The sequence below is a fragment of the Kocuria sp. 2SI genome (assembly GCF_005502825.1).
In the GTDB taxonomy this organism is placed as follows: Bacteria; Actinomycetota; Actinomycetes; order Actinomycetales; family Micrococcaceae; genus Kocuria; species Kocuria palustris.
Map to the genome: position 1 here is coordinate 53,670 of NZ_SCNB01000004.1, position 55,921 is coordinate 109,590.

Annotated in this window: 52 protein-coding genes (1 of these 52 running past the window's edge); 32 read left to right on the forward strand and 20 right to left on the reverse strand. The window is 70.8% G+C overall.

The genetic code is table 11. From position 1 onward, the window contains the following. A protein-coding gene (locus FFS25_RS03540) for a PH domain-containing protein (RefSeq protein WP_137801933.1) crosses the window boundary here: on the forward strand, window positions 1-276 show its final stretch. The gene continues 306 nt to the left of window position 1, outside the view; 276 of the gene's 582 nt are visible here — the last part of the coding sequence; the start codon falls outside the window, past its left edge; the stop codon is at window positions 274-276. Here FFS25_RS03540 and FFS25_RS03545 read toward each other — a convergent pair. Then, the gene (locus FFS25_RS03545; RefSeq protein WP_053447035.1) at window positions 251-472 is read right to left on the reverse strand and encodes an arginase family protein; all 222 of its coding nucleotides are present in this window, start codon (window positions 470-472) and stop codon (window positions 251-253) included. The two genes, FFS25_RS03540 and FFS25_RS03545, sit on opposite strands and share 26 nt — an antisense overlap. A 110-nt stretch (window positions 473-582) precedes the next feature. Here FFS25_RS03545 and FFS25_RS03550 point away from each other — a divergent pair, with 110 nt between their 5' ends. From FFS25_RS03550 to FFS25_RS03565, 4 genes are all read left to right on the forward strand, one after another. After that, window positions 583-2,817, forward strand: coding sequence for a multicopper oxidase family protein (locus FFS25_RS03550; RefSeq protein WP_137801934.1), 2,235 nt, complete (start codon window positions 583-585; stop codon window positions 2,815-2,817). Window positions 2,818-2,884: 67 nt separating this feature from the next. Continuing rightward, complete coding sequence (locus tag FFS25_RS03555; RefSeq protein WP_249933754.1) at window positions 2,885-3,589, forward strand: class I SAM-dependent methyltransferase; 705 nt, start codon at window positions 2,885-2,887, stop codon at window positions 3,587-3,589. A gap of 31 nt (window positions 3,590-3,620) precedes the next feature. Further along, the gene (locus FFS25_RS13925) at window positions 3,621-4,532 is read left to right on the forward strand and encodes a TetR/AcrR family transcriptional regulator (protein WP_137801935.1); all 912 of its coding nucleotides are present in this window, start codon (window positions 3,621-3,623) and stop codon (window positions 4,530-4,532) included. Between the two features lie 52 nt (window positions 4,533-4,584). After that, window positions 4,585-5,829 (forward strand): acyl-CoA dehydrogenase family protein, encoded by a 1,245-nt coding sequence (locus tag FFS25_RS03565; RefSeq protein ID WP_137801936.1) that lies wholly within the window; start codon window positions 4,585-4,587, stop codon window positions 5,827-5,829. A 30-nt stretch (window positions 5,830-5,859) separates the two neighbouring features. Here FFS25_RS03565 and FFS25_RS03570 read toward each other — a convergent pair whose 3' ends face one another. Continuing rightward, window positions 5,860-6,999 (reverse strand): alanine racemase, encoded by a 1,140-nt coding sequence (locus tag FFS25_RS03570; protein WP_137801937.1) that lies wholly within the window; start codon window positions 6,997-6,999, stop codon window positions 5,860-5,862. 295 nt (window positions 7,000-7,294) lie between these two features. On the opposite strand from FFS25_RS03570, the gene FFS25_RS03575 reads away from it, so the two are divergent. Continuing rightward, a complete protein-coding gene (locus FFS25_RS03575; protein WP_137801938.1) occupies window positions 7,295-8,869 on the forward strand; it encodes an AI-2E family transporter in 1,575 nt (524 codons plus the stop codon). 100 nt (window positions 8,870-8,969) lie between these two features. Then, window positions 8,970-9,764 carry a cytochrome b5 domain-containing protein gene (locus FFS25_RS03580; RefSeq protein WP_137801939.1) on the forward strand — a complete coding sequence of 265 codons (795 nt, stop codon included), beginning with the start codon at window positions 8,970-8,972 and terminating at the stop codon, window positions 9,762-9,764. Between the two features lie 153 nt (window positions 9,765-9,917). On the opposite strand, the gene FFS25_RS03585 is transcribed toward FFS25_RS03580, so the two are convergent. Both FFS25_RS03585 and FFS25_RS03590 read right to left on the reverse strand, forming a co-directional pair. Then, window positions 9,918-12,560, reverse strand: a complete 2,643-nt coding sequence (locus tag FFS25_RS03585) for an AAA family ATPase (protein WP_137801940.1) — start codon at window positions 12,558-12,560, stop codon at window positions 9,918-9,920. After that, window positions 12,557-13,804 (reverse strand): metallophosphoesterase family protein, encoded by a 1,248-nt coding sequence (locus FFS25_RS03590; protein WP_137801941.1) that lies wholly within the window; start codon window positions 13,802-13,804, stop codon window positions 12,557-12,559. Before FFS25_RS03590 ends, FFS25_RS03585 begins: the two co-directional genes overlap by 4 nt. A gap of 221 nt (window positions 13,805-14,025) precedes the next feature. On the opposite strand from FFS25_RS03590, the gene FFS25_RS03595 reads away from it, so the two are divergent. The 3 genes from FFS25_RS03595 to FFS25_RS03605 all read left to right on the forward strand — a co-directional run bounded on the left by FFS25_RS03595 (window position 14,026) and on the right by FFS25_RS03605 (window position 16,025). Then, window positions 14,026-14,481 (forward strand): lipopolysaccharide assembly protein LapA domain-containing protein, encoded by a 456-nt coding sequence (locus tag FFS25_RS03595; RefSeq protein WP_058871351.1) that lies wholly within the window; start codon window positions 14,026-14,028, stop codon window positions 14,479-14,481. Between the two features lie 85 nt (window positions 14,482-14,566). Next, window positions 14,567-15,487, forward strand: coding sequence for a diacylglycerol/lipid kinase family protein (locus tag FFS25_RS03600; protein ID WP_137801942.1), 921 nt, complete (start codon window positions 14,567-14,569; stop codon window positions 15,485-15,487). A gap of 124 nt (window positions 15,488-15,611) precedes the next feature. Beyond that, window positions 15,612-16,025 (forward strand): VOC family protein, encoded by a 414-nt coding sequence (locus FFS25_RS03605; protein ID WP_137801943.1) that lies wholly within the window; start codon window positions 15,612-15,614, stop codon window positions 16,023-16,025. A 121-nt stretch (window positions 16,026-16,146) separates the two neighbouring features. Here the strand turns inward: FFS25_RS03605 and FFS25_RS03610 are convergent, their stop codons facing one another. Further along, entirely contained in the window at window positions 16,147-18,366 is a 2,220-nt protein-coding gene (locus FFS25_RS03610; protein ID WP_137801944.1) for an NADP-dependent isocitrate dehydrogenase, read from the reverse strand. A gap of 205 nt (window positions 18,367-18,571) precedes the next feature. Between FFS25_RS03610 and FFS25_RS03615 the strand changes: the two genes are divergently transcribed. After that, on the forward strand, window positions 18,572-19,129 hold the full coding sequence (locus tag FFS25_RS03615) for a phage holin family protein (protein ID WP_137801945.1): 558 nt from the start codon (window positions 18,572-18,574) through the stop codon (window positions 19,127-19,129). A gap of 13 nt (window positions 19,130-19,142) precedes the next feature. On the opposite strand, the gene zupT is transcribed toward FFS25_RS03615, so the two are convergent. Both zupT and FFS25_RS03625 read right to left on the reverse strand, forming a co-directional pair. After that, window positions 19,143-19,952 carry a zinc transporter ZupT gene (gene zupT, locus FFS25_RS03620; RefSeq protein WP_137801946.1) on the reverse strand — a complete coding sequence of 270 codons (810 nt, stop codon included), beginning with the start codon at window positions 19,950-19,952 and terminating at the stop codon, window positions 19,143-19,145. A 37-nt stretch (window positions 19,953-19,989) separates the two neighbouring features. Further along, window positions 19,990-20,715 carry a PIN domain-containing protein gene (locus tag FFS25_RS03625; protein WP_326493249.1) on the reverse strand — a complete coding sequence of 242 codons (726 nt, stop codon included), beginning with the start codon at window positions 20,713-20,715 and terminating at the stop codon, window positions 19,990-19,992. A gap of 99 nt (window positions 20,716-20,814) precedes the next feature. Between FFS25_RS03625 and FFS25_RS03630 the strand changes: the two genes are divergently transcribed. Beyond that, on the forward strand, window positions 20,815-21,540 hold the full coding sequence (locus FFS25_RS03630; protein WP_137801947.1) for a maleylpyruvate isomerase family mycothiol-dependent enzyme: 726 nt from the start codon (window positions 20,815-20,817) through the stop codon (window positions 21,538-21,540). 117 nt (window positions 21,541-21,657) lie between these two features. Here the strand turns inward: FFS25_RS03630 and FFS25_RS03635 are convergent, their stop codons facing one another. Together FFS25_RS03635 and FFS25_RS03640 are read right to left on the reverse strand one after the other, a co-directional pair. Beyond that, window positions 21,658-22,005 (reverse strand): GNAT family N-acetyltransferase, encoded by a 348-nt coding sequence (locus FFS25_RS03635; RefSeq protein WP_137801948.1) that lies wholly within the window; start codon window positions 22,003-22,005, stop codon window positions 21,658-21,660. Then, window positions 21,998-22,498: a carboxymuconolactone decarboxylase family protein gene (locus FFS25_RS03640; RefSeq protein ID WP_137801949.1), complete on the reverse strand. Its 501-nt coding sequence runs from the start codon at window positions 22,496-22,498 to the stop codon at window positions 21,998-22,000. The genes FFS25_RS03635 and FFS25_RS03640 overlap by 8 nt, the downstream gene beginning before the upstream one ends. Window positions 22,499-22,815: 317 nt before the next feature. Between FFS25_RS03640 and FFS25_RS03645 the strand changes: the two genes are divergently transcribed. From FFS25_RS03645 to FFS25_RS03660, 4 genes are all read left to right on the forward strand, one after another. Continuing rightward, a complete protein-coding gene (locus FFS25_RS03645) occupies window positions 22,816-24,447 on the forward strand; it encodes a peptide ABC transporter substrate-binding protein (protein WP_137801950.1) in 1,632 nt (543 codons plus the stop codon). 146 nt (window positions 24,448-24,593) lie between these two features. Further along, window positions 24,594-25,520, forward strand: a complete 927-nt coding sequence (locus tag FFS25_RS03650; RefSeq protein WP_137801951.1) for an ABC transporter permease — start codon at window positions 24,594-24,596, stop codon at window positions 25,518-25,520. After that, the gene (locus FFS25_RS03655; RefSeq protein WP_137801952.1) at window positions 25,513-26,550 is read left to right on the forward strand and encodes an ABC transporter permease; all 1,038 of its coding nucleotides are present in this window, start codon (window positions 25,513-25,515) and stop codon (window positions 26,548-26,550) included. The genes FFS25_RS03650 and FFS25_RS03655 overlap by 8 nt, the downstream gene beginning before the upstream one ends. Window positions 26,551-26,741: 191 nt before the next feature. Continuing rightward, the gene (locus FFS25_RS03660) at window positions 26,742-28,328 is read left to right on the forward strand and encodes a dipeptide ABC transporter ATP-binding protein (RefSeq protein WP_231861065.1); all 1,587 of its coding nucleotides are present in this window, start codon (window positions 26,742-26,744) and stop codon (window positions 28,326-28,328) included. 70 nt (window positions 28,329-28,398) lie between these two features. Here FFS25_RS03660 and FFS25_RS03665 read toward each other — a convergent pair whose 3' ends face one another. The 5 genes from FFS25_RS03665 to FFS25_RS03685 form a co-directional block, all read right to left on the reverse strand. Then, the gene (locus tag FFS25_RS03665; protein ID WP_137801953.1) at window positions 28,399-29,070 is read right to left on the reverse strand and encodes a response regulator; all 672 of its coding nucleotides are present in this window, start codon (window positions 29,068-29,070) and stop codon (window positions 28,399-28,401) included. After that, complete coding sequence (locus FFS25_RS13685; protein ID WP_137801954.1) at window positions 29,067-30,485, reverse strand: sensor histidine kinase; 1,419 nt, start codon at window positions 30,483-30,485, stop codon at window positions 29,067-29,069. The genes FFS25_RS03665 and FFS25_RS13685 overlap by 4 nt, the downstream gene beginning before the upstream one ends. 154 nt (window positions 30,486-30,639) lie before the next feature. Further along, complete coding sequence (locus FFS25_RS03675; protein WP_137801955.1) at window positions 30,640-32,928, reverse strand: FtsX-like permease family protein; 2,289 nt, start codon at window positions 32,926-32,928, stop codon at window positions 30,640-30,642. Continuing rightward, on the reverse strand, window positions 32,928-33,740 hold the full coding sequence (locus FFS25_RS03680; RefSeq protein WP_249933755.1) for an ABC transporter ATP-binding protein: 813 nt from the start codon (window positions 33,738-33,740) through the stop codon (window positions 32,928-32,930). Before FFS25_RS03680 ends, FFS25_RS03675 begins: the two co-directional genes overlap by 1 nt. Window positions 33,741-33,896: 156 nt before the next feature. Next, window positions 33,897-34,658 carry a sulfite exporter TauE/SafE family protein gene (locus FFS25_RS03685; RefSeq protein ID WP_137801956.1) on the reverse strand — a complete coding sequence of 254 codons (762 nt, stop codon included), beginning with the start codon at window positions 34,656-34,658 and terminating at the stop codon, window positions 33,897-33,899. A gap of 81 nt (window positions 34,659-34,739) precedes the next feature. Between FFS25_RS03685 and FFS25_RS03690 the strand changes: the two genes are divergently transcribed. From FFS25_RS03690 to FFS25_RS03705, 4 genes are all read left to right on the forward strand, one after another. Beyond that, a complete protein-coding gene (locus FFS25_RS03690) occupies window positions 34,740-35,840 on the forward strand; it encodes an NAD(P)H-dependent flavin oxidoreductase (protein ID WP_249933756.1) in 1,101 nt (366 codons plus the stop codon). A 777-nt stretch (window positions 35,841-36,617) separates the two neighbouring features. Beyond that, on the forward strand, window positions 36,618-38,519 hold the full coding sequence (gene typA / locus FFS25_RS03695; RefSeq protein WP_137801957.1) for a translational GTPase TypA: 1,902 nt from the start codon (window positions 36,618-36,620) through the stop codon (window positions 38,517-38,519). Then, window positions 38,512-39,489, forward strand: coding sequence for a PIG-L family deacetylase (locus FFS25_RS03700; RefSeq protein WP_137801958.1), 978 nt, complete (start codon window positions 38,512-38,514; stop codon window positions 39,487-39,489). The genes typA and FFS25_RS03700 overlap by 8 nt, the downstream gene beginning before the upstream one ends. Beyond that, on the forward strand, window positions 39,486-40,052 hold the full coding sequence (locus FFS25_RS03705; protein WP_137801959.1) for a hypothetical protein: 567 nt from the start codon (window positions 39,486-39,488) through the stop codon (window positions 40,050-40,052). Before FFS25_RS03700 ends, FFS25_RS03705 begins: the two co-directional genes overlap by 4 nt. Here FFS25_RS03705 and FFS25_RS03710 read toward each other — a convergent pair. Then, complete coding sequence (locus FFS25_RS03710; protein WP_249933757.1) at window positions 40,000-40,278, reverse strand: putative acetyltransferase; 279 nt, start codon at window positions 40,276-40,278, stop codon at window positions 40,000-40,002. The genes FFS25_RS03705 and FFS25_RS03710 overlap by 53 nt on opposite strands. Window positions 40,279-40,375: 97 nt before the next feature. On the opposite strand from FFS25_RS03710, the gene fdxA reads away from it, so the two are divergent. The 3 genes from fdxA (at window position 40,376) to FFS25_RS03725 (ending at window position 43,391) form a co-directional block, all read left to right on the forward strand. Beyond that, a complete protein-coding gene (fdxA, locus tag FFS25_RS03715) occupies window positions 40,376-40,699 on the forward strand; it encodes a ferredoxin (protein ID WP_006214921.1) in 324 nt (107 codons plus the stop codon). Between the two features lie 5 nt (window positions 40,700-40,704). Next, window positions 40,705-41,868, forward strand: a complete 1,164-nt coding sequence (gene dapC / locus FFS25_RS03720; protein ID WP_137801960.1) for a succinyldiaminopimelate transaminase — start codon at window positions 40,705-40,707, stop codon at window positions 41,866-41,868. A 224-nt stretch (window positions 41,869-42,092) separates the two neighbouring features. After that, window positions 42,093-43,391, forward strand: coding sequence for a citrate synthase (locus FFS25_RS03725; protein ID WP_137801961.1), 1,299 nt, complete (start codon window positions 42,093-42,095; stop codon window positions 43,389-43,391). A gap of 128 nt (window positions 43,392-43,519) precedes the next feature. Here FFS25_RS03725 and FFS25_RS03730 read toward each other — a convergent pair whose 3' ends face one another. Further along, the gene (locus tag FFS25_RS03730) at window positions 43,520-44,959 is read right to left on the reverse strand and encodes a sugar porter family MFS transporter (protein ID WP_137801962.1); all 1,440 of its coding nucleotides are present in this window, start codon (window positions 44,957-44,959) and stop codon (window positions 43,520-43,522) included. Window positions 44,960-45,140: 181 nt separating this feature from the next. After that, window positions 45,141-45,791, reverse strand: coding sequence for a nucleoside/nucleotide kinase family protein (locus FFS25_RS03735; protein ID WP_137801963.1), 651 nt, complete (start codon window positions 45,789-45,791; stop codon window positions 45,141-45,143). A 225-nt stretch (window positions 45,792-46,016) separates the two neighbouring features. Between FFS25_RS03735 and FFS25_RS03740 the strand changes: the two genes are divergently transcribed. The 3 genes from FFS25_RS03740 (at window position 46,017) to FFS25_RS13525 (ending at window position 47,494) form a co-directional block, all read left to right on the forward strand. Further along, window positions 46,017-46,622 carry an SDR family oxidoreductase gene (locus FFS25_RS03740; RefSeq protein WP_137801964.1) on the forward strand — a complete coding sequence of 202 codons (606 nt, stop codon included), beginning with the start codon at window positions 46,017-46,019 and terminating at the stop codon, window positions 46,620-46,622. A gap of 67 nt (window positions 46,623-46,689) precedes the next feature. Next, window positions 46,690-47,202 (forward strand): LacI family DNA-binding transcriptional regulator, encoded by a 513-nt coding sequence (locus tag FFS25_RS13520; RefSeq protein ID WP_212742709.1) that lies wholly within the window; start codon window positions 46,690-46,692, stop codon window positions 47,200-47,202. Beyond that, window positions 47,177-47,494 carry a substrate-binding domain-containing protein gene (locus FFS25_RS13525; RefSeq protein WP_212742710.1) on the forward strand — a complete coding sequence of 106 codons (318 nt, stop codon included), beginning with the start codon at window positions 47,177-47,179 and terminating at the stop codon, window positions 47,492-47,494. The genes FFS25_RS13520 and FFS25_RS13525 overlap by 26 nt, the downstream gene beginning before the upstream one ends. A gap of 109 nt (window positions 47,495-47,603) precedes the next feature. On the opposite strand, the gene galE is transcribed toward FFS25_RS13525, so the two are convergent. Beyond that, window positions 47,604-48,620 (reverse strand): UDP-glucose 4-epimerase GalE, encoded by a 1,017-nt coding sequence (gene galE / locus FFS25_RS03750; RefSeq protein ID WP_137801965.1) that lies wholly within the window; start codon window positions 48,618-48,620, stop codon window positions 47,604-47,606. Window positions 48,621-48,719: 99 nt separating this feature from the next. Next, complete coding sequence (gene dapD, locus FFS25_RS03755; protein ID WP_137801966.1) at window positions 48,720-49,700, reverse strand: 2,3,4,5-tetrahydropyridine-2,6-dicarboxylate N-succinyltransferase; 981 nt, start codon at window positions 49,698-49,700, stop codon at window positions 48,720-48,722. Window positions 49,701-49,772: 72 nt separating this feature from the next. Here dapD and dapE point away from each other — a divergent pair, with 72 nt between their 5' ends. The 4 genes from dapE (at window position 49,773) to FFS25_RS03775 (ending at window position 53,757) form a co-directional block, all read left to right on the forward strand. Continuing rightward, the gene (gene dapE, locus FFS25_RS03760) at window positions 49,773-50,924 is read left to right on the forward strand and encodes a succinyl-diaminopimelate desuccinylase (RefSeq protein WP_249933758.1); all 1,152 of its coding nucleotides are present in this window, start codon (window positions 49,773-49,775) and stop codon (window positions 50,922-50,924) included. Window positions 50,925-50,940: 16 nt separating this feature from the next. Next, a complete protein-coding gene (locus FFS25_RS03765; protein WP_137801967.1) occupies window positions 50,941-51,876 on the forward strand; it encodes an LOG family protein in 936 nt (311 codons plus the stop codon). A 319-nt stretch (window positions 51,877-52,195) separates the two neighbouring features. Continuing rightward, entirely contained in the window at window positions 52,196-53,494 is a 1,299-nt protein-coding gene (locus tag FFS25_RS03770; RefSeq protein WP_249933759.1) for a hypothetical protein, read from the forward strand. Between the two features lie 95 nt (window positions 53,495-53,589). Next, window positions 53,590-53,757, forward strand: a complete 168-nt coding sequence (locus FFS25_RS03775) for a DUF3117 domain-containing protein (protein WP_081609586.1) — start codon at window positions 53,590-53,592, stop codon at window positions 53,755-53,757. Window positions 53,758-53,829: 72 nt separating this feature from the next. On the opposite strand, the gene FFS25_RS03780 is transcribed toward FFS25_RS03775, so the two are convergent. Next, complete coding sequence (locus FFS25_RS03780) at window positions 53,830-54,459, reverse strand: O-methyltransferase (protein WP_040561587.1); 630 nt, start codon at window positions 54,457-54,459, stop codon at window positions 53,830-53,832. 286 nt (window positions 54,460-54,745) lie between these two features. Between FFS25_RS03780 and FFS25_RS03785 the strand changes: the two genes are divergently transcribed. Together FFS25_RS03785 and FFS25_RS03790 are read left to right on the forward strand one after the other, a co-directional pair. Next, window positions 54,746-55,426 (forward strand): hypothetical protein, encoded by a 681-nt coding sequence (locus FFS25_RS03785; protein WP_024290906.1) that lies wholly within the window; start codon window positions 54,746-54,748, stop codon window positions 55,424-55,426. 30 nt (window positions 55,427-55,456) lie between these two features. Beyond that, window positions 55,457-55,894 carry a twin-arginine translocase TatA/TatE family subunit gene (locus FFS25_RS03790; protein WP_137801968.1) on the forward strand — a complete coding sequence of 146 codons (438 nt, stop codon included), beginning with the start codon at window positions 55,457-55,459 and terminating at the stop codon, window positions 55,892-55,894. Window positions 55,895-55,921: the final 27 nt, after the last annotated feature.

Sequence of the window (55,921 nt, forward strand, 5' to 3'; positions counted from 1 at the left end):
TGGCCGGCGGTGGATCATCTCGAGGTCGACAGGAGCTTCTACTGGTCAGGCGCCGTGGTAGTGGTCCTGCGCGACGGTCGACGGCTGCGCTCGAACGGCACTTCCACGCGAATGACCATGCACCGCGGGGAGCCGATCGTGATCGACTTCCACGGCTGGCATGCCCCAGCCCGTCCGTTCCACGTGGCCGCGGAGATCCACCAGCGGTACCTGGCTGGTGAGTTCGACCGCGAGCTCGCCGCCAGCGGTCTCACCGGGTCCGCGCTGCCTCGCTGAGGATCGTGTGGATCAGCCGCGCGGCGGTGCGCGCCGTGCGGGAGTCCACGTCGAAGGCAGGATTCAGCTCGACCACGTCCGCGTGGCGCAGCTTGCCGGATGCCGCTGCCGCCTGGCAAGCCGCCAGGATCACATGCGCGGGCACGCCGAGCCCGGCCGGGGCACTGACTCCGGGAGCCACCGAGGCCGGGAGCACCCTCCGAAGGTTCCGATCGCACAACATTGCAGTCGATAATATTGTGCGATCATGAATCACGGAGAAGGGTGAGAAGCGCACGCCGCTCACCTCGCCGAAGGGACACTGCCATGTCCGATCGATCCGCCTCTGCCGACCGCCCCGCCGCCGACTCCTCCGCACCAGCTCCTGATCCTGCCGCGACTCTGCCCGAGCCGGGCACCCTCGAGTACGCGTTCCTGGCCGCCACCGGCTCGGCTCCGCCCCTGAGGGACGTGGAGCCGGGTCCGCAGGCGCCTGCTCCGGAGGCTGCTCCTGAGACAGCTCCCCCGGAGGCCGTCCGCCCCGAGACCGCCCGGCCGGCGCCGTCCCGGGCCGGCGGCCCCGTGCCGTCGAACCTGATCCTGAAGAAGTTCGTCGACCGGCTCCCGATCCCGCCGGTGCTGCGGGCCTCGCGGCGTCCGTCGGGACGCGGTCTGGAGATCCGCGCGGACGTGGTGCGGACCAGGCTGCATGCCGAGCTGCCGGAGACCGAGATCTGGGGATGGGAGGGCTCCTGCCCGGGGCCCACGATCGAGGTCGAGCGCGACCAGGCCCTCGAGATCGACTGGGTCAACAGCCTGGGCGACCGCAAGGGCGCCCCGGCTGCGCTGCCCTACGACGTCGTGCGCGTCCCGCAGCGGTCGGAACCTGGGCTCCCGTTCAACGGCGACCTCACCGAAGCCGTGAGCCCCGGCGGCTGGTCGGCATCGCGCGGCAGCGGACCGAGGGCCTTTCCTGCCCTGCCCGGCACCGAGCAGCTGCGCGGCTGGATCTCCGTCCATGTCCACGGCGCGCTGACCAACGGCCACGACGACGGCTGGGCGCACAACGTCCTGGCCCTGGGCGATACCGCCCGCACCCGCTATCCGAACCGGCAGAGCGCCCGGACCATGTGGTACCACGACCATGCCATGGCCGTGACTCGCTTCAACGTGTACGCGGGACTGGCCGGGTTCTGGCTGATCCGCGACAGGAACGAGCGCTCCCTGGGGCTTCCCGACGGGGAGCGCGAGATCCCGCTGATGATCGGGGACCGCAATCTCGAGACGTCTCCTGCGGGCCGTGGGCCAGGGGGCCTCACCGGACGGATGCTCTACAAGCAGGCGGGATTCACCTTCACGCCCGGCGGGCAGCCCGGGGAGGTCCCGATCGTCGGGCCGTACAGCCTGGTCAACGGGAGGATCTGGCCCTTCGTCGACGTCGAGCCGCGCTGGCATCGGCTGCGGCTGCTCAATGCCTCGAACTCCCGGGTCCTGCGGCTCGCACTGCACGACCCGCGCCGCGATCCGGCAAGGACGGAAGGCTCCCGGGATGCCCAGTGGGCCTCGGGCGATGCGCAGGTGCGGGCGGCGCGCAAGGCCGCCTCGCGGCTGAGCGGGCGCCTGGTCGTGATCGGTGCGGATGCCGGACTGCTGCCGGCCCCTCACCGGCCTTTCGGCGACACGGTCGTGCTCGGGCCCGGCGAGCGGCTGGACGTGCTCGTGGACCTGCGCGGGCTCGACGAGACGCCCGTCGAGCTGCGCAACGAGGACGGCGTGCTGCACGCCGTGCCTGGCGACGCTGAGGCGTCGATCCTGCAGCTGCGCGTGGGCCGCGCCCGCGGGCGCGGCCGCGAGACGTGGGAGCCGCCGGCGGTGCTCGACCGCTCGTTCCGAAGGTATGAGCACCTGGAGGGAGGGCGTCTGCGAGCCGGCCACGAGATCGTGGAGCACCACGAGCACCTCTGGGTCGGGGTCATCCCGCCAGGACCGGCCGGCGGGGTGCACCCGGAGATGTGGGAGCTGGCGGAGATCCCGGCGGGCGAGACTCTGCCGGAGCGCGAGCTCATCCAGGTCGTGGAGCACGGCGGAGCGGTCCGCTCGCTGCGCCCGGTGGCCAAGCTCTTCGACGACGCCACGACGATCCGGCTGAACCGCGGGGGCTGGGCCGTGTGGCACTTCCTGCACCTGGGCGGACCGGCGCATCCGATGCACATCCACATGGCCGACTTCCAGGCCATCGGCCGCCGCCGGATCGACCCGGTCTCGTGGGATCCGGTGCGGGCCCGCACCACGGCCCCGCTGGTGGGAAGGCCCGTGCCGCCGGAGGAGTTCGACGACCTGGTGCGCGCGCCCAAGGACACGTGGACCATGAACGCCGGCGAGTGGCTCAGCGTGGCCGGGCACTTCGAGGGGGCCTCTGGCAGCTTCATGTACCACTGCCACATCCTGGATCACGAGGATCACACGATGATGCGCCCCTTCACGGTCCTGCCGCGGGACATCATGACCTTCCACGCCGGTCACGGATCGTCCGGGCACGACGGCGGGCACCACCCGCACTGAGCGCGGCGACGGGTGCGGGCGGTCCCGGCGGTCCGGCCCGCACCCGTCGCGGTTCATAATCGTGGTCATGAGCGATTCGATGAGCACCCCGCAGCCGCACAGCCACTCCCGCGACCATGACCACGGCGGGGGAGAGGACCTCGAGCTGCTGCGCCGCGGGAACACCGCCGAGGCATGGGATGCGATCTACTCGCCCGCCGAGCGTCGCTGGAGCGGCCAGCCGAACCAGGCGCTCGTGGCCGAGGTCGCAGGCCTCGAGCCCGGCACCGCGCTCGACGTCGGCTGCGGAGAGGGCGCCGACACCGTCTGGCTCGCCCAGCAGGGGTGGCAGGTCACCGGCCTGGACATCTCCGGGGTGGCCCTCGAGCACGCCCGCGCCGCGGCGGAGGCCGCCGGTGTGCAGGCCGAGTGGATCCACTCCGGGCTCGACGACGTCGAGCTGCCCGAGGATGGCTTCGACCTCGTCTCGGTGTTCTACCCGGCCCTGCCGTCGCAGCCTGAGGGCGTGAACCTCATCGCGCTGCTCGGCGCAGTCGCCCCGGGAGGCACGCTGCTGTTCGTCGGCCACGCGGACATCGACCCGGAGGAGGCCCGGTCCCGCGGCTTCGATCCGGAGGACTACCTCTCGATCGACGACTTGGAGGCTGCGCTGCAGCGCTCCTCGCGCTGGGAGATCGCCATCCGCGAGCGTCGTCCCCGCCATGTGGAGGGCGGCGTCGGCGGCGGTCACACGCACGACGAGATCCTGAAGGCGGTGCGCTCGGCGGACTGATCCTCGGCGGGGCTGGTAGCGTCCCGAAGCCATGGACCCCGCGCAGCAGCAGCCCGTGAGCGAGACCTCTGCGGCAGGAGGGTGCTCGCGCCCAGTCGCCCCGTCGTCGAAGCCCTCAGCCGATCCAGTACGCGCTGCGGATCCCGCCGAGGACGACCTGCGCACCCAGTCGGTGCGCTGGGCCGTCGAGCTGTTCGAGCGCGAAGGGTTCGAAGCCACGAGCGTGGCGGACATCGCCGCCGCGGCGGGCATCTCCCGAGCCACCTTCTTCCGTCAGGTGGGCGGCAAGGAGGACGCGGTCTTCGCCGATCACGCCCCGCTGCTCGAGCGCATCGAGGCTTGGATGCTCCAGCGGCTCGCGGAGGACGGGGCGGATGCGCACGTGATCGTGTGCGAGGCTTCCCTGCAGGTCCTGTCCCACCTGGCTCGAGACCTTCCGGCGGCCCGGCGACGCTACGGCGTGGTCCGCTCCGTGGCGGCTCTGCGCGAGCGCGAGATCGTCACCGAGCGGCGCTACGAGCGGCTGTTCGTCCAGACCCTGCGCGCCCACCTGCCGCAGGCGGATTCCCTGGGCACCGTGGTCTTCGCCGCCGCCGTGACCGCGGCGCACAATCACGCGCTGCGCTCTCTGCTGCGCGATGAGCATGCCCAGCAGCCGCAAGCCGTCGACGCGGCCGTCGAGTCGCTGCGCGCAGCCCTCAAGGATCTGCGCGCCCGGCTGGCGACCGGCTCGGCGGGGCTCGGCGGCGAAACCGGCGAAGACGGCGATGGCCACGGCGACCCGGGCGCGCACGGCGGTCCAGGCATGCTCGATGGAGGCAGTCGGGCGGACAGCTCTGCGGCGGATGCGGTGACGGTCGTGGTGGCCACGGCGCCGTCGTCGTCGGGCTCCGGGGTCGATGTCGACGCTGTCGTCGAGAAGGTGCGCAGAGCTCTGAGCTGAGGTGATACTGCGTCTCATTCCATTTGAGACGCAGTATCGCTAGAGTGGGGCCATGACTGAGACCCCGCTTCCGGGCGCCACCGAGCCCGAGTACTCGGTGACCGACGCCCTGGATATCGACTACTACAGCCTCTTCACGCAGATCCCGGAGGCCGACCGCGAGCTCTGGGAACGGGCTCGGGAGGTGGGCACCGGGCTGCAGGAGCGCATGGCCGCGGCGTGGGACGCCCACGAGTACCCGCTCGAGGCTGTTGCCGCGCTGGGGGCCGCCGACCTGTTCGTCGACGGGCTCGAGCACCCCCTGCTGAGCGAGATGTCCCCGCTGGGGGCCGGGCTCGTGAACATGGAGCTCTCCCGCATCGACGGCTCGCTCGGCACCATCGTGGCGGTGCAGGGCGGTCTGGCCCTGCGCAGCCTGATCCTGCACGGCAGCCCCGAGCAGCAGCAGCGCTGGGCGAAGCCGCTGGCTTCAGGCGAGGTCTTCGGCGCCTTCGCACTCACCGAACCGGATCACGGCTCGGACTCCGCGCAGCTGGAGACCGTCGCCGAGCGCACGGCCGAGGGATGGACGCTGCGCGGGGCCAAGAAGTGGATCGGCAACGGGGCCGCCGGCGGGATCAGCTTCGTGTGGGCGCGCGTAGTCGACGATTCCGTGCCCGAGGGCGTGCCCGGGGCCACCGGCTCGGTGCGCTGCTTCCTGATCCCGCAGGAGACGCTCGGCTACCGCGCCGAGGTCATCAAGGGCAAGGGCGCTCTGCGCGCGATCGACCAGGCGCTGATCCGCCTGGAGGATGTGAAGGTCCCCGCAGATGCCGTGCTGCCCGGCTCCACGAGCTTCCGCGACGCCTCGCGCGTGCTCTACGCGACCCGCTCCGGGGTGGCCTGGTCCGCGCTGGGCCACGCGACCGGCTGCTTCGAGTCCGCGCTGTCCTACGCCAAGCAGCGACGCCAGTTCGGCAAGCCCCTGGCTGAGCACCAGCTCGTGCAGGAGCGGCTGACCCGCATGCTGTCCATGCTCACGGCCATGCAGCTGTACTGCACGCAGCTGGCCGCCTCCGAGGCCGGAGGGCATCTGCGGCCCACCCAGGCCTCGCTGGCGAAATACCACAACACCCGCACGGCCCGCGCGATCGCCGCCGAGGCCCGCGACCTCATGGGCGGCAACGGCATCCTGATCGACAACGGGGTCATGCGCCACCTGGCGGACATCGAGGCGATCCACACCTACGAGGGCACCGAGTCGGTGCAGGCGCTGCTGATCGGCCGAGACCTGACGGGCTTCAGCGCGTTCGCCTGAGCGCAGGCGTCGTCGTCGGGTCCGAGCGCTTCAGCTGTTGAGCCCGCGGGCGGCGACCTTCCACGAGCCCAGCACGGCCCCGCCGTCGATCACCGTGACGGAGCCGATGAGGTTCAGGGTCAGGCACACGTGGTTGGGGATCACGCGCAGCTGCTCGCCCATGGCCGGCAGCGCGTCCTCGGGCGGGAAGACGACGGTCGCGTGGTGCTCGGACAGCGCCGTGATCCGCGCCCGCGGGTGGTTCGGCAGGCGCCCGTACCCGGTGGCCCACGCCGGGCGGTCGCTGCCAAGGACCTTCGAGCCCGCGTCCAGCACGATCCGGCGCAGCGACGGTCCGTCGTCCTCCGCTTCCTCGTGGTCATGGCGGGAGACGACGGTGGCCGCGACCGACAGGGACACGTCCTGGATGCCGATGCGCCCGAGCTCGAGCTGCTGGGCGTCGCCGAAGACGTAGACGCCCGGGCGGATCTCCTGCACCGCCGTGGGCTCCTCCACCTCGGCGGTGGGGCTCGAGCCGCCGCTGACGTGCACGATCTCGTGGCCGGCCTCGCGCAGCTCTCGGGCAGTGCCTGCAAGGATCGCGCTCTCCTGGGTGGCCGCCGAGGACTGCTCGCCCGGGGCGTAGCTGTGCCCCGGGAAGGTGAAGAGGCCGTCCAGTCGCACGCCCAGCTCCCGGGCGCGCTGCGCGATCGGCAGGGCGTCGTCGGGCAGCACGCCGCTGCGGTGGTGGCCGCTGTCCAGCTCCAGGGACACCGAGAGCGGCGCATCGCCCAGCTCGCGGGCGATCTGCTCGACGGCCTCGACCGAATCCGTGCCGATGCGCAGCCGCGTCTTCTCCGCCAGCAGCTTCAGCCGCACGGCCTTGCGCATGTCGACCCACAGGGGATAGGCGATGAACAGGTCCTCGATGCCGGCACCGGCGAAGACCTCCGCCTCGCCGATCGTGGCCACGGTCAGGCCCACCGCACCGGCGTCGATCTGCCGGCGGGCGATCTCCGGGATCTTGTGCGTCTTGGCATGCGGGCGCAGCGTCAGGCCGCGCCGAGTCGCCGAGTCGGCCACCCGAGCGATGTTGGCATCCAGGATCCGACGATCCACCACCACCGCAGGCGTGGACAGGGGCAGATCCGGCAGGTGCTGGGCGGGGAAGTCAGCATGAGCTTCGGTCATGGCCCGACCCTATCTGCGTGCGCCCGGGCCCTGAGCCCCCACCCGAGTGCCCGAATCCGAACCGCACCGCCACCGACAGGCCGAGTCGTCACCGGGTCCGGCGGCTTGCGGTGAGGAAGCGGCCACCGGATCCAGGAGCGGTGGGCAATCGGCCAGTCGCTGGAAGGGGAGCGGCGATGCGGCCGCTCGGGCGCCCGGACATCTGCGGGACATCAGGCGGGTCTAGGATCTGCTCGACGGCCGCAGGGCCGCCCGTGCGTCGCAGCCGCGGCGCCGCTGCCCCACAGGAGCCTCGATGTCCCCGGCTGAGCCGCACGGAACCCGCAAGACCGACCGCTCGACGCTCGGTGAGCCCGGAACAGCGTCGTCTGCGCGGTCGAACTCGAGTGCCGGATCACCTGAATCCACAGGACCCACGGCCACGGATCATCCGGCCGATGAGCCCGCCGGTCTCGCGGGTCTGCTAGACGAGCAGCCGGTCCAGGAATCCCCGGAGACGGGGGTGCCTGCCGAGGACCGCACCACCCTGACCCCGGTCGAGGCCTTCGAGGCCGCACGCGACGGATCCCCTGATGACGGACAGCCACAGGGACAGGAAGAGGTGACCGGGCCGACCTTCGACACAGCCGCTTCGATGCGCGGGGGCGAGGCCGGGTCGCGTCGTCTGGTGCTGATGCTGGTCGGGGTGGCGGCGGCACTGCTGGCTCTGGAGGGGATCAGCCGCTACGCCAGCTTCATCGCCCCGGTCTTCTTCGCGCTGAACATGGTGATCATCGTCCACCCCCTGCACGCCTGGCTCGTGCGAAGGCTGCGGTGGCCGGTCTGGCTGGCCGCGATCACCGCTCTGGCAGTGGTGCTGATCGCGCTGCTGGCCTTCTTCTACTCCATGGGATGGGCGATCTTCGCGCTGCTGACGGCATTGCCCGGCTACTCCGGAGAGTTCGCCGCGCTGGGCGATGACCTCATGCAGTGGCTCGCGCAGTTCGGCGTGACGACCGAGACCATGGCGGCCAACATCGAAGCCAATGTGCCCGACATCGTGGGCTTCTCGACGGAATGGCTGCTCGATGTGGCCTCGAACGTCTCCGGAGTGGCCACCATGCTGGCGATCGTCATCACCGCGATCTTCTTCCTCACCCTGGACTCCATGACCATCCGCCGGCGGATGGGCGTGATCCTGCTGCAGAAGCCCCTGGTGGGCCGCGCGCTGCTCAGCTTCGCCGCCGGGGTGCGCAGGTACTGGATCGTCACGACGGTCTTCGGGCTGATCGTGGCGCTCATGGACCTGGGCTACCTGTGGGCACTGGGGATCCCGCTGGCCGGTGTCTGGGCGGTGCTGGCCTTCGTGACGAACTACATCCCCAACATCGGGTTCGTCATCGGCATGATCCCGCCGACCATGATGGGCCTGCTCGAGGGCGGCTGGCTCGATGCGCTGGCCGTGATCCTGGGCTTCAGCGTGATCAACCTGGTCATGCAGTCGTTCATCCAGCCCAAGTTCACCGGCGACGCCGTGGGAGTCACCCCGATGGTCTCGTTCGTCTCCGTGCTGCTGTGGTCGCTCGTGCTCGGCCCGCTGGGGGCGCTGCTCGCCCTGCCGGCCACGCTGCTGGTCAAGGCCCTGCTCGTGGATCCCAACCCAGACGTGCGCTTCGTCAACGCGCTGATCGCCTCCTCGCCGGAGGACGGGCTGTCGTCGGCGGCTGCCGAGCAGGCCCGTGCCTCCCGCGGCGCCCTGGCCCGTTGGATCAGCGGGACCACCCGACGCCGGCGCCGCCCCGCACCGGTGGCGGGTCGCGGCACAGCGGAGGCGAGCGACTCGACGCAGGCCTCGGAGGCGCCCGCAGCCTTGGCAGACGAGCGCTCCTGACCCGTCACGGAAGCTTCCCGCGTCAGCGACATGCGGGGTCTCACTCCACTGAGTCCGACAATTTGAGGGACGCGTCATCTTTTTCCCGTACCGTGGAAGCATGAACTTGCAGATTCCCCTGCAGACCAGTCCGTTCACCGCCGTAGGCGACCTTCCTCTGCATCCGCTCGTGGTGCATCTTCCGGTCGTGGTGCTGCCGCTGACGGCCATCCTGCTGATCGTCGCGGCGGTGGTGCCAGCCGTGCGCCGACGCGTTTTGGGCCTGTCCGTGATCGGCGCCGCGCTCGGGCTGGCCGGGGTCATCCTGGCCCTGATCTCCGGCGACGCCTTCGCCCAGCAGGTCGGCATGCCGCAGCAGCACGCCGACGCCGCGAACCGCCTGCTCGCGGCCTCGATCGCGCTGTTCGTGCTGACGACGGCCTGGTGGACCAGCCGGGTCCTCGCCGACCGGAAGCAGCGCGCCGAGGTCGAGGGCGCAGGTGCGCTGCCGACGGTCCTGGGCGCGCTGAGCGCTCTGACGGGCGCGGCCGTGCTGATCTTCGCCGTGCAGACCGGTCACACGGGCGCCCAGGCCGCGTGGTCAGGGGCCATGGCCACGAACGCCCCTGCGGGCACCAGCGCCGAGGAGTCGTCCTCGGCCGCCACCGAGTCCGAGGCTGAGACCTACACGATGGATGAGGTTGCCGAGCACGACGGCGCCGAGTCCTGCTGGGCCGCGATCGACGGCGGCGTCTACGACTTCAGCGACTGGATCGCCCAGCATCCCGGGGGTGAGGGCGCGATCGAGTCGCTGTGCGGGAGCGACGGCACCGAGGCCTTCACCGGCCAGCACGAGGGCAGCGATCGGGTGGCCGAGCAGCTCGCGGAGTTCAGGATCGGCGAGCTCGCCGCCTGAGCCTGCTGGCGCACTCAGCGCAGTCCGGCCCGCGTCTGCGGCCGAGCCCCGGAGGTCCTGCCGTCCGGGGCCGGGAGTCGCAGTCCCGGCCTTCCGTGCTGGACCGGGACTCGCAGTCGCTGCCGTCCGGGATCATCGGAGAGCGCGCTGCGCTCAGTCGCCGATCCGGACCTCGGCCGTGCCTGCGACCGCTGCGAAGCGCTCCGGCGTGGCGGTGAGCAGGATGACCTGAGCCCGGCGTCCGGCCGATTCGAGAGCCGCGGCCAGGCTGGCCAGACGCTCGGGGTCGGAGTGGCCAAGGGCGTCGTCGAAGATCACCGGCACTCCCTCCACCGGATCCACCAGGGTGGCCACGGCCAGGCGCACCAGCACGGCGAGCTGCTCGCGGGCGCCCGTGGACAGCGACGACTCGTCGATCCAGGTCCCGTGCATGAAGCGGCGGGTGACCTCCAGATCCTCGTCGACCTCGACCCGGAAGCTTGAGCCGAAGACGTGGGCCCCCAGCCGCTCCAGCTGCTGGCGGAACGGCTCCGTGTAGCGGCGATGCGCCTCCGCCTGGAAGCGCTCCAGGGTGTCGGCCAGCAGCTTGGCGGCCGCTGCCCGCCGCAGATGGCTGCTCAGCTCCTGAGCGACCGCGCGGCGCCGGGTGAGCGCGGTGTCGAAATCGGACTGCTTCTGGTCTCGGTCCAATGCCATCAGAGCACCCCGGGACTGGGCGCGCTGATCGCGGGCCTGATCCAGCACCCGGCGCAGTGCCTCTGGGCGGCGCATGCGCGCCTCGTACTGGCTGCGCTTGTGCTCGCCGTCCTGGTCCTGCCACTGCCGCTCGAGCTGGGCTGCCTGCTCCTGGGCCCGCGCGAGCTCGTCGATGGCCTCCTGATGCGAGGCCTCCACGGCATCGTCGGCGATCTGCTCGCGCTCGTGGGCGAGCTGCTGCTCGTCGCGCTGCGCGGACTCCGCCTGCGCGTCCAGCGCGGCCCGCGCGGCACCCAGCTCCTCCCGCCGGGCTGACAGGGCCGCTTCTGCGCCGGAGACGTCGTCGCGCACGGTCTCCAGCGTGCTGCGGGCGTTCTCGGCGGCCTCCTCCGCCTCCTGCAGGGCATCTGCGGCTTCCTGCGCCGATCCGGTCATGGCCGGAGGATCTGAGTCCGCGGGCCGCTCCGAATCGGCCAGCAAGGAGGCAAGCCGCTCGTGCTCGCGGCGCAGCTCGGCCTCGTCGTGCTGGGCGAGCACGCTGCGGCGGCGCTGTACCAGCGCGGTGCGCTCGCGCTGCGCCTCCGTCTGCTCGCGCAGCAGATCGCGGGCCTCCTGCGGGGAGGCGACCTCCCACCGGTCCAGCGCTTGCCGCAGGGCCTCCTGAGCGTCGTTCGCGGCCCGGCTGCGGTCCTCGCGCCCCTTCTCGGGGACCACGCTCACCCGCAGCTGCCCCGGCAGCTCGAGGTCGATCTGCTCGGTCACGGCGCGGGTCTGCGCTTGCTGATCGAGCAGCTCGATCGACTCGTCGCCCAGGTGCACCGTGCGGGGGCCTCCCAGGGCGGTCACCGTCAGCTCGGCGGAACCGGCTGCGACCTGCGCTCGAGCGGTCGCCAGGGCCCGCTCGGCGGCATCGATCCGCTCGACGTCGGCGGCGCCGATGGGGGAGTCAGGGGCCTGACCCAGCGCCTCGAGCTGCTGGGCGATCTCCTCGAGCTCGTGCAGCTGCTGTGCCAGCTCGCTGTGGCGCTGCCGGTGCTGGACCAGGCGCTGGGCGGTGCGCAGCGCGCGGGCTCGGCCCCGGGCCTGCTCCTCCGCAGTGCGAGCGCTCTCGAGCTCGGTGCGGTGCTGCTGCGCCGCTTCCTGCGCGGAGTCGAGCTTGACCTGCAGCGCTTCTGCCTCCGTACGCAGCTGCGCGGCACGCTGGTGAGCCTCCTGTGCCCGGGTGCGCAGCCGCTCGCGCTGCTCGAGATCGGATCGGCGCTGCTCGGTGCGCGATGAAGCCGCCTCCGCCGCCGCTGCGGCCTGCTCCCTGCGGGTCTGCAGCTGAGTGAGCGCGGCGGCCGAGACTCTGGCCTGCTCGGCGTCCTCCTCCGCTGACGCGAGGGTGCGCTGGGCGGCGGTCAGCGCGCGCTCGTCCCGCTCCAGGCGCTCTTCGGCTTCCACGAGGCTCGCGAGCTCGGCGTCGGCTCGCTCATGGTCGGCCACGGCCTCACGGTGCCGGTCGCGCACGGCCTTGGTGGCGGCGTTCTCCTTGCCGCCGGCCGTCCAGTACCGCTCGCGCTCGGCCTGGGCCAGAGCGAGCAGGCTCGAACCGGACTCGCTCTGGGCGCTGCCTCCGCTGGCCTGCTCCAGGGCGGACTTCAGCGCCGAGGAGTCGGTGAGCCTCTCCCGGCCCGAGGCCGAGCCCTGCAGCATGCGCAGCGTCGACCACAGCGTCTGATCGGAGCGCTCGCGCAGGGCCATGACGGTGTCGTGGGCCTCCCGCCCCGAGATCGTGTCCCCGGCGCGCGGTCCCTCGAGGAAGCGCAGGGTGGTCTTCTTGGCCTTGAGCCACTGCTTGCGGTACAGCAGGCGGTGGCCCTCCAGGGTGAACTCCGCCTCCACGGCGATCCCCAGGTCATCGCCCACGGGATCCGCCGCCTTGACGGCCTTGGCCCCGGAGCTGTCCGGGATCTCCAGCAGGAGGTCGAAGGCCTCGATGAGGGACGACTTCCCGGACTCGTTGCGCCCCTGCAGCACGGTGATCCCTGTGTCCGGGAACTCGACCGTGCGGTCCCGGACTCCCTTGAAGCTGTCGACGGCGATGCGGTGGATCCTCATGCGCGCTGCCCTCCGCTCAGCCGCACCAGCAGGCGCAGGGCATCCTGGGCGGTCTCGCGCTCAGCAGGCGGCGCCGGCTCGCGGAGCATCTCCTCCTGCTCGGCCTGCTCCGAGAGCTCTTCTGCGGCGATCGGCTCGGGCGACCCGTCCTCAGCGCGCTCCCGCTCGGGCTGCCAGGCCCTCTCCCGAAGCTCCTCGAGGGTCTGCTGGGCGAAGCCGCCCAGCGAGATCTCCTGCATCTCCTCCTGGCTGGGCAGGATCACGATGTCCGTGTGCCGGTCCCAGGCCTCCAGCGACGCGAAGCGCGCCCCCTGGGATTCGAGCAGCTCGTCCAGCTGCGCCGCCTGCCCGACTGTGAGGGCTCCCCGCAGAGCCGTCTTGACCATGGTCCGCTCCTTGGGCGTCTGAGCATCCAGCTCGGCGGCCAGCGCCTCGAGGTCCTCCGGGCCGTCGAGCTCGCGCTCGATCACCACGTGGCGCCACCGCCCGACCTGGTGGTCCTGCACCGTGACCTGGGACCCGGCCGGGGCCTGCGGATCGATCTGGACCTCCAGCACCAGGCCCAGACCGGTCTCCCGGAAGCTGGTGGTCTCGTGGGCCCCCGAGTACTGGATGGCCCCGCGTCCGTCCTGCGGCCAGCGGATGTGGCGATCGCCCAGTGCGACGTAGTGGATCCGCCCGTCCGCCAAGGCTGCCTCCAGCGGTGCCCGCCTGACGGTGACGGGGGAGGAGGCATCCGGATCCAGCTCCTCCAGCATGCCGTGACCGACGAGCACGCGGACGGTCCCATCTGCCTCCAGACCCTCCAGCGCCGGAGCCACGGGATCCGCGTCCGGCTTGCGGGTCCGCCACGGCGCCCCGACCACCTGGACGCCGTCGAGCACCTGGACGGGACCGGAGTCCCGGAGCAGCATGACGTTGTCCGGGAGGCCGTCGCGCACGGCGGGCGAGTCCCACAGCGAGCCCGTGCCCAGAGGGTCGTGGTTGCCCGGAAGCAGCAGCACCGGCAGCTCGCAGCGCATGGCTTCCAGCGCCCGGCCCATGTCCTGAGGGCTGAGATTGGCATGGTCGAACACGTCTCCTGCCACGACCACGAACGAGCATTCGCGCTCCAGGGCCAGCGCCAGGAGGGTGCGCACGGTGTCCACCCGGTCGGCGGTGAAGCGCGGCTGAGCCTCACCGGCCAGGTAGTGCCGGGTCATGCCCAGCTGCCAGTCGCTGGTGTGCAGGAAACGAACGGTCACGGCGGGCCTCCATCAGGGCGCTCCGGCGGATGCGGGGACGAGAACGGGCCGGGGAAGCGAACTCCCATGACCCTAGGAAGCGAGTCCGACATCACAAGGTCCTGGTGAGACCCGATGTCAGGCCGTCAGCGAGGTGATGATCCCGTAGATTGGGCCCACGGAATGCGCGGCGGCCGTGCGTCCCCTTCCGGTCCCGCCGCCCCTGAGAGCGAGGAGACCCCATGTCGCAGAACACCCCTTCCGAGCCGACCTGGAACCCGGAGACCAGCCCGGCCGGCGTGTCCGCCTCCGAGGTGCCCGGACAGCAGCCGGAGCAGCCTCGTCCCGCGCAGGAGCCGGCGCCTGCGCCCCAGCAGGCTCCGCGCCAGGCCCCACCGACCGATCCCAAGCTTGACGGCCACAGCTCCGGCCCGGGCGCCGGCGTGTGGGCCGCGCTGATCGTGGGCATCCTGGTGCTGGTCGTCCTGCTGATCTTCATCCTCCAGAACATGGAGGACGCCACGATCCACTTCATGTCCTGGACCTCCTCCATGCCCACCGGCGTGGCCATGCTGCTCGCCGCGATCGCCGGCGCCCTGGTCATGGCCCTGGTCGGCTCGGTGCGACTGTTCGCCGTGAACCGTCGCGTGCGCAAGCTCGAGAAGGAGCGCGAGCGCATCAAGTCCACGCTGCGCTGAGCGCGCTGATCGATCCGCGGAGCATCTCCATGACGGCCGCGTCCTCGCCTGTGCGGGACGCGGCCGTCGTCGGAAGCGGCTCTCCGTGAGCGATCGTGCGGACGTCGTCGTCATCGTGCATCCGCTGCGGCGCCATGCCGCTGCGATCGAGCCCCTGCTGCGGCAGCGAGCGGCCGCGGCCGGGCTGCGGGTCCGCTTCGAGGCGACCACCTCGCAGCGCCCCGGCGCGCAGCAGGCCGCCCGGGCCGTGGCCGACGGAGCGGCTCGGGTGATTGTCGCCGGCGGTGACGGCACCGTCCGCAGCGCCGCCTCGGGCCTGATCGGCTCAGAGGCCGTCCTGGGCATCATCCCGACGGGCACCGCCAATCTCTTCGCCCGCAATCTGGGCATCCGTGCTCCGCGCACGGTGAAAGCGCTCGACGCTGCGCTGCGCCATGCGCTCGCAGCTGACCCGACCCCGCACGATGTCGGTCTCCTGAGCTGGCGCGACGGAGACCAGCAGAGGCATGACGACGTCTTCCTGGCGGTCGCCGGCATGGGCGAGGACGCGGCGGTCGTGGCCGCCACGGACGAGGTGCTCAAATCCCGCACCGGCTGGCCGGCCTACCTGCTGCGCGGTGCCGCCAGGCTGCGCTCGCCCCTGCACACCCTCGGCATGCGCGTGGACGACGGTCCCGAGCTCGAGCTGCTCGCCTGGTCCGTGCTGATCGGCAGCGCGCCGCGGATCCCGCTGGCCATCCGCGTCTTCCCGCACGTGCGCACGGACTCCGGAGACCTCGAGCTGCTGCGAGCGGCGCCTCAGTCCCTGCGCGACTGGGCGAGCATCGGCTGGCACGGCATGACCAGACGACCGCAGCGGGCCCGGGCTCTGCACTACGACCGCGCGCTGTCCGTCGAGCTGCGTCCGCGGAGCCCGCTGCTGCTGCAGGCCGACGGCGATCTGCTGGGCCGTGCCGTCGAGGTCCGGGCCGAGGTCAGCCCCGTGGCCCTGCGGGTGGCGACCTGAGCGGACCGGCCTCGCCTGCTGCGGAAGGAGTCCCGCCGGACCGGGCACGACGGCGCCGCGCGCTGCCGATGCCACACTGATCACCAGAACCAGCACTCGAGCATCACCTCCAGGGAGGAATCCCATGGCAGCACGCCTGAGCCCCTTCATCATGTTCTTCGGCGACAACCACGGCCAGGCGGAGACCGCCCTGAGCACATGGGTCAGCGCGTTCCCCGACTCGGAGGTCCTCGAGCTGTCGCGGTGGTCCGAGGACGATGAGAACGAGGTCGCCGGCACGATCTCCCAGGGCCTGGTCCGCGTGGCGGGGACCACCGTGCGGACCTTCGACAGCGCCTTCGACCACGGCTTCCCTCTGACCCCGGCGGTGTCCATGTCCGTCGAGCTCGACACGCACGAGCAGGTCCGCGCCGCCCACGAGATCCTGCTCGACGGCGGCTCCGAGCTCATGCCGCTGGGGGAGTACCCCTTCAGCCCCGCCTTCGTGTGGCTGCAGGACCGCTGGGGCGTGAACTGGCAGATCAGCGCAGCCGGCTGAGCTGATCGCGCCGACCGAACCGCGCGGTCCGTCGGAGCAGCCCCGCAACGCACTGCGGCCCCGCTCACCGAACGGTGAGCGGGGCCGCAGTCGGATCCGGTGCCTCAGCAGAGGCGGGAGATCACTTCTTGAGGCTGTCGATCGCCTCGTTCAGCGTGGCCGAGGGGCGCATGACCGCGAAGGCCTTCTCGTCCTCGGGGCGGTAGTAGCCGCCGATCTCCGCCGGGGAGCCCTGGACGCCGAGCAGCTCGGCGACGATCTTCTCCTCGCCGTCGGACAGGCGCTGGGCGACGTCCGAGAACGCCGCGGCCAGCTCGGAGTCCGCCGTCTGCTGCGCCAGAGCCTGGGCCCAGTACAGGGCCAGGTAGTAGTGCGAGCCGCGGTTGTCGATCTCGCCGACCTTGCGCGAGGGCGACTTGTTCTCCTCCAGGACGCGGCCGGTGGCCTCGTCCAGGGCGTCGGCCAGGACCTGCGCCTTGGGGTTGTCGTAGCGCGAGGCCAGGTGCTCGAAGGAGGCCGCCAGCGCCAGGAACTCGCCCAGCGAGTCCCAGCGCAGGTGGTTCTCCTCGACCAGCTGCTGCACGTGCTTGGGCGCGGAGCCGCCGGCGCCGGTCTCGAACAGGCCGCCGCCGTTCATCAGCGGGACGATCGAGAGCATCTTGGCGGAGGTGCCCAGCTCCAGGATGGGGAACAGGTCCGTGAGGTAGTCGCGCAGCACGTTGCCGGTCACCGAGATGGTGTCCTCGCCCTTGCGCAGGCGATCGATCGTGAACTTCGTGGCCTCGACCGGGCTCAGGATGCGCAGATCCAGGCCATCGGTGTCCTCCTCGGCCAGGTACTTCTCGACCTTCTCGATGAGGTTGCGGTCGTGGGCGCGGGACTCGTCGAGCCAGAACACGGCCGGCATGCCGGAATCGCGCGAGCGGCGCACGGCGAGCTGGACCCAGTCCTTGATCGGGGCGTCCTTGGCCTGGCAGGCGCGCCAGATGTCGCCCTCCTCGACCTCGTGGGACATCAGGACCTCGCCGGCCGAGTTCACGACCTCGACGGTGCCCGGAGCCGGGATCTCGAAGGTCTTGTCGTGCGAGCCGTACTCCTCGGCCTTCTGCGCCATGAGCCCCACGTTCGGGACGGTGCCCATGGTGGTGGGGTCGTAGGCGCCGTTGGCGCGGCAGTCGTCGATCACGGCCTGGTAGACGCCGGCGTAGGACGAGTCCGGCAGCACGGCCAGGGTGTCCTCCTCGGTGTCGTCCTTGGACCACATGTGCCCCGAGGTGCGGATCATGGCCGGCATGGAGGCGTCCACGATGACGTCCGAGGGCACGTGCAGGTTCGTGATGCCCTTGTGCGAGTTCACGTAGGCCAGGGCCGGGCCCTCTGCCAGGCCCTTCTCGATCTCCGCCTTGATGCCGTCGCGGACCTCGGGATCCAGCTGTTCCGCACCCGAGAGGATCGAGGCCAGGCCGTCGTTGGCCGACAGGCCGGCTGCGGCGAGCTGGTCGCCGTAGACCTCGAACAGGGTGGGGAAGAAGGCGCGGACCACGTGGCCGAAGATGATGGGGTCGGAGACCTTCATCATGGTGGCCTTCAGGTGCACCGAGAACAGGACGCCCTCGGACTTGGCGCGCTGGACCTGCTCGGCCAGGAAGCCGTCCAGGGCGCGAGCGGACATGAAGGTGGCGTCGACGACCTCGCCGGCCAGCACCGGCACGGACTCCTTGAGCACCTGCTCGCCGTCCTGCGTGCGCAGGCGGATCGTCAGGGTGTCATCGGCGGGGATGACCACGGACTTCTCGTTGTCGCGGAAGTCGTTGGCGTCCATGGACGCCACGTTGGTCTTGGAATCGGCGGACCACGCACCCATCTTGTGGGGGTTCTTCTTGGCGTAGTTCTTCACGGCCTTGGGGGCGCGGCGATCCGAGTTGCCCTCGCGCAGGACGGGGTTCACGGCCGAGCCCTTGACCTTGTCGTAGCGGGCGCGGACGTCCTTCTCCTCGTCCGTCTGCGGGTCCTCGGGGTAGTCCGGGATGTCGAAGCCTGCGGTCTGCAGCTCCTTGACCGCGGCCTTGAGCTGCGGGACGGAGGCCGAGATGTTCGGCAGCTTGACGATGTTCGCCTCGGGCGTCTTGGCCAGCTCGCCGAGCTCGGCGAGGGCGTCGTCCAGGCGCTGGTCCTCGCTCAGGCGCTCCGGGAACAGGGCGATGATGCGACCGGCCAGCGAGATGTCGCGGGTCTCGACCTCCACGCCGGCGGTGGTGGCGAACGCCTCCACGATCGGCTTGAAGGAGTAGGTGGCCAGCAGCGGGGCCTCATCGGTCTTGGTCCAGATGATCTTGGGCATATGAGTCGTGACTCCTTCGTTCGACGTCATGCGGTGCGTGATCGCCTTCAAACCTACCCGATCCGACCTCTCCATCAGAGGCCTGGGTCACGCTGTCCGGGCGGCAGGCTGGGACGACGGGTCCGCTGTTGCGCGCGGCGCGAACGCCGATGTCAGCGCGCCCCTGCCTCAGCTTCCGGACAGCTGGAGCGGGTAGAACGGGTCCATGCTCTGGAGATGGCTCGTCAATTCGCTCGCGGTGGCCCTGGCCACCGCCCTGGTGCCCGGCATCCACCTGAACACCGCGACCCTCGCCACGCAGATCCTGGTGATCGTGATCGTGGCCGCCGTGCTCGGTGCGTTCAACGCCGTGGTCAAGCCCGTGCTGCAGCTGCTCAGCGGCTGCCTGATCATCCTGACGTTCGGGCTGTTCCTGATCGTGATCAACGCCGCCATGCTGCTGGTGGTCTCCACCGTCATGGAGGTCTTCGGCGGCTACTGGGTGGTCGAGTCCTTCTGGCCGGCGGCCGTGCTCGGCTCGCTCGTGATCTCGCTGGTCAGCATGCTCATGGGCGCGTTCGAGCCCAGGCGCCGGCAGGTCGTCGTGGTCGAGCAGCGCCCCGGCGCCGTCCCCGGGCGCGATCCCTACGGCCGTCCGGTGCGCGGCGGCTCGCAGGCCCCGCGGCGCAACGGGCCGGACACCTACCAGTACCGCGGCGACGACGGCCGCCTGCACGAGGGCGAGATCTACGACCCGGAGGACCCCACCGGCCGCGGCCGCTGAGCGCGCCGTCTGCTCATCCCAGCATCGCCAGGCTCACCGCCATGACAGCCATCCCGGCCACGATGCCGTAGACGCACAGGTGGTGCCCGCCGTACTTCTCGGCCGTGGGCAGCAGCTTGTCCAGCGAGATGAAGACCATGATCCCCGCCACGGCGGCCAGCGAGGCCCCGAGCAGGGCGTCGGTCAGGAACGGGCGCAGCAGCAGGAAGCCGATCACCGCGCCCAGCGGCTCCGAGAGCCCGGAGAGGAAGGACAGGCCGATCGCGCGGGCCCGCGAGCCGGTGGCCTGGAAGACGGGCACGGCCACGGCGATGCCCTCGGGGATGTTGTGCAGGGCGATCGCCACCGTGATGGCCACGGCCACCGACGGATCGCCCAGGGCCGCGGCGAAGGTCGCGAAGCCCTCCGGGAAGTTGTGGATCGCGATGGCCAGGGCGGTCAGCATGCCTGTGCGCAGCAGCCGGGAGTCGGCTGCGGGCGCTGCGACTGCGGCGTCGGGTTCGGCGTCGCCGGGCTGATAGGCGAACTCGTGCGGATTGGCCTGATGCGGCACGATCCGATCGATCACGGCGATCACCGCGATGCCAGCGAAGAAGCCCCCGACCATGCCCCACGTCCCGCGACCGGGCCCCCAGGCGGCGCTCAGCAGGTCGCCGGCCTCGGCCAGGATCTCCACGAACGAGACGTAGAGCATCACGCCCGCGGAGAAGCCCAGGCTCAGCGCCAGGAACGATCCGTTCGAGCGGTTCGTGAGGAAGACGGCAAGACCGCCCAGGCCCGTGGCGAGCCCGGCGATCACCGTCAGCAGCAGGGCAGCGGCCAACGACTCTCCTCAGGCGGTGCGGATCAGCAGCAGCGGATCAGAGGTAGCGCGACGGATCGAAGGCGTCGAGCTCGATGATGCGCAGGCGCGGCAGCGGGGCCTTGAAGGCCTCGAAGTCGTCCTCCAGGTCGACGATCTGCAGGCCCTTGTCCTCCATCTCGTGCAGCCCGGCCGAGAGCAGCTCGCGGAAGCACAGCACGGCCACGCGGCGGCCGTCGTCGAGCAGGGCCTCGATCTCGTCGTGGAAGTCGATGTCGTGGGAGGCCAGGATGACGTCGCCGTGGCCCTGGTCCAGGATCGCCTTGAGCATGCGCTGGATGCCGACGTCGACGACCTTGACCTTGGGCGGGGCGGCCAGGGGGATGACCTGGTAGTCGAAGCCGCGCAGCGCGGCCACGAAGCTGAAGGGCAGGTGCCCGTGGGAGCCGTTGAGGAAGAACAGGCCGTTGGTGTCCTGGCGCCACAGCTTGCGGGCGCCCCTCATGACCTTCTCCCAGCGCGGCCGCTCCTCCGGCTTGGGCTTGCGCTCGAGCAGGGACATGCCCAGGGTGGCGTCGATGTTCTCGCCGTCGACCAGCAGGTACGTGGTGCTGGGGGCGGAGGCCGACGGCTCGACGGTCGGCTCGTCGGCCACGGCGGGCGCGGCCGGGGTGGTCGTCCCCTGCTCCGGAAGAGAGCTGGCCTCGGCGGGGTCGACGACGGCGGAGGCTGCGGAGGAGTCGGAGCGGCGCGTGCCGAACTGGGCGTTGTCATGCGGAACCATGCGCACGAGCGTACGGGAGGATCCTGGTGCGCGCCGGTGCGCTGAGGCGGACGCGCGCCCGATGTGTTGCGCCTTACACCGGGCCGATAGCCTGGTCCCATGAGCGCCATCCATCCTGTCCTGAATCCTGCCCGTGTCCGCTCGGACCTCTCCCGCCTGGGGCGCGAGTCCGAGCAGTACCTCTCCACCGTCGAGTCCTTCCACGACGACGAGTTCGACAAGCCGTCGCACTGCGAGGGCTGGAACCGCGCCATGGTCATCGCCCACGTGGCGGTCGCGGCCCGTCGCTTCAAGCGCCTGCTGGAGTGGGCGGAGACCGGTGAGGAGCAGAAGCTCTTCGAGTCCAGGCAGGAGCGCACCGAGGCCGTCGAGCAGCTGGCCGCCAAGCCGCGCGAGGAGCTCAAGGCCGAGTCCCGCGCCGCGCTGGAGGCCTTCATCGCCGACGCCGAGGTCCTGACCGGTGAGCTGAAGGCCGAGGAGGTCGGCATCGGCCCCAAGCGCTTCCCGGCCACCTCCATCCCCGCCGTGCTGATCGCGGAGGTCGTGGTCCACCACGCCGATCTGGACACCCAGTGGGAGGTCGAGGAGGCCGATCCCGACTCCCTGCTCAACGCCGTGACCGCCGGAGTGCTGAACCTGTCCGTGAAGGACTCCCCGGGCCTGACCATCGTCACCGACGAGGGCGACGAGTGGGTCGTCGGCGACGGCTCCCTGCGCGTGGAGGGCGACCGCGAGGGCATCCTCGACTGGCTCTCGCGCGGGCGCACCGAGGGCATCTACCTGCCCGAGGGCGTCGACGAGGCCCCGGAGCTGCCGGCCTGGTGAGCCGACTCGGCGCAGCAGCTGCCGGAAGACCCGACTGCACGACGAGGGCGCCCGCACCATGACCGGTGCGGGCGTTCTCGCGCACTGCGTTCCCTGACAGCTTCCGAGTGCGTCGGCTCAGGAGCTGCGTCGCTGGCGCGCCTGGACCGCCTCCAGATGGCGCGGGCGGACCGCGACCGCGTGCTGCGCATAGTCGTCGTGCCTCTTCAGCCAGGCCTTGACGTACGGGCACACCGGCGCGATCCGGAAGCCGCGCTCGATCGCGTCGTCCAGGGCGAAGCGCACCAGCTGGGAGGCCACGCCCTGACCCTCGAAGGCGTCGTCGACCTCGGTGTGGAAGAAGATGCGCTCGGGCTTCTCGGCCTCCGAGGCATCCACCCAGTACGTCTTGCCGGCGATGGCGTCCCCGGACAGCGCCTCGTAGCGCTGGGGGCCGTCGTCGTTGCGGAAGCTCAGCTCAGTCATGGCGTGCCTCGGCCTTCTTCTTGCGGTCCAGTGCGCGCTCCTGGACGGGGTACTCGGACAGGATGGAGAGGCGGTTGAAGGCCCCGATGGTGATGGCCGCCCACTGCACCGCCGAGAACTGGGCGTCGGTCAGCACCTCGCGGGCGGCCTCCAGGCGCGAGCGGCGGGTGACCTGATCGGGCAGCTCGGCGGCGATCTCAGCCACGGTGAGCGCGGCGCATTCGACGTCGTCGAACAGCTCGGTCTCCTCCCAAGCGGTCAGCACGGCCAGCTGACGATCCGTGACACCGGCCCGACGCGCCAGCTTCACGTGCATGTCCAGGCAGAACCCGCAGCCGTTGAGCTGGGAGACCCGCACGTTGATCAGCTCGGCGACGACCCGGGACAGGCCGGCCTCCGCCAGGGAATCGGCCACCTGCCGGGAGAGGCCGTTGAGGGCCTTCCAGGAGGCGGGATCGGCCTTGTCGAGGTAGAACCGCGGGTTTTCGCTCATGCCCCGAGAATAACGTGACATGTCACGCGCCACAAGAGCCGGCCGTGTCTGGCGACACGCCGATGTCCGCCGAGAATGCCGGTCGGAATCAAAGCGTCCGATCCAGGGCCCGAAACCGCTCCCGCGCTGGACAGTCGGGCTCCGACGGGGCGATCTAACAGACGGAGCGGGTGCTGGCGGAGGGCGGTATGCGCGGGAGCGTCCCTGCAATCTTCAGAAATGCTGGATGCGAGCTGTAGCCTTTCTTACATTCAGGGGTGTCTCGAATCACATCAGCGACGGCAGAGCCCCACCAGCACTCTCCACAGGAGGTCACCATGAACCCTTCCTTCTCCCGCCGCGGACTGCTGGGCGCCTTCGCCCTCACCTCGGCCTCTGCCCTCGTCCTGACCGCCTGCGGCGGAGGCGGCGGCGAGGACAGCGACGGCCCCATCACGGCCTTCGGCACCGAGCCCGAGAACCCGCTGGTCCCCACCAACACCACCGAGCAGGGCGGTGGCCGCGTGGTCACCCTGATCTTCGTGGGTCTGATCAGCTACGACGACAATTCCGAGGCTGTCAACGAGCTGGCCGAGTCCATCGAGGCCAACGACGACAACACCGTGTGGACCATCAAGATCAAGTCCGGCAAGAAGTTCACCAACGGCGAGGACATCACCGCCCAGAGCTTCGTGGACTCCTGGAACTACGGCGCCGCCGCCAAGAACGCCCAGCAGGGCTCCTACTTCTTCGAGACCATCAAGGGCTACGACAAGGTCTCCGCCGAGGGCTCGGAGGAGGACGAGATGGAGGGCCTGGTGGCGGTGGACGACACCACCCTGGAGGTCACCCTCTCGGCCCCCGACTCCACGTTCGGCAACCGCCTGGGCTACTCTTCCTACGCCCCCATGCCGCCCTCGGCCTTCGACGACATGGAGGCCTTCGGCGAGAACCCCGTGGGCTGGGGCCCGTACAAGATGGACGGCGAGGGCGCCTGGGTCCACGACCAGGAGATGCGCCTGGTCAAGAACGAGGACTACGACGGCTCCACGCCGGCGGCCAACGACGCCGTGACCTTCAAGATCTACCAGACCGCCGAGGCCGGCTACACCGACCTCGTGGGCGGCAACCTCGATCTGCTCGACGTCATCCCGCCGTCGAACATCGAGGTCTCCGAGGACGACCTCTCCGGCCGCCTGACCAATCGCGAGTACGCGGGCAACTACACGTTCGGCATCCCGTACTACCTCGAGGGGTGGTCCGGAGAGGCCGGCAAGCTGCGCCGCCAGGCCATCTCCAAGGCGATCGACCGGGACGAGCTCATCGAGGTGATCTTCAAGGGCGAGAACACTCCCGCGGTGGACTTCACCTCGCCGGTCGTGGCCGGCTACGACGCCGATGCCCTGAAGAACACGGCCAACGCCGAGTTCGACGCCGACGAGGCCAAGAAGCTGTGGGATCAGGCCGAGGGCATCGAGCCCTACAACGGCAACACGTTCGAGATCGCCTACAACGCAGATGGCGGCCACAAGGAGTGGGTCGACGCTGTCTGCAACATGATCAAGAACAACCTCGACATCGAGGCTGCGGGCAAGTCGTACCCGACCTTCAAGGAGCTGCGCACCGAGGCCAACGACGGCAAGCTCACCTCGGCCTTCCGCTCGGGCTGGATGGCGGACTACCCGTCGCTGTACAACTTCCTCTCCGCGCAGTACGCCACGGACGGCTCGTCGAACGACGCCCGCTACGAGAACAAGGCGTTCGACGACAAGCTCAAGGAGGGCCTGGCCGCCAGCTCGGACGACGAGGCGAACAAGGCCTTCCTGGAGGCTGACGACATGCTGCTCGAGGACCTCCCGGCGATCCCGCTGTACTACCCGAACCGCACCAGCGGCTACAGCGAGGCCGTGGACAACGTCGCGCTGACCTGGAACGGCGAGATCGATTACACCAAGGTCACCCGGGCCTGATGCCTCGCGACCGGGCCGGAGCCGCTGAGCAGCTCCGGCCCGGTCGCGCTTTTCCCGCAGCCGCATCGTTCCAGGAGCCTCTCGCACCATGACTCACCACGCGCCGGCCCTCCGGCATCCCCGTACGACGGGAGGTGCCCGCTGACATGGCCTGGTACCTCGTCCGCCGCCTCCTCCAGATGATCCCGGTCTTCCTGGGAGCCATCTTCATCGTCTACTTCCTGATGTTCGCCACCTCCGGCGATCCCACCGCTGCGCTGTGCGGCGAGAAGGGCTGCACCCCCGGCACCAAGGCCGCGCTCGAGGCCCAGTACAACCTCGACAAGCCCTTCCTGATCCAGTTCCTGCTCTACCTCAAGGGCGTCGTGACCTTGGACCTGGGCGACAACTTCTCCGGGCGCCCGATCATGTCGGTCATCGCCGACACGTTCCCCACCACGATCAAGCTGGCTGCGCTCGCCGTGCTCTTCGAGGCGGTCTTCGGCATCCTCTTCGGCGTGATCGCAGGCCTGCGCAAGGGCACCTGGATCGATTCGACCCTGCTCGTCGTCTCCCTGCTCGTGATCGCCGTGCCGGTGTTCGTGCTCGCCTTCGTGGCCCAGTACGTGATCGGCATCCACTTCGGCCTGGCCAGACCCACGGTCTCTGGAGGCGCACCGCTCAACGAGCTGATACTTCCAGCGCTGGTGCTGGGAGCGCTGTCCTTCGCCTATGTGCTGCGGCTGACCCGCAACTCGATCGCCGAGAACCGCGAGTCCGACCACGTCCGCACCGCCACGGCCAAGGGCCTGCCGCGGCGGAAGGTCATCACTGTGCACGTGCTGCGCAACTCCCTGATCCCGGTCGTGACCTTCCTGGGCGCCGATCTGGGCGCGCTGATGGGAGGGGCGATCGTCACCGAGTCCATCTTCAACGTCAACGGCATCGGCAATCAGCTCTACAAGGCGATCAACCTGGGCGACGGCGCCATGGTGGTCTCCATCGTGACGCTCGTGGTGGTCATCTTCCTGATCACCAACCTGGTCGTCGATCTGCTCTACGCCGTGCTCGACCCAAGGATCCGATATGCCTGAGCAGAACCAGAACCAGAACCCGGATTCCCCGCAGGGCTCGGTGCACGAGACCCTGGACCCGTCGCCGCGCGTGATGGGCTCGCACGAGGTCTACCTGCCGGATCACTTCGTGGCGCCCGTGGTGGAGGAGCAGGGCCGCGCCGGCATCGAGAACCAGCTCGAGGGCAAGCCCTCGAGCCTGTGGCGCGACGCCTGGTCGACCCTGCGCCGCAACCCGGTCTTCCTCGTCTCCGCCCTGCTCATGCTCTTCGTGCTGTTCGTGGCCGCGTTCCCCGGGGTGTTCACCTCGGCCGCGCCCAATGCCGGGTGCGAGTTGTCGAACTCCAACGGCGGCCCCGCCCCCGGACATCCGCTGGGCTACACCAACCAGGGCTGCGACATCCTGGCCCGCGTGGTCCACGGAACGGGTCCCTCGATCATGGTGGGCTTCGGCGCCACCCTCGGCGTCGTGCTCATCGGCGGGCTGCTGGGCGCGCTGGCCGGCTACTTCGGCGGCTGGATCGACGCGATCATCTCCCGCTTCATGGACATCATCTTCGCGCTGCCGCTGATCCTGGGCGCGATCGTGTTCATGCAGGTCCCGCTCATGCGGGAGAACCGCGGCGTGACCACGCTGGCGATCACTCTGGTGATCTTCGGGTGGCCGTCGATCGCGCGCATCACGCGAAGCTCGGTGATCTCGGTGCGCAATGCGGACTTCGTGACCGCGGCGCGCTCGCTGGGCATGAGCCGGCTCGGCATCCTGTTCAAGCACGTGATCCCCAACGCCGCCGGGCCCGTCATCGTGATCGCCACGATCTCGCTGGGCACGTTCATCGTGGCCGAGTCCACGCTGTCGTTCCTGGGCATCGGGCTGCCAGCGGAGGCGATCTCCTGGGGCAATGACATCTCGGCGGCGCGCCCGCAGCTGCGCACCAACCCCGAGACGCTGTTCTGGCCCTCGCTCATGCTCTCCATCACCGTGCTGAGCTTCATCATGATGGGCGACTCGCTGCGCGACGCCCTCGACCCCAAGGGGAGGACCAAGTGAGCACCTCGGCGAACAGCCCCCAGCTCGACGGCGACGGGAAGCACCGGGCCGAGACCCAGGGGCCCTGGGCCCCCGGGCAGGAGCCGCTGACCCGCACGGGCCGGATGGTCAGCCTCAAGGCCCACGAGATCCTCAACGCGGGTTCAGACGCCTCGGGGCAGCGCCAGCAGGGGCAGACGCCGCTGCTGGAGATGAAGGGGGTGGGCATCACCTTCAAGACCGGCACGGGCGACGTCCAGGCCGTGGCCGACTCGGACATCCGGGTGATGCGCGGGGAGACCGTGGCCATCGTGGGCGAGTCCGGCTCGGGCAAGTCCACCTCGGCGCTGGCGGCCATCGGGCTGCTGGCCTCGAACGGGCGCGTGTCCTCCGGGCAGATCCTCTTCGACGGAGAGGACATCACGCATCCGTCGGCCAAGCGGCTGGAGGCGCTGCGCGGCTCGCAGATCGGCATGGTCCCGCAGGACCCCATGTCGAACCTCAACCCGGTGTGGACCATCGGCGCGCAGGTCCGCGAGACGCTCAAGGCCAATGACAAGCCGCACGGCGACGCCGACGTGGTCCGGGCTCTGGAGGAGGCCGGGCTGCCGGATGCCGAGCGGCGCATGAAGCAGTACCCGCACGAGTTCTCCGGCGGCATGCGCCAGCGCGCGCTGATCGCCATCGGGCTCTCGTGCCGCCCGCAGCTGCTGATCGCCGATGAGCCGACCTCCGCACTCGACGTCACCGTCCAGCGCCAGATCCTGGATCATTTGGGGCGGCTGACCAGCGAGCTCGGCACCGCGGTGCTGCTGATCACCCACGACCTCGGCCTGGCCGCCGAGCGCGCGGACCGGGTGATCGTGATGCAGAAGGGCCGCGTGGTCGAGTCCGGCCCCGCGCTGAGCCTGCTGCGCGACCCGCAGCATCCCTACACCAAGGAGCTGGTGGCGGCGGTGCCGTCGCTGTCCCCGGATGATCTCGCAGCGAGCGTGGACAGCGCCGCCCCGGAGCTCATCCAGGTGAAGGATCTGGTCAAGGAGTACAAGATCCGCGGCTCGTGGGGCCGGTCCTCCGAGTTCCGCGCCGTGGACGACGTCTCCTTCACGGTGCGTCGCGGACGCACGACCGCGATCGTGGGGGAGTCCGGCTCGGGCAAGTCCACGATCGCCAAGATGCTGCTGGGACTGGAGGACATCACCTCCGGGACCGTGACCGTGGACGGCCACGACATCAGCGGGTTCAAGGGCCGACAGTGGTTCGACTACCGCCGCAAGGTGCAGCCGATCTTCCAGGACCCCTACGGCTCGCTGGATCCCATGCGCAGCGTCTTCCGCTGCATCGAGGAGCCGCTGAAGGTGCACAAGGTGGGCGATGCCGCCTCGCGCCGGGCGAAGGTCCATGACCTGCTGGACCGCGTGGCGCTGCCGCGCCAGCTCGGCGATCGCTACCCGAACGAGCTCTCGGGCGGTCAGCGCCAGCGCGTGGCCATCGCCCGGGCGCTCGCACTGGATCCGGAGATCGTGGTGTGTGACGAGGCCGTCTCGGCCCTCGACGTCCTGGTCCAGGAGCAGGTCCTGCAGCTGCTCGGCCAGCTGCAGCAGGATCTCGGTCTGACCTACCTGTTCATCACCCACGACCTGGCCGTGGTGCGGGAGATCGCCCACGACGTCTGCGTCATGGAGAAGGGCAGGCTCGTGGAGACCGGCACCGTGGACTCGGTGTTCGAGAACCCGCAGCAGGAGTACACGCGCCGACTGCTCGACGCGATCCCCGGCAAGGACCTCCTGGAGGTCTGAGCGCGGTCCCGCACCGGGCCCCGTCGTCGTCTCCTTCCGGGACGGCGACGGGGCCCTTCCGCGTTCCTGCTCAGCCCACCAGCCCGAGCTCGTGGGCCAGCACCACGGCCTGCACGCGGTCGCGAGCCCCTGTCTTGGCGAGCACGCGGGAGACATGTGTCTTCACGGTCGGCTCGGAGAGTACCAGAGCCTCCATGATCTCGTGGTTCGACATCCCGCGGCCCACGAGCTCGAAGACCTCCTGCTCCCGGGGCGTCAGGGACCGGAGGCGGGGGTCATCGGCCACGGTGCGCTGCGGCGGGTCGATGAACCGGCGCATCAGGCGCTGCGTGGTCGACGGCGCGATCACGGCGTCGCCACGGGCACAGGTGCGCAGGGCGCCGAGCAGCTCCTCCGGCTCGGCGTCCTTGAGCAGGAAGCCCGAAGCCCCGGCTCGGATGCCCTCGAGCGCGTACTCGTCCAGATCGAACGTGGTCAGCAGGACCACCGTGACCTGCGGATGCTCGGCCAGGATGCGACGGGTGGCCTCCAGGCCGTCCATGCCGGGCATGCGGATGTCCATGAGCAGGACATCGGGCGCCTCACCGGTCGCGGCCAGGCGCGCGACGAGGTCCACGGCCGCCTGGCCGTCCCCGGCCTCGCCGGCCACGACGAGGTCGGGCTGCGAGCCGATCAGCATGGCCATGCCGCTGCGGATCAGGGGCTGGTCGTCGATCAGCAGGATGCGCAGGGGATCGGTCATCGGGTGCCCTCCTCGGTGGTCGTGGGGCTGCCGTTCTGCGGGTCGGTGGCCTGCGGATCACGTGGAAGATGCGGATCCTTCTCGACCGGCTGATCCCGTGCGGTCGGCTGGTCTCGTTCGTCCTGTTGGTCGGATGCCTCGGACGAGGCGGCCTGCACGTTCTGGGCCTCGGCGGGCAGGCGACCGGCGAGCAGCCATCGTCCGGGCGATGCGGGGTCGGGGCCGGCCTGGATGGTCCCGCCATAGAGACCGAAGCGCTCGCGCAGGCCGCGCAGGCCCTGTCCGCCGCCGTCGTGCCCCGGGCGGGGAGGCTCGGGGGACTCCGCGCCCAGGCCGCCGCTGGTGACGCGGACGGTCAGCTCCGCGCCGTCGTGGCGGAGCTCGACCCTGACCCGGGAGGCATCCGGGGCGTGCTTGAGCGTGTTGGTCAGGCCCTCCTGCACGAGGCGGTAGGACGCCAAGGAGGGTCCTGAGGCCAGTTCCGGCAGCGGCTCCGGGCAGGTCTCCACATCGATCTGCAGACCGGCGCTGCGCACCGAGTCCACGAGCGCCGGGAGGTCCTGCACGGTGGGGACCGGAGCGCGCTCGGCCTCCTCGCCTTCGGTGCGCAGCACGCCCAGCAGGCTGCGCATCTCGCTGAGCGACCCGCGAGCGGTCGTGGCGATCGTGGCCAGGACGTCGGCGGCCACCGAGGGATCGCTGCGCACGGCGTACCGGGCGCCGTCGGCCTGGGCGATCACGACGGACAGCGAGTGGGCCACCACATCGTGCATCTCCCGGGCGATGCGGGTGCGCTCGTCCTGTGCGGCCAGGCGCACCTCCTGATCGCGCTCGACCTCCAGGCGGTGCGCCCTCTCGGCGAGGACCTCGGCGCGGTGCGACTCGGCCTCCCGACGCTGCAGGGTCACGCGATGCAGATCGCCGGCCAGGTACGAGGCGACGATGATCAGCATCATCATGATCCCCTGGGTGGCGGCGCCGATGGCCCACTCGGTGGTCGTGACCTCGTCGATGCCGAAGGACAGGGGACCGCCCAGGCGCCATCCGGGCCAGCTGGCGCTGACGATCGCAGCCACCAGCAGGGCCAGCGCCAGCACCGACACACGGGTGCGACGGCGGCAGCGCGAGGCCACGGTGTAGAGCAGCCAGGGCACGCCGAGCAGGCCGATGCCCAGGGGGAAGACCCCCAGCACCACCGTGGCGATCACGGAGAAGAGGGCGAACAGCGCGGCGGACAGGGCGGGACGAAGGGGCCGCAGGACCAGCACGGCGATGAGCGCCAGCGAGCAGGCCATCTGCACCGGAGAGCTCACGGCCACGAGCACGGTGAAGGCGGCCAGCACCAGGAGGAACAGGGCATTGGCCCAGACGGAGTGGGTGCGCAGCCAGTCGGCCACGCGGTGATGCAGCTGCATGGGACCTCGGGGGAATCGAGCGGATGGGCATCGCGTCGGCACTGGGGCGACGGGCCTCGAGGCGGCCGCGTCGACAGGACAGCGGAGAGCGCTCAGGGCAACGTCCGCGGCCGGGACCCGACGGATCGGGCCCCGGTCGCGGACGCGGACCGGATCAGTCCAACGATGCCAGACCCTCCACGGGGGCCACCCGTGTGGCGCGGCGGGCCGGCAGGGCCGAGGACACCAGGGCCACGACGAGCACGCCGATCGCCACCGCGAGCAGACCGCCCCACGGAACCGTGATCGCCACGGGGATGGTGTCGGTGACCATCGCGGAGACCACACCGGTGCCCAGCAGCCAGCCGGCCACCGCTCCCGCGACGCCGGCCGCGGCGGAGATGACCAGCGCCTCGCGGCGGATCATGGCGCCCAGCTGAGCGCGTGAGAGCCCCAGGGCCCGCAGCAGCGAGTTCTCCCGCGTGCGCTCCAGCACCGACAGCGACATCGTGGACGTGATGCCCAGGACGGAGACCGCCACGGCGGCGGCCAGCAGGCCCAGCGCAACCCAGAGCATCACGTTGAGGATGTCGACCATCACGGCCTTCTGCATGCCGTTCGCCGCGATCTCGTAGGCCTCGGTGTCCGTGAGCTCGGCGATCTCCTGTGCTGCGGTCGTGGTCTCCGTGGAGCCGATGCCGCGCTCGAGATCCACCTCCACGGCGTCATCGGTCTCCTCGACCGAGACGACCGAGTCGATGTCCTCGATCTGCTGCAGGGTGTCCTGGTCCACCTGCTGGGAGACGGTGATGTCCACCGGCATGGAGCGGTCCAGGTCGTCGAGCACCGACCTCTGCGCCACGGCGTTGCCGGTGAGCACGGTGGTCACCAGCGTGATGCCGATCAGCAGTGCGGTGGCCGTCGTCGTGGTGCGGGACTTGTGGCGGATCGCGTTCGCGGCTGCCAGCCGTGACGGGACGCCGCCGGGCAGGATCCGTCCCAGCACGCCGACGATCGCCGGCATCCACAGCCGCGAGGTGAGGATCAGGCCCACGCCTGCGCCGATGCCGCTCACGACGCCCACCGCCGGGTGGTCGTGGGTGAAGGCTGCCCAGGCCAGGACGAGGGCCGACGGGATCAGCACGAGCAGCCCGAAGCCGGAGCGCACCCACGGGATCCGCTCGGCGCGACGGGAGCCGCGCATGCCGTCCAGGGGAGAGGCGCCCATGGCCCGGCGCGCGGGCCCGAGCGAGGCCAGCACGGTCACCAGGATGCCGATCACCAGGCCCAGGACGATGTCCTTGGGGGCCACGGCGACGTCGATCGGGGCGGTGGCGGGAAGCAGCGGCTCGAGCGCGAAGCCCGCACCGACCACCGCCGCTACACCGATCGCCGAGGAGACGAGCCCGAGCACGAGCGCCTCGAGCAGCACCGAGCGCTGGATCTGGCCGCCGGTGGCACCCAGGCAGCGCAGCAGCGCCAGCTCGCGGGCCCGCTGGGCCGTGAGCACTCCGAAGGTCGTGGTGATCACCAGGAAGGCCACCAGCACGGCCAGCATGGCGAAGGCCAGCAGGAAGGCGGACAGGCCTGCGGCGGCACCGGCCATGTCCTCGAGGGCGTCCTCGGTCTGCTCCTGCGGGGTCTGCACCAGGAAGGCGGTGTCGCCGGGCAGGGACTCGAGCTGATCCTGGATGTTCGCGCGCACGGTCTCCAGGTCCGCGCCGTCGGCCAGGGCGATCTGGGTGCTGGAGGAGACCGGCAGCATGTCGGTGTCGAACGGGGAGATGGTGCTCATCACCTCGGGGGAGACCCACCCGTTGTACGTGTCGACGCTGGACTCGGCCCCCACGATGCCCGTGACGGTGACTTCGGCGTCCTCGCCGGTGGGGTAGGTCTCGGCACCCGAGATGCCCTGCTCCTCCGGGGAGGGGGAGGACAGGGTCATCGTGTCGCCGACGCCCACGCCGAGGTCTTCGGCGCGCTTGGTGTTCAGCGCGATCTCGTTCTCGCCCTGGGGCATGGAGCCCTCGTCGAGCTCCCAGGGGAAGATCTGGGGATCCTCCGGGGCGGTGCCGATGTAGAGGACCGGGGAGGAGCTGTCGTTCGATTCGACGTCGACGGCGGTGCCGGTCGGGGCCCACACCGTCTCCACGCCGTCGATGTCCTGCAGCTGATTGATGTCTCCGCTGGAGATGTAGTCCGCCCCGTACAGGGACTCGGGGTCCTCGGCATCGGAGGCCTCGGTCTCCTCGGTCTCTGCATAGGTGCTGTTCTCCCAGTCCTCGCTCACCACCAGATCCGCGTTGCGGGTCGAGTCGGCGATGGTCGAGACCATCGAGTGCTGCATGGTCGTGCCGAGCATCAGCGACCCGGTCGCGAAGGCGGCCGAGACGGCGATCGCCAGCAGGATCAGCACGTACCGCGTCCACTGCAGGCGCAGTCGGCTCAGGACGATGCGGCGCATCAGCGCACACCCCCTGCCCTGCTGCCGTCGGCGACCGGGCGGCCGGCGCGGGACTCGTCCGAGACGATCGCCCCGTCCTGCACGCGCACGGTGCGGTCCGCGAAGTCCGCCACACGGGGGTCGTGGGTCACGACGACGACCGTGTGGCCCTGCTGGTGGACGGTGTCGGCCAGCAGCTGCAGGACCTGGGTGGTGGTGTCGGTGTCCAGGGCTCCGGTGGGCTCGTCGGCGATGATGACGTCCGGGCTCGTGATCAGCGCGCGGGCGATCGCCACGCGCTGCTGCTGACCGCCCGAGAGCTCGTCGGGGCGGTGGTCCAGGCGCTCTGTGAGACCGAGGCTGTCGGTGATCCGGGCCAGCAGCTCGGGATCGGGCCGGTGCCCGGCCAGGCTCAGGGGCAGCTCGATGTTCTGCCGCGCGGTGAGCACGGGGACCAGGTTGAAGGCCTGGAACACGAAGCCCACGTGCTCGCGACGGAACTCGGTGAGCTCCTTGTCGTTGAGGGAGACGATGTCCCGGCCGCCCACCACGATGGAGGTCTCCGGGCGACGGTCGGGGGAGTCCAGGCCCGCCAGGCAGTGCACGAGGGTCGACTTGCCGGAGCCCGAGGGCCCGACGACCGCGGTGAAGGTCCCTCGCTCGATGTCCAGGGAGACGGAGTCCAGGGCGGTGACGGTCAGCTCGCCGTCGCCGTAGGTCTTGGAGACGTTCCGGGCGGCCACCGCGAGCTCCCGCGGGGGCTGCCAGGGAGTGTGCGGGATGGCTTCGTGGGTGTGACCGGACGGGGCAGATGACTCAGGCGATGTGCTCATGGTCCAAGACTGCGCCCTCCAGGCCTGCGGCACATCGGACCGACGGCCTATTCGGGGCAGTTGTCAGGTCATCCCGGGGTATGACGTCCTGGGGCGTCGGTCGTGGTCGCGGGCTCCGGTGCGGCCTCCGGCGGACTGCTGGGTGGCCGTCGTCGTTCAGAGCAGCCCGAGCACTCCCTTGACCACGGCGGCCGCCCCGCCGAGACCGGCGAGGACCAGCGCCAGCGTGCGGGCGCGCTCGGGCGTCACTCGGGACTCGAGGGCGGCGGCGACTCCCACCCCGCCGAGCACCAGGGCGATCACCGCGGGCAGGACCCACCACGGGGGCAGTCCCTGGTCTCCGGTGGCGCCCATCAGGGACTTGAGCACGACCGACATCAGTCCCATGGACATGAAGATCGGCTGCAGCGACGCCGCGAACGCCTTCTGCTCCCAGCGGGTGAGCCGCGAGACGATGACCATGGCCGGGGCGGCCACTCCTGCGGTGGTGTTCAGCAGGCCGCCGACAGCTCCGGCCACGGGCAGCGCGGCGCGATTCGTGACATGCGGCAGTTCCGGCGTGGCGACGGTGAGCGACAGGGCGATGAGCACCAGCACGCCGATGCCGATCTGCAGCCAGGAGGCCTCCAGCCACAGCACCAGCAGAGCGCCCAGAACCGCCCCCGGCAGGGCAGCGGCGACCACGATCCCCGCGCGGCGCCAGTCCACGCGCTTGCGGACCGAGAGCATGATCGTGAATCCGGAGACGGTGGTGACCGCATTCGTCAGCAGCACCCCGGCCACGGGTCCGAGCAGCAGGGAGAGCACCGGGGTCACCACCAGCCCCACGCCGGTGCCCGAGAGCCGCTGCAGCGCGGAGCCGATCAGGATCGCCGCGGCAGCCAGCACCAGAGCGGCCCACGAGAGATCGCTCAGCATCCTGGCTCCATGGCGTGGCCCCTAGAGTGATTCTCGGCACGTTCGATCAGCCACCACGCTACTCGCCTGAAAGGTCCCTCCATGTCGATGGATGCTCCGGCCGCCCGTCCGTTCGCACTCGATGCCCTCGAGGTGCCGCTGATCGCAGCGCCCATGGCCGGCGGGCCGTCGAGTCCGGAGCTGGTGGTCGCGGTCGCGCGCGCCGGCGGACTGGGGATGCTGGCTGCCGGGTATCAGTCGGCCGAGGCGCTCGCCGAGCAGATCGCGGCGGTGCGCTCGGGGCTGCGTGACGTCGACCGTCTGTTCGGTGTCAACGTGTTCGTGGCGGAGTCCTCGCCCACCGATACGCAGCAGCTCGCGGACTTCCGCTCGCGGTGGGTGCAGGCGGTCGCTGCGCTCGATGCCGAGATGGGGGAGCAGGCCGCGGCGCGCCCGCTTCCCGACTACTCGGACGACGGCTGGGATCAGAAGATCGCCCTGCTGGTCGAGGATCCGGTGCCTGTCGTGAGCTTCACCTTCGGCCTGCCGCCGGCGGCCACGATCCGGGCGCTGCAGGATGCGGGCACGACTGTGCTGCTGTCGGTGTCCTCGTCCGAGGAGGCGGTGGAGGCCGCGGCCTTCGGCCCCGACGCCCTGGTCCTGCAGGGCCCCGACGCCGGCGGGCATCGCTTCACGCTCGCGCAGGACACTGCGCCGGGGACCACCCCGCTTCCGGAGCTGCTGGAGCAGACGCTGGCGGCGCTGGCGTCGTCCCATCCGCAGCTGCCGGTCATCGCGGCGGGCGGCATCTCCTTCCGCGCGGACGCGTCTCGGCTGCTGGAAACGGGGGCCCACGCCGTGCAGGTGGGCACCCTCTTCCTCGCCGCCGAGGAGGCCGGCACCGGGGCGGTCCATCGGGAGGCAGTGCTGGCTGCGGCGGGCGATCCGTCGTCGGCGCAGACCGTGGTGACGCGCGCGTTCTCCGGTCGACCTGCTCGGGCGCTGTCCACGCCGTTCACCGAGGCGATGGCTGAGCACGAGATCGCGGGCTATCCGCAGGTCAACTCGCTGACGTCGCCGATCCGCAAGGCCGCGGCTGCTGCGGGGAAGCGGGAGCTGGTGCACCTGTGGGCCGGCACGGGCTTCCCCGCGTGCCGAGCCCGCCCCGCCGCCGAGATCGTGGAGTCCTTCCGGGGCCTGTGACCCGCACCGGATCACGTGCGTCCTCGGCTGCGTTCTGTCCCGAGCCGTACTGCCGCACACGTCCCACCGCGACGTCCCACCGCGCTCGCTCCAGGGCTCGCAGCACAGCACGCCGTCCCCTGGTCCCCGCGAGCTCGCTCAGGTCGCGCTCGAGCAGCTGCAGACTGCGCAGCGCCGGCGGAAGCCCCAGAGCACGGCCGCCGACTGGTGGCTGACGGCATGGTCGGGCATGGCTTCGCGCTGTGCCCGGGCGAGCTGGATCAGTTCGGCTCGGGCGTCTGGCTGGGCGGAGGCCGCCGATGGCCTCAGGGATCGCCAGATCCCCGAGGCCACGCGCTCGTAGTAGGGCGCTCGCAGCTGCCGCGAAGTGAGGCCGACGGCCATCGCCTCCGGGCGAGCGAAGATGCGCCCTGCAAGGGGCTGGGGAACCTGATGACGCTGCGGCGTGCGCCCAGGGTTTACCGAAACGTCGACGGCGTCCTCCGCGAGCTGTCCGTGTGGAGGCCGAGCCGGGGCGCAGGCGTCGTCCCTCGATGTGCGGGGCCGGTGCCGGAGCGGGTGCCGGCGACGGGCCGAGCGGCGTGCGAGCGCTGCGACGGCGACATCGGCGTGTGAGGTGCGCGACGTCCCGGGGGAGGGGTTGGACTTGCGCGCTAGACTCGTCGGCGGACTTCCGCGACCCTCGTCGCGACCCCCGCCGGCCACGGGCCGGAACCGAGCACCGTCCTGGCAGAAGGGGCGGGAGCACGCCATCGTCTGAAGAGAGACCCCACTCGTATGAGCACTGCCCAGCGCACCGACCTCCGCAACGTCGCGATCGTGGCCCACGTGGATCACGGCAAGACCACGATCGTCGACGCCATGCTCCGGCAGACGAACACGTTCTCCGAGCACGGCGAGGTCGCCGAGCGCGTCATGGACTCGGGCGATCTCGAGCGCGAGAAGGGCATCACCATCCTCGCCAAGAACACCACGGTGTTCTACGAGGGCCCGTCGGCGAACGGCGAGGTCATCACCATCAACGTGATCGACACCCCGGGCCACGCCGACTTCGGCGGCGAGGTCGAGCGCGGCCTGTCCATGGTCGACGGCGTCGTGCTGCTCGTGGACGCTTCCGAGGGGCCGCTGCCGCAGACCCGCTTCGTGCTGCGCAAGGCCCTCGAGGCCAAGCTGCCGGTGATCGTGGTCGTCAACAAGATCGATCGCCCCGACGCCCGTGCTGAGGAGGTCGTCTCCGAGACCATGGACCTGCTGCTCGGCCTGGCCTCCGATATCGCCGAGGACTACCCGGACATGGACCTGGACGCCGTGCTCGACGTCCCGGTCGTCTACGCCTCCGGCAAGGCCGGCCGCGCCGACACCGAGTTCCCCGGCGACGGCAACCTGCCGGCCAGCGAGGACCTCGAGCCGCTGTTCAAGACGATCATGGAGCACATCCCGGCTCCGTCCTACGAGGACGACGGCGTGCTGCAGGCCCACGTGACCAACCTGGACGCCTCGCCGTTCCTGGGCCGCCTGGCCCTGCTGCGCATCTTCTCGGGCACGCTGAAGAAGGGCCAGACTGTGGCCTGGGCGCGCAAGGACGGCTCCCTGAAGAACGTGCGCATCTCCGAGCTGCTGGCCACCAAGGGCCTGGACCGCGTCCCGGCCGAGTCGGCTGGCCCCGGCGAGATCGTGGCTGTGGCGGGCATCGAGGACATCACGATCGGCGAGACGCTGACCGATCCCGAGAACCCCAAGCCGCTTCCGGTCATCACGGTCGACGATCCCGCGATCTCCATGACCATCGGCATCAACACCTCGCCCATGGCCGGTCGCGTCAAGAACGCCAAGGTCACCGCCCGCCAGGTCAAGGACCGCCTGGACAAGGAGCTCGTGGGCAACGTGTCGCTGCGCGTGCTGCCGACCGAGCGCCCGGACGCCTGGGAGGTCCAGGGCCGCGGCGAGCTCGCCCTGTCGATCCTGGTGGAGCAGATGCGCCGCGAGGGCTTCGAGCTCACGGTCGGCAAGCCGCAGGTCGTCACCCGCGAGATCGACGGCAAGGTCCACGAGCCGGTCGAGCGCATGACCATCGACACCCCGGACGAGTTCCTGGGTGCGATCACCCAGATCATGGCCACCCGCAAGGGCCGCATGGAGACCATGACGAACCACGGCACCGGCTGGGTGCGCATGGAGTTCGTGGTGCCCGCCCGCGGTCTGATCGGCTTCCGCACGACCTTCATGACGGAGACCCGCGGCGCGGGCATCGCCTCGTCCTACTCCGATGGCTTCGAGCCCTGGTTCGGCCCGATCGAATACCGCACCAACGGCTCCATGATCTCGGACCGCGCCGGTGTGGCCACCCCGTTCGCCATGATCAACCTCCAGGAGCGCGGCACGATCTTCGTGAAGCCGACCGAGGAGGTCTACGAGGGCATGGTCATCGGCGAGAACGCGCGCGCCGATGACATGGAGGTGAACATCACCAAGGAGAAGAAGCTCACCAACATGCGCTCGGCCGCGGCCGACAACTTCGAGAACCTCACCCCGCCGCGCCAGATGACGCTGGAGGAGTGCCTCGAGTTCGCCCGCGAGGACGAGTGCGTGGAGGTCACCCCGGAGGCCATCCGCATCCGTAAGGTGATCCTGGAGTCCAACGAGCGCGTGCGCCAGGCGCGCCAGCGCAACCGTGCCTGATCAGCACCATGAGTCGACGGCGCCGGGGGAGACCTCGGCGCCGCCGTCGTACCCGCTGCCCGGCACGCTGATCCGCCCGGATGCCGTGGACTCGCTGCTGCCGCGCGGCACGGCCCCCGAGCAGGCCCGCGTGGTGGCCGTGCACGCGCATCCCGACGACGAGACCCTGGTCTCCGGGCTGGCCCTGGCCTCGCTGGCCCAGGCCGGGGCGCAGGTCCACCTGATCACCATGACCCGCGGGGAGCGCGGCGAGGTGATGATCCCGGAGCTGGCCCACCTGGAGGTCGGGCACCCGGACAACCACGACGGCGGCACCGCCCTGGGCGCCTATCGCGAGGGCGAGCTGGCCGCGGCCTGCCGTGCCCTGGGCGTGCAGCACCACGTCTACGCGGGCCAGTCGCCCGCCCTGGACGCCCAGACGGGCTTCCCGGGCGGCGGGGACCGCTTCATGGACTCCGGCATGTCCTGGGGCCCCGACGGCCGGGCCCAGCCCGCCGAGGACGTCTCGCCGAAGGCGCTCACGGCGGCCGGCGTGGATCAGGCCGCCGCCCACGTGGCCGCGGCGCTGCGCGAGATCCGCCCGCATGCGGTCCTGAGCTATGACGACGACGGCGGCTACGGCCACCCCGATCACGTGCGCACCGCGCGCGTGCTGGCCCGGGCGCTCGAGCTGCTCGAGGACGAGTCCGGCGCTGAGCCGGCCCTGAGGCCTCTGGCCTGGGCGATCGAGGGCCAGCCGGATCCGCAGGACGAGCGCCCGCAGGCTGTGGTGCGCGCCGACGAGGCCTCGCGCGCCGCCCGCCACGCGGCCATGCGCGCCCATGCCACCCAGATCGAGACGGGCGATGATCCGGCGAATCCGCGCTACGAGCTCTCGAACCGGGTGCCGCAGACCATGCCGCAGGCCGAGACCTTCCGTCTCATCGGAGGCGACGCCGCCAGGCTCGCGCCGCGGGAGCCTGCTCGATGAACGGCGAATGGGATGAGCAGGGCCGCAGACGCGGCCGTTCGTCGGTGGATCAGGCGTCCGTGCCGGTCTCGGCGACCATCGCGATCGTCAGCGGCATGCTGGCGGGCGTGGTCGGCACGGCGGTGCACGGCAACATCGCCCGCTTCGGCGACGGCGTGTGGATCCCGTGGGGCGCCCCGCTGGCGCTGGCCCTCCTGCTGAGCCTGTCGGTGTGGTCGGGGACCACCACGCGGCGCATCTGGGCCGCCGCGGTGCCCGGGATCGTGGCCTACGCAGCCGCCTTCGTGCTGGCCTTCGGCCGTCAGGACTCGCCGCTCGTGGTCCTATCGACCACCTCGACGATCGGGCTGGCCGGGCTGCTGTGGTTCGGCGGCATCCTGGTGGTCACGCTGGTCTCGGTGGTCCTGGTGGGTCGCTGGTGGCGTCGGCGTCGTGCGGCGGTGCGCCGGGACCTGGCGGAGCAGGCCGCGGAGGCCTTCGACGCCGAGCCGCTCGTCAGCCCTGAGGACGTCAGCGGGGCCGTCGGCGCGGCACCGGAGGCGGGACCTCGCGGGCGAGCCTGACGAGCTCGAGCGGGATCAGCACCTGCCCGCTGCGCGTCTGCAGGGTCACGGCGGGGGGATCGTCGTGCCGGCAGACGAGCGTGCCGATCGCGTCCGTGCGTCCCTTGCCGGACGGGTCCCCGGTCGGCAGCGCATAGCGCACGCTGAACCGGGTGCCGAGCGCTGCGCCGGCCAAGCGGCTCAGGGCGATGCTCCGTGCGGGGTCCTGCTGAGGCTGGGACGTCATGGGCCTCACAGTATCGGCGTATGACGCGCGGGGCGGGCCACCGGGCGCTCGCCCGTAGAATGGGCGGAGAACTCCGCGAGAAAGGACCGTCGCCACCATGACTTATGTGATCGCTCAGCCCTGTGTCGATGTCAAGGACAAGGCCTGCGTGGAAGAGTGCCCCGTCGACTGCATCTACGAGGGCGAGCGCAGCCTCTACATCCACCCCGACGAGTGCGTGGACTGCGGAGCCTGCGAGCCCGTGTGCCCCGTCGAGGCCATCTACTACGAGGACGACACCCCGGACGAGTGGGCCGAGTACTACAAGTACAACGTCGAGTTCTTCGACGACCTCGGCTCGCCCGGCGGCGCCGCCCGCCTGGGCAACACCGGCAAGGACCACCCGGGCATCGCCGCCCTGCCCCCGCAGAACCAGGACTGAGTCCCGTGACTCAGCAGCCCCGCGCCTTCGGCCTGGACCTGCCCGAGTACCCCTGGGAGTCGGTGGCCCCGTACCGGCGGATCGCCGCCGAGCACTCGGAGGGGACCGTCGATCTGTCGATCGGCACGCCCGTGGACCCCACGCCGCTGGTGGTCCAGGACGCGCTGGCCGCGGCCTCCGACGCCCCCGGCTACCCGACCACCCACGGCACCCCCGCGCTGCGCGAGGCCATCGCCCGCTGGTACGACCGCCGTCGCGGCGTGCCCGGACTGGACCCCGAGCAGATCATGCCCACGGTCGGCTCCAAGGAGCTCGTGGCCTGGCTGCCCCTGCTGCTGGGACTGCGCGCCGGGGACGTCGTCGTGCGTCCCTCGGCCGCCTACCCCACCTACGACATCGGGGCGCAGCTGGCCGGTGCGGAGCACGTGGCCGCAGATGATCTCTCGGAGCTGCCACAGGACGTGCTGGAGCGGGTCCGCCTGATCTGGCTGAACTCGCCGGGCAATCCCACGGGTGCGGTCGCCGACGCCGAGGCCATGCGCGCCACGGTGGAGAGGGCTCGCGAGCTGGGTGCGGTCGTGGCCTCGGACGAGTGCTACGCCGAGCTGGGCTGGGGCGAGTGGGATCGCGAGGAGGACGGCCAGGCCGTGCCCTCGGTGCTGGATCCGCGCGTGTCCGGAGGCGATCTCACGGGCCTGCTGTCGGTCTACTCCCTGTCCAAGCAGTCGAACCTCGCGGGCTACCGCGCGGCCTTCGTGGCCGGCGACGCCCAGATCGTCGCCGGGCTCGTGAACTCCCGCAAGCACGCGGGCATGATCGTGCCGGCCCCCGTGCAGGCGGCCATGCGCGCCGCGCTCGACGACGACGCCCACGTGGTCGCGCAGAAGGCGCTGTACCGGGCTCGTCGCGATCGTCTGCGCCGAGCCGTCGAGGCGTTCGGGCTGAGCATCGAGCACTCGGAGGCCGGGCTCTACCTGTGGTGCCGGCGCGACGGCCGCACGGAGCAGGACACATGGGACCTGGTCCGTCAGTTCGCCGAGCTGGGCATCGTGGTGGGCCCCGGGGTCTTCTACGGAGACGCCGCGGCAGGCTTCATCCGGATCGCGCTGACGGCCTCCGACGAGCGGATGGACGCCGCCGTCGCCAGGCTGCAGGCCGCCGCCGACTGAGTTGCGGCCGGGCCCCGCCGAGGGCTCGCGAGGCGCGTCCCAGATTGGCGGGGGCGGGCGACGTACGGGTAGATTGGCATCCGATGGCGTGTCTGCACACGCCCCTTGACCTGCCGCCGCGCGACAGCGACGTCGCCGGCTCCCATGACCCGACGCCCCGCAGAAGACCGGTGCGCAACGGGACCAGGTGAGCCCCATGGGCTCACAGACTATGGAGGAGACCCATGACCGAGTCCGGCAAGGACGGCCGCACGGCCCAGCTGAGCATCTCCGAGGGCGCGCCCCTCGAGCTGCCCGTCCTGGGTGCCACCGAGGGCAACGAGGGCATCGGGATCGGCGCCCTGCGCAAGGAGACCGGTGCGGTCACCTATGACCCCGGCTTCATGAACACCGCGAACGCGCGTTCGGCGGTCACCTACATCGACGGCGAGAACGGCGTTCTGCGCTACCGCGGCTACCCGATCGAGCAGCTCGCGGAGCACTCCAACTTCCTGGAGACCGCCTACCTGCTGATCTACGGCGAGCTGCCCACGCAAGAGCAGTACGAGGACTTCGTGCACCGGGTCACCACCCACACCATGGTCCACGAGGACCTGAAGATGTTCTTCAACGGGTTCCCGCGCTCGGCCCACCCCATGCCGGTGCTGTCCTCCGCGGTCTCGGCGCTGTCCACGTTCTATGCCGACTCGCTGGATCCGCACGATCCCCAGCACGTCGAGATCTCCACGATCCGCCTGCTCGCCAAGGTGCCCACGCTGGCGGCCTACGCCTACAAGAAGTCCATCGGCGAGCCCATGCTCTACCCGCGCAACGAGCTGTCCTACGCGGAGAACTTCCTGCGCATGTGCTTCGGCGTCCCGGCCGAGGACCTCGAGATCGACCCCGCGCTGGCCAAGTCCCTGGATATCCTGCTGATGCTGCACGCGGATCACGAGCAGAACTGCTCGACCTCCACCGTGCGCCTGGTGGGCTCCTCCGAGGCCAACATGTTCGCCTCGGTCTCCGCCGGCATCAACGCCCTCTACGGCCCGCTGCACGGCGGCGCCAACGAGGCCGTGCTGGCCATGCTCGACCAGATCCAGAACCAGGGCCTGTCGCCCGAGGACTTCATGGAGAAGGTCAAGAACAAGGAAGACGGCGTGAAGCTCATGGGCTTCGGGCACCGCGTCTACAAGAACTACGATCCCCGCGCCAAGATCATCAAGGGCTACGCCCACGACATCCTGGAGCGCCTGGGCGGCGACAACGAGATGCTCGACATCGCCATGCGCCTGGAGGAGAAGGCCCTGGCGGACGACTACTTCGTGGAGCGCAAGCTCTACCCGAACGTCGACTTCTACACCGGCCTGATCTACAAGGCCATGGGCTTCCCGGAGCGCATGTTCACGGTGCTGTTCGCGATCGGGCGCCTGCCGGGCTGGATCGCCCAGTGGCGCGAGATGGTCCAGGACCCCGAGACCAAGATCGGGCGTCCGCGCCAGCTCTACGTGGGCGAGGGCGCGCGCGACTACCCCACCAAGTGATCGGACGCGCGGGCGCGGGCTGCTGAGGCTCCCGGGCCCGCGCCGCTCACCGAGCAGGCCTTTGAGACGACGGCGGGCCGCCTCCCGAGCTGGGAGGCGGCCCGCCGTCGTCGTATCCGGAAGGCCGATCACCCTTCCTTCGCGATGGCCTTCGGCAGGCTCAGCGTGTCCGCCATCTCCTCGAGGGGCACCTGCTTGGTCTCGGGCATGACCTTCAGGACCCAGATGAGCTGGCCCACCATGCACACCAGGAAGATGAGGAAGGCGGCCCCGCCGCCGAAGGTCGCCGCCACGCCGGGGAACGTCCAGGAGGTGACAGCGGCGAAGAACCAGTGCGTGAAGCTGCCCAGCGCCTGGCCCTTGGCCCGCACCCGGTTGGGGAAGATCTCGGAGATGAACACCCAGATGACGGAGCCCTGGCCAAAGGCATGGGCGGCGATGAAGAGGATCAGTCCAGCGAGGACGAGGGCCGATGCCCCCGAGCTCATCCCTGCCTCGGGGCCCCCGGTGAAGAAGGCGGCGGTCACGGCACCCAGGGAGATCACGTAGCCGATGGATCCCACGAGCATGAGACGGCGCCTGCCGAAGCGGTCGATGACCACGAGCGCGGCCATCGTGGCGACGAGGTTGACGAGTCCCACCACGATCGACTGCAGCAGGGCCACGTCGCCGCTCGCTCCGGCCATCTCGAAGATGGCCGGGGCGTAGTACAGCACCGCGTTGATCCCCGAGAGCTGGTTGAACGCGGCGATGGCGATGGCGAGCAGGATCACCTTGCGGTAGCGCCTGGAGAACAGCTTCTCGTGGGGCATGGACAGCTCGGCCTCCGCGGAGTGCTCGAGCTCGGCCGTCTCCGCAGCCAGCTCGCGCTCCGAACGGGTCAGCCTGGCCAGCACGCTCAGAGCCCTGTCCTGCTGGCCCTTGGCGTGCAGCCAGCGCGGGCTCTCGGGAAGCGTGAAGACCAGGAGGAAGAACACGAGGGCCGGGGCTGCCTCCACGAGGAACATCCAGCGCCAGGCAATCGTCTCGCTGAGGGTCTGCGCGACCAGCCAGTTCGAGAGGTAGGCCAGCAGGATGCCGAGCACCACGTTGAACTGCACGAGCCCCACCAGCCGGCCTCGCAGTCGGGCCGGTGAGATCTCCGATGTGTAGATCGGCGCGACCACGCTGGCGGCCCCCACGCCGAGTCCTCCCACGAACCGGGCGACCATGAAGAACCACCATCCGGCGACGGACTCGGAGGCGACGCCGCTGCCGATCGCGGAGACGAAGTACAGGGCGCCGATGGCGAAGAGCACGTTCTTGCGTCCGAACCTGTCGGCGGGGATCCCGGCGAACAGCGCGCCGATCACGGTGCCGATCAGAGCGGTGGCGACGGTGAATCCCAGTCCGAATCCGCCGAGGTCGAACACCCGCTGCAACGAGCCGGTGGTTCCCGAGATGACGGCGGTGTCGAAGCCGAAGAGCAGACCGCCCAGCGCGGCGACGATGGCGCTGCGGATGACGAGTCCGTTGGCCCCGCGGGAAGCGGTGACATTGTCATGCGAGGTTTCCGATGGTGTGGACATGTGATCTTCCCCTGTCAGGGACTCTCCGAGCGCGGCTCGGGCGGATGGGTGGGTGGATCCCGACGGCTGTCAGGACGGTGCGGGGTTCATCGGGGGATGCATCCGCAGCGGGCGGAATGGCTGGGAAGCAGGGGACCGGGGGCGCAGCAGGGCTGTGCGCCCCGTGACAGCGGGGCTCGGCTCAGAAGATCCGATGGGCGCGGGGCCTGGACCTGTCCACCAGCTGTCCGTTGACCTGATCCACCGTCGTCACCCAGTGCCTGGAGTGCTCGGGATCGTCGCCGTGCATCAGCCGGCGCTCGACCAGGCGGCGCTCGCGCTCGGATGGCGGGACGTCCAGGAACCAGCACTCGTCCAGCAGCGCCGAGATCTGCTCCCATCCGTCCTGGTCGTGCAGGAGGTAGTTGCCCTCCGTGATGACGAGGGAAACGTCCCGTGCGACGGGGGTGGAGCCGGCGATGGCCGCCTCCAGGCCTCGGTCGAAGCGCGGCGCGTAGACGACCGGCTCGGGCTGCTCGCGCAGCCGGGACAGGAGGGCGGCGAAGCCGGAGACGTCGAAGGTGTCCGGGGCTCCCTTGCGCTGCCTCCGGCCGAGGCGCTCCAGCTCGGCATCGGCCAGGTGGAAGCCGTCCATCTCGACCACGACGGCCTGGGAGCCGAGGTGCTGCAGCAGCGATCGGCACACGGTCGACTTGCCGGCTCCCGGCGGGCCCGTGATGCCGAGGATGCGGCGGTTGCCGGAAGCGACGAGCTCCTCCGCGCGCCGGTGCATCTCGGCCAAGGTCGGCTCGGCCCGGACGCTCGCGCCCGGGGGTGCTGATCCGTGCTCCATCGCAGGCTCCTCCCCATCCCCACGCCGTCCCGCCCGATCGGCGGTCCTGGGCGATGCCCCTCGTCAGGTGCTGCTCCGGGGCGCTATGAGGGTCTGACTCCGGAGTCAACTATGACATAGAACACATGACACCGGAGTCGTTCCGTGTTGGACTGCCGCCCATCACATCGGTGCCCGACGTGACGGCTCACCGAAGCGCCCCGCACATCGACCGGCAGGAGAGCCATCAGGGACAGCTTCAGCGGACGCACCGTCCTCGTCACCGGAGCCAGCGGAGGGATCGGCGGCGCCACCGTGCGCAGGCTGCGGAAAGAGGGCGCGACGGTCCTGGCCGCCGGGCGCGACGAGCAGGCGCTTGCGGCGCTCGCGGAGGAGACCGGCGCCCGGCCGCTGCCCTTCGAGCTCACCGAGGAGGACTTCATCCGGACGGCCATCGAGGGTCGCGATCTGGACGGGGTCGTCAACTGCGGCGGATGGGGCGGAGCGATCGTGAACGTGTCCAGCCAGGCCAGCCTGGTGGGGCTGGCCGGTCACATCGCCTACGGGTCCTCCAAGGCGGCCATGGACAACATCACCCGGGTCAGTGCCCTGGAGCTCGGCGAGCACGGCATCCGGGTCAACAGCGTGAACCCCACCGTGGTGATGACGCCGATGTCGGCCTGGTACTGGGGCCGTCCGGAGATCGAAGGACCGTTCCTGGAGCAGATGCCCCTGGGCCGCTGGGCCACCGAGGACGAGATCGCCGGCCCCATCGTCTTCCTCCTCAGCTCGGACGCCGCGCTGATCAGCGGCGTGTGCCTGCCGATCGACGGGGGCTACACGAGCCGCTGAATCGTGCTCAGGTCTTCTTCTGCTTCAATGAGTCACGCTGTCTGCCCGGCTGAGGAGGAGACCGGAGATGACGACCATGCGGGAGGTTGCGGCCCATGTCAGGGTCAGCCAGAAGACCGTTTCGCGGGTCTTCAACGACGACCCCCAGGTCCGACCGGAGGCGCGCGAGCGGGTCCTGCGCGCCATGGCCGAGCTCGACTACGTGCCCAACCCGATGGCCAAGGCCTTCCGCTCCGGGCGCTCGCCGATGATCAGCCTAGCGGTCCCTGATCTGCTCGACCCGTTCTTCGCGGCGATCGTGCGCGCCGCAGACGAGGAGGCGCACGGGGCGGACATGTGCACCTCAGTCACAAGCCTGGGCGAGGATCCGGCGCGAGAGCCGGAGCTGATCCGCTCCGTGCTGCGACGCGCCCCCAGCGGTGTCATCATCGCGCCGATCTCCGGCGATCAGTCATACCTGGCCGACGAGGCGCCCGCCGCGCCGGGCCGGGTTGCCGACCTCGAGAGACCTCATCCGCCTGGGGGTCATCGACCGGGGCTCCGCCGAGCGCGCCGTGGCGGAACTGGTGCAGGCCGATGATCCGCCGAGCGCCGTCTTCTCGTCGAGCGCGCGGGCCAGCATGCTGCTCGTCCCGGCGCTGCAGCACCGCCCCATGGCGCTCGTGTCCTTCGGCGACTTCCCCATGGCCGAATCGCTGACGCCGCCGGTGTGCGCCGTCGCCCAGGACCCGGAGGAGATCGGACGCAGGGCCGCCCGCCTGATCCTGCAGAGGCTCGGGCAGACCGGGGGAGCGCACGCCGCCTGCCGCGACGAGGTGCTGCCGGTGCGCATGGTGGAGAGGGCGTCCTGCCGGCAGCCATCGGCCCTCTGAACTGGCACTTACCACGGTGCACCGCGCTGCGACGACGGCGGGCCGCCTCCCGAGCTGGGAGGCGGCCCGCCGTCGTCGTGACCACTCGCGCACTCTGGGCGGGGTGGCTTCAGGAGGCGTAGCCCATGGGGTTGTTCTTCTGCCAGTTCCAGTGGTCGCGGCACATGGTGTCCATGTCGCGATCGGCGGACCAGCCCAGATCCGCCAGGGCGGAGGCGGGGTCGGCATAGTTGATCGCCACATCGCCGGGGCGGCGGTCGACGATCTCGTAGGGGATCTCGACCCCGGAGGCCTTCTCGAAGGCCTCGCGGACCTCGAGCACGGAGTAGCCGCGGCCCGTGCCGAGGTTCCAGATCTTGGCGCCGCCGTTGCGTGCCAGCCACTCGAGGGCGCGGACGTGGCCGTCGGCCAGGTCGACCACGTGGATGTAGTCGCGCACGCCGGTGCCGTCGGCCGTGGGGTAGTCGCCGCCGAAGACCATCAGCTTCTCCCGGCGTCCGACCGCCACCTGGGCGACGAACGGCATGAGGTTGTTGGGAATGCCCGTGGGGTCCTCGCCGATGATCCCGGACTCGTGGGCGCCCACCGGGTTGAAGTAGCGCAGCAGAGCCACGTTCCAGCGATCGTCGGAGGCGGCGATGTCCGCGAGGATGTCCTCGATCTGCTCCTTGGTGCGCCCGTACGGGTTGGTCGCGTCCTTGTCGACCTTCTCGGTCAGGGGCATGGTCTCGACGTCGCCGTAGACGGTCGCGGAGGAGGAGAAGACGATGGTGCGGCAGCCGCTGTCCTCCATGGCGTGCAGCAGGTTCAGCGTGCCGCCCACGTTGTTGGAGTAGTACCACAGCGGCTTCTCATTGGACTCGCCCACGGCCTTCAGACCGGCGAAGTGGATGACGGCCTCCGGCTTCCACTGCTCGAACACGCGGTTCAGCCCCGGCTGATCGAGCAGGTCGACCTCCTCGAAGCCCAGCACTTCCCGGCCGGCGAGCTGGTGGACGCGCTCGAGGCTCGTCTTCGACGAGTTGGCCAGGTTGTCGAGCACGATGACGTCGTGCTCGGCCTGGAGCAGTGCCAGGACGGTGTGCGAGCCGATGTACCCGGTCCCCCCGGTGACAAGGATGCGCATGCGGATGTCTCTCCTTCAGCTGGATGCGTTGCGCCCAGCCCCCGATGAACAGGGCGCGGTGGAGCGCGCCGGAGCCAGCCCGGCTCCGGCGCGCGCAGATCAGTTCTTGTGCAGGGCGTCGTTCAGCTCCACCGTGCGGCCCCCGCGAGGCAGGGCCTCGACGGCGCCGCTGGTGGAGTTGCGTCGGAAGAGCAGGTTCGACACCCCGGACAGGTCGAGCGCCTTGACGGTGCTGGCCCCCTGCGCGCTGTCCTCGAGCACCTGCACCCGCGTTCCGGCGGTGAGGTAGAGGCCGGCCTCGACGATGCAGTCATCGCCCATGGAGATGCCCACGCCGGCATTGGCGCCGAGCAGCACGCGCTCGCCCAGGCGGATGCGCTGCTTGCCGCCGCCGGAGAGCGTGCCCATGATCGAGGCGCCGCCGCCGATGTCGGTGTGATCCCCCACGACCACGCCGGCGGAGATGCGGCCCTCGACCATGGCAGAGCCGAGCGTGCCGGCGTTGAAGTTCACGAAGCCCTCGTGCATGACGGTGGTGCCCTCGGCCAGGTGGGCGCCCAGGCGCACGCGGTCGGCGTCGCCGATGCGCACGCCGGAGGGCACGACGTAGTCGACCATGCGCGGGAACTTGTCCACGGACAGCACGCTGACGTGACCGGTGGAGCGCATGCGCAGGCGGGCCAGGTTCAGCTCCTCGGCCAGCACGGGGCCGCGGTCGGTCCAGGCCACGTTAGCCAGCAGGCCGAACACGCCGTCGAGGTTGATCGAGTGGGGCTGCACCAGGCGGTGGGAGAGCAGATGGAGGCGCAGGTAGACATCGGCGGCATCGACCGGAGCGGCGTCCAGGTCGATCACGCGGTCCACGACCTCGACCGTGACATTGCGATCGGCATCCGGCAGCGCGGAACGGCGGAGGTCGCCGTCCAGCGAGCGGTCGGGCTCCTGGCCCAGGACGGGGGCTGGGTACCAGACGTCCAGGACCGTCCCGGCGCGGGGGCCCTCGGCGACGACGCTGGCCAGGCCGATGCCGGCCGCGTGGCGGGTCTCGTTGTTGCTGGGGGCAGGGGTGGCTGAAGTCATGGTGCCCATCCTACGGATAGGGCCGGTCAGCGCAGGGGCCGGGGCTTGCGCGTCGGCCGATATGGTGGCGTCATGTCGAGCCCCGAGTCACCTGCCGCCACCGAATCCCCCTCGAGCCCCGAAGGACGCCCGCAGGCCCTGGACCTGGCCGCGGATCCCGCGCAGCTCACGGCCGCGCTGATCGATGTCGAGTCCGTGTCCGATCACGAGACGCCGCTGGCGGACCTGGTCGAGGAGGCGCTGCGGGGGCTGGAGCACCTGAGCGTGCACCGCGACGGCGATGCGATCATCGCGCGCACCGAGCTGGGCCGGGCGGAGCGGGTCGTGCTGGCCGGTCATCTGGACACGGTCCCGCTTCCCACGGCCGAGGGCTCGCGAGGGACCGTGCCGTCGTCGTGGTCGGGCTCCGACGAGGACGGGGACCTGACCCTCTACGGCCGCGGAGCCACCGATATGAAGGGCGGGGTGGCGGTGCAGCTGGGTCTGGCCGCACAGCTGAGCGAGCCGAACCGGGACATCACCTACGTCTTCTACGACCACGAGGAGGTCGACTCGGCCAAGTCCGGGCTGGCCCGTCTGGAGCGCAGCGTCCCGGACCTGCTGCAGGCGGACTTCGCGGTGCTGCTCGAGCCCACCGACGGCACGGTCGAGGGCGGCTGCAACGGCACGCTGCGCTTCGTGATCGCCCCGCAGGGACTGGCCGCGCACTCGGGCCGGGCCTGGCGCGGGGACAACGCGATCCACAAGCTCGCCGACGTGCTGTCCGTGCTGGCCGACTACGAGCCGGCAACGATCGAGGTCGAGGGGCTGGCGTACCGGGAGGGGCTCAACGCGATCCGCATCAGCGGGGGCACCGCGGGCAATGTGATCCCGGACGCGGCCTCGGTCGAGATCAACTACCGCTTCGCCCCGGACAAGACCCTCGAGCAGGCCCAGCAGCACTGCCGGGAGCTGTTCCCGGGCCATGAGCTGGAGTTCGTGGACCTCTCCCCGGCGGCACGCCCCGGGCTGGACCGGGCGTCTGCGGCGGCCTTCGTGGCAGCCGTCGGGCAGGAGCCCAAGCCCAAGTACGGCTGGACCGACGTGGCCCGCTTCTCGGCCATGGGCGTGCCGGCCGTGAACTTCGGCCCCGGAGACGCCCTGCTGGCCCACACGGACGACGAGCACGTCTCGGCCGAGGCGATCCGTCAGTGCCGCCGGGTCCTGCTGAGCTGGCTGTCCTAGGGCATAGCCTGGGGTCATGAGTCACAGCGACCCCCGCGCCAGCGACCGCCGCGAGTCCGCACAGGACCTCCCGGGCGAGGACCAGCCCGTCTCCTCCTCGGCCGAGCGCCCCGCCACCAGACCCTCGCGCTTCAAGGGGCCCATCGTCCTGCGCGGCCGCGAGGCCCACCGTCGGACCTCGGATCAGCGGCTGCTGGAGCAGGGCGGGCCCCAGGACTTCGGTCACGACGACGACTTCACCCGCACGGACCCCTGGCGGATCATGCGGATCCAGTCGGAGTTCGTCGACGGCTTCGACACCCTGGCCCGGCTGGGGCCGGCGGTGACCGTCTTCGGCTCGGCGCGCGTGCCCGAGGGCGCCGCCGACTACGACCTGGCCCGTGAGGTCGGCCGGGCGCTGGGCCGCGCCGGTTACACCGTGATCACCGGCGGCGGTCCCGGCATCATGGAGGCGGCCAACCGCGGCGCGCACGACGTCGAGGCCCCGTCCGTGGGCCTGGGGATCGAGCTGCCGCACGAGCAGAGCCTGAACCCCTACATCGACCTGGGCATCAACTTCCGGTACTTCTTCGTGCGCAAGACCATGTTCGCCAAGTACAGCCACGGCTTCATCGCCCTGCCCGGCGGCTTCGGGACCCTGGACGAGCTCTTCGAGTGCCTGACCCTGGTCCAGACCGGCAAGGTGACCCGCTTCCCGGTGGTGCTCATGGGCGTCGCGTTCTGGACACCGCTGCTCGAGTGGATCCGCGGCTCGCTCGTGGAGCAGGGGATGGTCTCCCCAGATGATCCGGATCTGGTGCGCCTGACCGATTCTGCCGAGGAGGCGGTGCGGATCATGCGCGAGGCGCACGACCGCTTCACCCGCGAGGCAGAGCACCGCGCCGATCTGGGCGGCTACGACCAGGCGCCCTCCGGGGGCTTCGACGACGACGGCCGAGCGGGTCGCTGGTGAGCGCTCCGGTCATGGCGATGGTGCTCAGCCTCCTGCTCGTCGCGGCGGGAACCGCCGCGGCGGTGCGGCAGCTGGGGCGTTCGGGGGTCGCTGAGCCCTCTTCCGGTCCCTCGGCCGCAGCGCCCGTGCACTGGACGCGCCGAGGCCGCAGCGAGGTCGGGGCACCGGCGCGGGCGCGAGCGGCTCGCACCTCCGGCGGGCCGCGATCCGGGCGGTCAGCCGGCGCGGCGCGCGTCCCCGGGGCATACCGGTGAACTCGGCGGGGCCGGAGGCCTCCGGCCCGCAGAACTGCTCGGAGCACGGACCAGGTCGCGAGTCGATGCGCGGCACTGTGCGCAGCACCGCTGAACAGGGCGGTTCCGCTGCGGGGACTGCCGCCGCCGACGTCCGTCCCACGCGGGTCCACTCGTCCCTGGCCGGCTGGGCCGGCGAGGCCGGTGCTCGGCTGGCTCGTCAGCCGCTGTGGCTGCAGGTCCTTCTGCTCTGGGCGGTGGCCCGAGCCTGGTCGGCTCTCGTGCTGATCGTGATCGACCGGCAGGCCCCGGACGGTCCGTGGGGCGAGACTCCGCTGGGCTACTTCGCCACGGCCGGGATCTGGGACGGCGAGTGGTACCAGCGCATCCACGACGACGGCTATCCCACGCAGATCCCTCGCGACCGGACCGGCAGCGCCGAGGAGAACGCCTGGGCCTTCTACCCGGTGTTCCCCCTGCTGGTCCGCGGGATCACGAGCCTGACGGGGGCGCCGTGGTCGATCGTCGCGCCCCTGGTCTCCTTAGCCGCGAGCTTCGCCGCGGCCCTGGCGATCGCGGCGCTGTTCCGTCGTCTGCTCGGGCAGCGCGATGCCCTATGGGCGCTGGCGGTGGTGGGCCTGTGCGCCGTCTCGCCGATCCTGCAGACGGCCTACGCGGAGTCGCTGCATCTGGCGCTGCTGGCGCTGTCGCTGCTGCTCGTGCTGCAGAGGCGCAGCGCCCTGGCCGCCGTCGCCATCCTGGTCATGTGCCTCTCGCGTCCGGCCGGGGTGCCGTTCGCCGCGGCGCTCGGCATCGTCTGGGCCCTCCGCGCCGTGCGCGTGCTGAGGGAACGGGGGCCGGGCGGGCTCGGCCAGGTCCTGGACCGCTGGTTCTGGCTGGCCCTGTGGGCCTGCGCCTGCGCGCTGGCCTGGCCGGCGATCGCGTGGCTGGCCACGGGGGAGCCGCGCGCGTACACGGACACCGAGACCGCATGGCGCGGCACCTCGCTGGTGCCGCTCGAGCCCTGGGCGGTCTTGGGCGCTCAGCTGCTCGGGGAGGGCTGGGGGTGGCTGTTCGTGCTGGTCCTGGTGGTGCTGTGGGTGCTGCTGATGACCACGACCGCGGTGCGCCGCACCCTGCCGCTGGGCCTGCAGGTGTGGGTCCACGCCTATGCCGTCTACCTCCTGCTCTTCCTGCACCCCCAGTCCTCCACGCCGCGCCTGCTGCTGCCGCTGTTCGTGCTGGCCGCGCCGCTGGTCGCGGTGAGCGAGTCGAGGGCCTACCGGTGGGGCCTGGTGGTGGTCTGCGCGCTGTCGCAGATCGTGTGGGTCGGGGTGCTGTGGCAGTGGTCGCCGCTGCCGCAGGGCGGCGACTATCCGCCGTGATCGGGGACCCCTTGAGACCCCCGCCACGCCTCGTGTGACGCATCCGATATGATGGATGCTGGAAGAACGTGCCGACGGACAGGAGATCGAGTTCCATGGCGGCTATGAAGCCCAGGACCGGTGATGGCCCTATGGAGGTCACCAAGGAGGGTCGCAGCCTCATCATGCGCGTGCCCCTGGAAGGCGGCGGTCGTCTCGTCGTCGAGCTCAAGGCCGATGAGGCCGCAGAGCTGAAGGGCTGCCTCGAAGGCGTCACCGGCTGACAACCCCACGAGCATCGACAAGGACCCCCGCACCCGACCAGGGTGCGGGGGTCCTTCCCATGGGGGCCTGCCTCAGCGGCGCACGGCCACGAACAGCCCGGATCCCGGAGTGAGGATGGCGGACACGAAGCGCTCGTCCTCGCGCAGCATGCGGTGGATCTCGCGGTGCACGCGGGTGGAGTCCTGGCGCTGCACGGGATCCGGCACGCGGTCCTGATCGAGGGCGTCCTGGACGATCAGGGTGCCGCCGCGGCGCAGCAGGCGCACGGCCTCGTCCACGTAGAGCAGGGTGTTCGACGGCTCCGCGTCGAGGAAGACCAGGTCGTAGGACGCGGAGCTCAGCCGCGGCAGCACGAGCGAGGCGCGCCCGGAGATGGTGCGCACGCGCGGCTGCGTGCCGATCTCGCGAAAGGTCTCGCGGGCCGCGCGCAGGGCCCGGATGTCCGTGTCGATGGTGGTGAGCACCGAATCCTCCGGCATGCCGCGCAGCAGCGCGGCACCCGAGACGCCGGCTCCCGTGCCGACCTCGACGGCCGCCCGGGGCTGACCGGCGGCGGCCAGGACCGTGAGCGTGGCGGCCACCGCGGGGGTGACCGGACGCAGTCGCAGGGCCATGGAGCGCTCGCGGGCCCGCAGCAGGACGTCGTCCTCCTGCGGATAGGCCTCGGCGTAGGCCCAGCTGGTCGCCTTGCCGCTGCTCATCGCCACCCGCCCGTTCCTCTGCTCGGTCCTGCCCTGCTGCCTTCGCGCCGCCGATTCCGCGCGGCCCGTGATCAGGGCGCGGCGGCACCGGCTGCGCAGTGCACTTCGGGTCATCCTACCCGTCGGCCCTCGTCCGCCTGCGACGTGGGGGTCGGCGCCTCGAACGGGCCGGCAGCGGCGTCGAGGGCGAGAGCGCACACAGGATCCGTCAAGGTCCGTCTCGGATCCTTGGCCTGCACGAGCGCGGCCAGCGCTCGATCCGCCGCGAGCACCCCAGGGGAGGACCATGAGCTCCACGGCTCTGCCCACGTTCCTCTCCAGGGCTCGGCTCATCACGGCCGTGGTCTCGGTGATCCTCCTGCTGCTGCTCGGCATCCTGCTGCTGGGGTGGTTCGCCGGATCGCGCTCGAGCGTGCCCTCGACTCCGGGCGCCACCGCGGCGCAGGGCTCGCCGTGGGCTCAGTCCTCGGGGCTGCTGATCTCGGAGGTCTCCGACCTCGACGTCCTGCGCTCACAGGGCTGGACGCTGCCGCTGGCCGGGATGCCCGGCTACGAGGTGCTCTCGCTGAGCGAGGACACGATCGCCGGTCAGCCCGCTGTGCGCATGCAGCTGCAGGACGCGCAGGGCCGCGATGTCCAGATCACCGAGCAGCGCGGCAGGATCGATCAGTACCACCCCACCGACGGCATCGCGGGTCTGCCGTCCACGACCACGGGTCTGGACCCGGCGGTCCTGAGCGGCACCCCGGTGCGGGTGCGCGAGGGCAGCCCGTGGCGCGCGCAGATCGTCCACGACGACGTGGTCTACACGCTGCAGAGCGAGTCCTCGGCCGCGGAGATGGTGCGCCTGATGCACCACACCGAGGCCGCGGACCGGGCCACGCTGGTGCAGCGTCCGGAGGAGACCTCCTCGCCGGGGGAGACCGTGCTCAGCGGCTGGCGGCGCATGCTCGGGATCGGGGCCTGAGCCGGTGCACGCACTGATAATCTCGACGACGTGTTAGGCATCAGCGGCTGGGAAGCCATCGTCCTCATCGTCCTGATCCTGCTCGTCCTGGGTCCGGAGAGGCTTCCGGAGTACGCCGAGAACCTCCGAGACCTGGTCAAGCGGGCACGCCGCTACGCAAGCGGCGCCAAGGAGGACCTGCGCGAGACCCTCGGCCCGGAGATCGGCGACCTCGACTGGCGCAAGCTCGACCCGCGCCAGTACGACCCTCGCACGATCGTGCGCGATGCCCTGCTGGAGGCCGATCAGGAGGACTCCGCCGAGAAGCGCAAGCGCGAGCGCGAGGAGCGCGAGGCCGCGCGCGCCGAGCGCAAGCGCCGGCGGGAAGAGGAGGCGGCGGCAGCCGGCGAGGACCTCCCGGCGCAGGCCAAGCCGTTCATGCGCCTGAGCGATTCCCAGCAGGCCCCGTTCGATCCCGAGGCCACCTGAGACGCAGACCTCCGTCGTGGGGAGGGC

Coding starts and splice junctions, on each gene's coding strand:
- FFS25_RS03550 (WP_137801934.1), top strand. CDS start 583: ATGTCCGATCGATCCGCCTCTGCCGACCGCCCCGCCGCCGACTCCTCC.
- FFS25_RS03555 (WP_249933754.1), top strand. CDS start 2,885: ATGAGCGATTCGATGAGCACCCCGCAGCCGCACAGCCACTCCCGCGAC.
- FFS25_RS13925 (WP_137801935.1), top strand. CDS start 3,621: ATGGACCCCGCGCAGCAGCAGCCCGTGAGCGAGACCTCTGCGGCAGGA.
- FFS25_RS03565 (WP_137801936.1), top strand. CDS start 4,585: ATGACTGAGACCCCGCTTCCGGGCGCCACCGAGCCCGAGTACTCGGTG.
- FFS25_RS03570 (WP_137801937.1), bottom strand. CDS start 6,999: ATGACCGAAGCTCATGCTGACTTCCCCGCCCAGCACCTGCCGGATCTG.
- FFS25_RS03575 (WP_137801938.1), top strand. CDS start 7,295: ATGTCCCCGGCTGAGCCGCACGGAACCCGCAAGACCGACCGCTCGACG.
- FFS25_RS03580 (WP_137801939.1), top strand. CDS start 8,970: ATGAACTTGCAGATTCCCCTGCAGACCAGTCCGTTCACCGCCGTAGGC.
- FFS25_RS03585 (WP_137801940.1), bottom strand. CDS start 12,560: ATGAGGATCCACCGCATCGCCGTCGACAGCTTCAAGGGAGTCCGGGAC.
- FFS25_RS03595 (WP_058871351.1), top strand. CDS start 14,026: ATGTCGCAGAACACCCCTTCCGAGCCGACCTGGAACCCGGAGACCAGC.
- FFS25_RS03605 (WP_137801943.1), top strand. CDS start 15,612: ATGGCAGCACGCCTGAGCCCCTTCATCATGTTCTTCGGCGACAACCAC.
- FFS25_RS03610 (WP_137801944.1), bottom strand. CDS start 18,366: ATGCCCAAGATCATCTGGACCAAGACCGATGAGGCCCCGCTGCTGGCC.
- FFS25_RS03615 (WP_137801945.1), top strand. CDS start 18,572: ATGCTCTGGAGATGGCTCGTCAATTCGCTCGCGGTGGCCCTGGCCACC.
- FFS25_RS03625 (WP_326493249.1), bottom strand. CDS start 20,715: ATGGTTCCGCATGACAACGCCCAGTTCGGCACGCGCCGCTCCGACTCC.
- FFS25_RS03630 (WP_137801947.1), top strand. CDS start 20,815: ATGAGCGCCATCCATCCTGTCCTGAATCCTGCCCGTGTCCGCTCGGAC.
- FFS25_RS03635 (WP_137801948.1), bottom strand. CDS start 22,005: ATGACTGAGCTGAGCTTCCGCAACGACGACGGCCCCCAGCGCTACGAG.
- FFS25_RS03640 (WP_137801949.1), bottom strand. CDS start 22,498: ATGAGCGAAAACCCGCGGTTCTACCTCGACAAGGCCGATCCCGCCTCC.
- FFS25_RS03645 (WP_137801950.1), top strand. CDS start 22,816: ATGAACCCTTCCTTCTCCCGCCGCGGACTGCTGGGCGCCTTCGCCCTC.
- FFS25_RS03650 (WP_137801951.1), top strand. CDS start 24,594: ATGGCCTGGTACCTCGTCCGCCGCCTCCTCCAGATGATCCCGGTCTTC.
- FFS25_RS03655 (WP_137801952.1), top strand. CDS start 25,513: ATGCCTGAGCAGAACCAGAACCAGAACCCGGATTCCCCGCAGGGCTCG.
- FFS25_RS03660 (WP_231861065.1), top strand. CDS start 26,742: ATGAAGGGGGTGGGCATCACCTTCAAGACCGGCACGGGCGACGTCCAG.
- FFS25_RS03665 (WP_137801953.1), bottom strand. CDS start 29,070: ATGACCGATCCCCTGCGCATCCTGCTGATCGACGACCAGCCCCTGATC.
- FFS25_RS13685 (WP_137801954.1), bottom strand. CDS start 30,485: ATGCAGCTGCATCACCGCGTGGCCGACTGGCTGCGCACCCACTCCGTC.
- FFS25_RS03675 (WP_137801955.1), bottom strand. CDS start 32,928: ATGCGCCGCATCGTCCTGAGCCGACTGCGCCTGCAGTGGACGCGGTAC.
- FFS25_RS03680 (WP_249933755.1), bottom strand. CDS start 33,740: ATGAGCACATCGCCTGAGTCATCTGCCCCGTCCGGTCACACCCACGAA.
- FFS25_RS03685 (WP_137801956.1), bottom strand. CDS start 34,658: ATGCTGAGCGATCTCTCGTGGGCCGCTCTGGTGCTGGCTGCCGCGGCG.
- FFS25_RS03690 (WP_249933756.1), top strand. CDS start 34,740: ATGTCGATGGATGCTCCGGCCGCCCGTCCGTTCGCACTCGATGCCCTC.
- typA (WP_137801957.1), top strand. CDS start 36,618: ATGAGCACTGCCCAGCGCACCGACCTCCGCAACGTCGCGATCGTGGCC.
- FFS25_RS03705 (WP_137801959.1), top strand. CDS start 39,486: ATGAACGGCGAATGGGATGAGCAGGGCCGCAGACGCGGCCGTTCGTCG.
- FFS25_RS03710 (WP_249933757.1), bottom strand. CDS start 40,278: ATGACGTCCCAGCCTCAGCAGGACCCCGCACGGAGCATCGCCCTGAGC.
- fdxA (WP_006214921.1), top strand. CDS start 40,376: ATGACTTATGTGATCGCTCAGCCCTGTGTCGATGTCAAGGACAAGGCC.
- FFS25_RS03725 (WP_137801961.1), top strand. CDS start 42,093: ATGACCGAGTCCGGCAAGGACGGCCGCACGGCCCAGCTGAGCATCTCC.
- FFS25_RS03730 (WP_137801962.1), bottom strand. CDS start 44,959: ATGTCCACACCATCGGAAACCTCGCATGACAATGTCACCGCTTCCCGC.
- FFS25_RS03735 (WP_137801963.1), bottom strand. CDS start 45,791: ATGGAGCACGGATCAGCACCCCCGGGCGCGAGCGTCCGGGCCGAGCCG.
- FFS25_RS13520 (WP_212742709.1), top strand. CDS start 46,690: ATGACGACCATGCGGGAGGTTGCGGCCCATGTCAGGGTCAGCCAGAAG.
- galE (WP_137801965.1), bottom strand. CDS start 48,620: ATGCGCATCCTTGTCACCGGGGGGACCGGGTACATCGGCTCGCACACC.
- dapD (WP_137801966.1), bottom strand. CDS start 49,700: ATGACTTCAGCCACCCCTGCCCCCAGCAACAACGAGACCCGCCACGCG.
- dapE (WP_249933758.1), top strand. CDS start 49,773: ATGTCGAGCCCCGAGTCACCTGCCGCCACCGAATCCCCCTCGAGCCCC.
- FFS25_RS03765 (WP_137801967.1), top strand. CDS start 50,941: ATGAGTCACAGCGACCCCCGCGCCAGCGACCGCCGCGAGTCCGCACAG.
- FFS25_RS03770 (WP_249933759.1), top strand. CDS start 52,196: ATGCGCGGCACTGTGCGCAGCACCGCTGAACAGGGCGGTTCCGCTGCG.
- FFS25_RS03775 (WP_081609586.1), top strand. CDS start 53,590: ATGGCGGCTATGAAGCCCAGGACCGGTGATGGCCCTATGGAGGTCACC.
- FFS25_RS03780 (WP_040561587.1), bottom strand. CDS start 54,459: ATGAGCAGCGGCAAGGCGACCAGCTGGGCCTACGCCGAGGCCTATCCG.
- FFS25_RS03785 (WP_024290906.1), top strand. CDS start 54,746: ATGAGCTCCACGGCTCTGCCCACGTTCCTCTCCAGGGCTCGGCTCATC.